The organism is Pontibacter vulgaris (genome assembly GCF_022758145.1).
GTDB classification, from domain to species: Bacteria; Bacteroidota; Bacteroidia; order Cytophagales; family Hymenobacteraceae; genus Pontibacter; species Pontibacter vulgaris.
Genome location: NZ_JAJVDH010000005.1, coordinates 403123 through 460793 on the forward strand (window position 1 = coordinate 403123; position 57671 = coordinate 460793).

Below are 57671 nucleotides of genomic sequence, written 5' to 3' on the forward strand. Positions count from 1 at the left end.
CCTGAATGGCTTTCTCTTTCTGAACCGTTACGTTTGTAAAACCAGCCTCACGAACGATCTGAAGGTAATCATCTTTCTGAATCGCCCCTGATACACAACCGGCATACATTTCGGCTGCGTTAACAAGCCCTGCCGGTAATTCGCCCTTCAAAACCACATCCGAAATACTGAAATGCCCGCCCGGCTTAAGTACACGGTATGTTTCGGCAAAGGCTTTTTTCTTGTCAGGCACCAGGTTAAGCACGCAGTTACTGATCACTACATCCACACGGTTGGCAGCAAGTGGCAAATCTTCTATCTCGCCCTGGCGAAACTCCACGTTGTTAAAGTTCAGTTTTTCGGCATTGTCGCGGGCTTTTGCGATCATGGCCTCGGTCATATCCACGCCAATTACTTTGCCGCTTTCGCCGGTAAGGGCACGGGCAACAAAACAGTCGTTGCCGGCTCCAGAACCTAAATCCAAAATGGTGTCGCCTTTCTTGATTTGGGCAAATTCGGTTGGTACGCCACAGCCCAGGCCAAGGTCTGCATCCGGGTTATAGCCTTCCAGCTCGGTGTAGTTATCTGCGAAAATGGCATAGTCTACAGTGCCGCAACCGGTAGCGCCGCAGCACGATGCTTCGTTCTGGCCTTTGCTCTGGTTGGCTATCTCGCTATACTTATCACGTACTATTTTCTTTAATTCTTCTGCGTTGTTCATAGTTCTTGTGTTTATATATTATCGGTGTTTTACGATTAATTATTTCAAATTTTTTTAGCAACAGTCTGAGTCGCAGGAAGTATAACTGGCAAACATTTGTAGCATTAACTGTTGTGCATGTTTCCATGCTTTTGCATCAATGCAATAACATACTTTCTTGCCATCAATATCGCCTTTTATCAGGCCTGCTTCTTTTAGTTCTTTCAGGTGCTGCGACACAGTAGACTGCGACAGCGGTAGTTCGTCCACAATATCGCCGCAGATGCATGAGTTGCGTTCCAGCAATATGCGAAGTATAGCCACGCGTGCCGGGTGTGCCAATGCCTTCGCATAGGTTGCCAGCGTAATGTCTGCTTCTGTAAATGCTTCTGTTTTAGTAATTCCCATTGGTTATTTTTATCATCGTAAAATTACGATGATAATTTAATGATTGCAAATAGTCTCATCATATTTTAAGGCAACAACCTGAAAGCAAGGGTGAATAGTATGCCAGGAAAGTATAAAGTTAAACTACCAGCATGTTTAGTCTTTAATTAATAAGGGCAAGTCAAAAGCTTTTAAACAGGAAGTCCGAAAAAGTGACAACGATCATTTTTTTAGCTGTCGTGTATCATCCATATTCGTGAATTGCCACCGTTACTTTGCAGAAGAGAAATAAGCTATACTTGGCCACTGTGAGCGGGTAAAAGCTGAATAATCGGCACCCAAAGTATAGTTAAAGGAGACGCAAAACCATGTATCCAGACAAAGAACAATTGATTCAGAAGTATAATGTTCCGGCACCACGCTACACCAGTTACCCGACCGTGCCATTCTGGGATAACGAAACTCCCGCTGAGCAAAAGTGGCTGGATGTGGTAACGCGTACGTTTGCAGAATCTAACAAGGAAAAAGGGATAAGTATATACATTCACTTACCGTTTTGCGAGGTGCTTTGTACCTATTGTGGCTGCAATACCCGCATCACCAAAAACCACTCGGTAGAGGAAGGGTATATTGCTTCTGTGCTGGCTGAGTGGCAGGTATACCTGAACCAGTTTCCGGAAAAACCAATCATCCGGGAGCTGCACCTGGGCGGCGGAACACCTACTTTCTTTAAACCTGAAAACCTGCGCAAGTTACTCGAGGGCCTTTACGAAGGAGCCATTATACATCCGCAGCAGGAATTTAGCTTTGAAGGCCACCCGAACAATACCACCTTTGCGCACATGCAAACCTTGTATGATCTGGGCTTTCGCCGTGTAAGCTTTGGTATCCAGGATTTCGATACAAAAGTACAACTGGCCATAAACCGCCTGCAGCCATACGAGAACGTAAAACGCGTTACCGAAGAAGCCCGCCAGATCGGGTATGATTCTGTGAACTTTGATTTGATCTACGGCCTGCCGTTCCAGACACTGGAAAGCGTGGGCAGCACCATTGATAAAGTGGCCGAGCTGATGCCCGACCGCATTGCTTTTTATAGTTACGCGCACGTGCCCTGGGTAAAACCGGGCCAGCGCAGTTACACCGAAAAGAACCTTCCTGATAATGCTGAGAAACGTGCCTTGTATGAGCTGGGCTTGGAGCGATTTAAAGAGCTTGGCTACAGCGATGTAGGCATGGACCACTTTGCGTTGCCTCACGACAGCCTGTACCATGCCATGCAGAACAAAACACTGCACCGCAACTTTATGGGCTATACCATCTGCCAGACAGACCTGATGATCGGGTTAGGTGTTTCGTCTATCAGCGATGCCAAGTATGCTTACCTGCAGAACGAGAAGAAAGTAGAAACTTATAAAGAAAGTATAGCTACCGGTTCTTTATCAATACTTAAAGGCCATTTTTTAACAGACGAAGACCTAGTAATTAAAGAAGCCATACTGGATGTTGCCTGCAAAGGCGAGCTGCAGTTTACCGATGAACTGATGAACCTGGTAGATGTTGATGCAAGGATTGAGCTACAGCAAATGCAGGAAGAAGGCCTGCTCCAACTAACGGATAACGGGTTGTTAGTAACGCCTGCCGGAATGCCTTTTGTGCGCAATATTTGCATGGTTTTCGACCGCAAATTCAGGCACAGAGAGAGCACCGGAGAACAGATATTTAGCAAAGCAATTTAAGTATAGCAGCAGGCTATACTACTGAAAGAAGTAGCGCACATTCAGGTGGGCTGAGAATCTACTCAAATGTAAGCGCTTTTCTTTCAGATACTTTACTGAGGAGTTGCAGCAGGTACATGCGCAAAGCAGGCTCCTGGGGCAGCAATTTCAAGATATCTTGTTTGTTGATGACATAAAGCTGCGACGGGTGCTGTACTCTGGCAGTGTAGCCATACTTCTCGTGCATCAGGTCGGGCAAACCGAGTAATGTATCCGGTTGCACCTGGTGTACGGCTGCAGCAGGTTTATCTGAAACAATACGTACGCTGCCATTGGTCAGGTAGAAAAGCTTATCTGCTTTATTGCCCGCCGAAAACAGCTCCTCTTCCGGCTGATATACTTTTTGTATAGCCGGAAGCCGATGACTTTCAATGAGTTGTTTGATTAACATAAGTTGAGCTGCTATTATAAGGTTAAAGATCGCGGATGCTATACTATCCTTGTTCTGATAGTACAAAATTAGCGAACAGCAGCCCTCAGGAAATGATGAATGTCAGCAGCGGGGCAAATTTTAATCACCGGCAGTGCCTTGTACCTAAGTGCATTAAGTAACATAACTATACATATTTTAGCCTTTAGCATATGAAATTTATTTCGCCAGACTGTAATAACTGTATCAGCAGGCAGAGCTCTTTGTTAGGCTGCTGCAAAGGTGCAGAGCTGGAGGAAGTTTCTTCCTCAAAATCATGTTTTACTTTTAAAAAAGGGCAGGTAATCTTTAATGAAGGTACAAAGCCTTCGGGTTTATACTGTGTCCATTCGGGTAAGGTAAAAGTTGCCAAAATGGGCAGCGATGGCAAAGAGCAGATCATCAGGCTGGCAAAACCCGGCGACATGATCGGGTACCGCGCCCTGATGGCAGATTCCAACTTTTCGGCCTCGGCAGTTGCCCTGGACGATGCCGTGATGTGTTTTATACCTAAGTCGCAGTTTATGGAGCTGATCTCACATAACATCGATTTCTCTAACGGGCTTATGAAGCTGCTCTCTAAAGCACTGGGTGAGGCGGAGGAACGTGTGGTGCAAATGGCCTATAAACCTGTGCGCGAACGACTGGCCGAAGCCCTGTTACTGTTGCAGAAAACTTACCAGAACAACACTGAGGTGGCAGACCAGTTTACAATCTCTATCTCCCGCGAGGACCTGGCATCTATAGTTGGTACGGCCAAGGAAACCACCATTCGCCTGCTTTCGGATTTTAAAGAGGAGCATATTATTACTACAAAAGGCAGCAGCATCACCATCCTTGATCCGGATAAGCTGTATACCATCTGCCACTTGTATGATTAAAGTATAGCAACACTGCAAAGGCTAAATAAAAAAGGCAGGCTACATAGTAGTCTGCCTTTTTGCGCTGCTCCACCTCTGGCGCAGCGCTAACACCATAAACTAAACCAAAAAACTTAATTCGTTCTGCATCTGTTGCCTTTCGGCAACCGAGTATATGCCTTTTGTGGTTTTTATACTTTCCAGCGCCGGGTTTATACTTGCAGGTAAACGCCTCTCTATGTGGCTGATTTACATTACAAATGTCTTGCATTTTTACACGCTGGGCACTGACAACAGTCATATCCAAAAATGATTTCGGTCATCCTTTCTCTTTAGGGCTGCGGCTAACTTTGTGTATAATTTTAAAGAGATTGAGATGGAAACCGCACTCCAAACCAATATTCAGACATGTTACCATTGCGGGGATTCCTGCAACGACCAACCTATAGTTGCCCACGAAAAAGTGTTCTGCTGCGATGGCTGCAAAACGGTATATGAGCTGCTGGAAGAAAATAACCTTTGCACTTATTACTCGCTGGAACAAAATCCTGGCATCACGGGCAAACAGCCGGTAGCCGAGTCGCGCTTTGCTTACCTCGACGATGCCGGCGTAGAAGCCCAACTCATCAGTTTCCGCAACGACTCGATCTGCAAGCTCACGTTCTATATTCCGCAGATGCACTGCAGTTCCTGTATCTGGCTACTCGAAAACCTGTTCAAGCTGAACCCGGGCGTAGCTGAAACTACCGTTAATTTTCTTCGCAAAGAAGTAGCTATTACATATTTTCACCAGCGCACAACTTTGCGCGAGGTGGTACAGTTGCTGGCCAGAATCGGTTATGAGCCTGCCATTACCTTAGCCGATACCGATGGCAAGAAAACCAAGACGCAGGACCGCAGCATTATCTATAAATTAGGTATAGCTGGCTTTTGTTTTGGTAACGTTATGCTGCTGGCCTTCCCGGATTACCTGGCCGTTACCGACAGCCTGCAGCGCAGCTTCGGAGCTTTCTTTGCTTACCTCAGCCTTATACTTTCCATACCTGTTTTCCTGTACAGTGCGCGCGGTTTCTTTACCTCGGCCATAGAAGGTATAAAGCAGCGTATGGTAAACATCGATTTGCCAATTGCGATGGGCTTGCTGGCGCTGTTCTGTGTGAGCTTGTACCAGATTTTTACTGCAACAGGCCCAGGCTACCTCGATTCCTTCACTGGCCTTGTATTCTTTATGCTGATCGGTAAATATTTTCAGCAGAAGACCTATGATACGCTTTCCTTCGACAGAGATTATACTTCATACTTTCCGGTATCGGTAACAGTGCTGAAAGAGAATGGCGAGGAAGAATCGGTGGCGGTGCGTAACCTGAAAGTGGGTGATAGAATACGCCTGAGAAACCAGGAACTTATTCCTGCCGATGCTATACTTCTGAGAGGTTCCGCCATGATCGATTACAGCTTTGTATCTGGTGAATCGGACCCGGTGGAAAAAGTTGTAGGTGAAGTAATTTACGCCGGTGGCCGCCAGGTAGGAGAGAGCGTGGAGCTGGAAGTAGTGAAAGAAGTATCGCAGGGTTACCTGACGCAGCTCTGGAATGACAGCGTGTTCTCTAAAAACGAGGAAAAATCGGTTGGTACATACGCCAATGTAGCAGGTAAATGGTTTATAATAGTTACGCTTATAGTTGCTGCCGGCGCGCTTGTTTACTGGGTACCGCGTGATATGGATATGGCCATGAAAGCCTTCACATCGGTGCTTATTATTGCCTGCCCCTGCGCTTTATCGCTGGCCACTCCGTTTGTGCACGGCCACACGTTGCGGGTATTCGGTAAAAATAAATTCTACCTTAAAAATACTGCTGTAGTAGAAACGCTGGCCAAAATAGACACCGTAGTTTTTGACAAGACCGGAACGCTAACTGAGCCAAGTGCTGCCGAAGTTTCTTATACTGGTAAAGCCTTAACGCCAGAGCAGGAGCGCACTATACTTTCGGTGTTGCGCCACTCCACGCACCCGCTTAGCCAGCGCATAAGCCAGGATCTGAAAGGTGAGCCACTGGAAGTGCATAATTTCCAGGAGTTTGCCGGTAAAGGTTTGTCGGGCGAAGTGAACGGCCAACTGGTTCGCGTTGGTTCTGCAGCATACCTGGGTGTGCCAGTCGAAAAAGCTAAAGATGCGCTCAAAACTACCGTGTATGTGTCGCTGGACGGCGTGGTGCTGGGCTATTATACTTTCTTTAACGTGTACCGCCATGGTCTGAAAGAAATACTGCACGACCTAAACGACAAGAAGATAGCTGTACTTTCAGGAGATAATAACCACGAAGAAGTGCGCCTGAAAGAGTTACTGGGTGAAGAGGCAGAGCTAAGCTTTAACCAGTCGCCGGTTCAGAAACTGGAGTATATCCAAAGCCTGAAAGAGCAACATCACCAGGTACTTATGGTTGGCGATGGCTTAAACGATGCCGGCGCCCTGAAGCAAAGCGATGCAGGTATAGCCCTTACCAACAGCATTACCAACTTCTCGCCGTCCTGCGATGCTATATTAGATGCCACCGCTTTCGACAAACTGAGCAAGTTCCTGAGCTTCTCTAGAAAGACCATGAACATCATACTTGCCACATTTGCCGTGTCGCTGGTTTATAATGTTATCGGGTTAACACTGGCTGTGCAGGGGCTTTTCTCTCCAATAGTGTCGGCTATACTTATGCCGATCAGTTCGCTTAGTGTTATCGTTTTCGCAACCCTTTCTGTTAAGATAGCTGCCAAACGCGCCGGCTTATAATTCCTGATTCTTAATTCCCAATTCTTAATTGATAAAGCCATGTTCATCATATTCTTACTTATAGGTATAAGCGTAACGGTAGCAGGCCTTTTCCTGGGCGCTTTTTTGTGGGCAGTTCGCTCCGGCCAGTACGACGACGACTACACACCCGCTGTGCGCATGCTATTCGAGAACGAAGGTACAGCTGTTAAAAGCAAGCCCGCACCCGACAAAGTATAAATTTATAAAGTATAATCCGGGCAGGTTTACCATAGCCTTGTTTTAAAGCTGGCTAAGGTAAACCTGTGCCTGTACCTGCTCCGGGTTTTAATGATCTGCAATTATTCTTACTAGTATAAAGCCTGGTTTATAGTTGATTACAACGCTCAGTCCACTGTTTTTTAGCTGTTTATACCTTTGGTTGTCATTCCGGCGGCGGGGTAAACTTCAACAAACAAAGCCACTCCGGCTGATTACAATCACTTCTTAAGATGACATTAATCATCTTTTCTAAGGCGCTTCTTTACCAATTTTGTACAGTCGAAAAAACACAAAAACATCACAATAATTAGAATATCTAAACCAATGGAGGACACCGCACATGTCAACTAATGTAGCTGAAGTCTTAGAAAATTCTCCGGAAAGCATTGCCCCGCCAAGAGGTAATAAGCAAGGAGTAACCGAGGCGTTCTTTTATGATAATAAGATCGTCCGCGATTTTGGTATAGCCACTGTTTTCTGGGGTATTGCCGGTATGCTGATCGGGGTAATAATTGCCTTCCAGCTGGCAAACCCGGATGTGAACATGGGCACACAGTATACAACATTTGGTCGCGTTAGGCCTTTGCATACCAACGCTGTAATTTTTGCTTTTGTGGGCAACGCCATCTTTATGGGCGTGTACTACTCGTTGCAGCGCCTTTGCAAAACCCGCATGTACTCAGACCTGCTTAGCAGGATTAATTTCTGGGGCTGGCAGCTGATCATCGTTTCTGCAGTTATCACGCTTCCGCTGGGTATGACAACTTCTAAAGAGTATGCTGAGCTGGAGTGGCCAATTGATATTGCTATTACGCTGGTATGGGTAGTGTTTGGTTGGAACATGTTTGGTACACTTGCCAGACGCCGCGAAAAGCACATGTATGTTGCCATCTGGTTCTATATTGCTACCTTCCTGACAGTTGCCGTGCTGCACATTGTAAACTCTTACGAAATGCCGGTTAACTTCTTCAAGAGCTACTCTGGTTATGCGGGTGTGCAGGATGCGCTGGTGCAGTGGTGGTATGGCCATAACGCGGTTGCGTTCTTCTTAACAACGCCTTTCCTGGGCCTGATGTACTACTTCCTGCCTAAGGCTGCTAACCGCCCGGTATACTCTTACCGCTTGTCTATCATTCACTTCTGGTCGCTGATCTTTATCTATATCTGGGCTGGTCCGCACCACTTGCTTTATACTTCTCTGCCTGACTGGGCACAGTCGCTGGGTGTTGCTTTCTCTGTTATGCTGATTGCTCCAAGCTGGGGTGGTATGATCAACGGTTTGCTTACACTGCGCGGAGCCTGGGATAGAGTACGCGAAGAGCCTATCCTGAAGTTTATGGTTGTTGCCATTACGGCTTACGGTATGGCAACTTTTGAAGGCCCGATGCTTTCTTTGAAAAATGTCAACGCTATTGCCCACTTTACTGACTGGATAGTAGCACACGTACACGTGGGTGCCCTTGGCTGGAACGGCTTCCTGACCTTTGCCATGCTGTACTGGTTGTTCCCACGCCTTTATAATACACAATTACACTCTAAAAAACTGGCCAATGCGCACTTCTGGTTAGGCACGTTGGGTATACTTTTCTATGCTATACCTATGTACTGGGCTGGTTTTACGCAAGGTTTGATGTGGAAACAGTTTACAGCAGAAGGTACACTCCAGTACTCTAACTTCCTGGAAACGGTACTACAGATCGTACCAATGTACTACATGCGTGGTATTGGTGGTGTGCTTTACCTGAGTGGTGTGTTCATCATGGTATTTAACCTGTACAAAACAGTTAAGTCTGGTACACTGGTTTCAAACGAAGCTGCTGTTGCTCCGGCTAAAGTAACCGAGCAAAGCCACAATGCCGGCCACTGGCACAGCTGGATTGAGAAGCGTCCTACGCAAATGGCCATTTTCGCTACAGTAGCTATACTTATAGGTGGTCTGGTAGAGTTTATACCTGCCTTCGTGATCAAGTCGAATGTGCCAACTATTGCCAGTGTAAAACCTTATACTTCACTTGAGCTGCAAGGTCGTGACCTGTACATAAAAGAAGGTTGCGTTAACTGCCACACACAAATGGTTCGCCCGTTCCGCTCTGAAACCGAACGCTATGGGGAATATTCTAAAGCAGGTGAGTTCGTGTACGATCACAACTTCCTGTGGGGCTCTAAACGAACTGGTCCGGATCTTCACAGAGTGGGAGGCAAGTATCCTAACTCATGGCACTACCACCACATGCTCGATCCTACTTCTATGTCGCCGGGTTCTATTATGCCATCTTACCCGTGGTTGTTTGAGCAGGAAATTGACCTGAACACTACTAAAGATAAACTGGAAGTACTGAAGAAGCTGGGTGTGCCTTACGAGGATGACTACATTGCCAATGCGAATGAGGAGCTGATGAAGCAGGCTAATACCATCACCGCTGATCTTGCAAAAGAAGGACTGGAGGTGAAACCGAACGCAGAAATTGTAGCCCTGATCGCCTACCTGCAACGCCTGGGTACTGACATTAAAGTGAAAACGGAAGAGTAAAATAGATTTTAGACGCTAGATTTTAGACAATAGACTTAAGTGCCTGCTGTAGAGAATCTAGCTTCTAATTACTAACATCTAAAATCTAATAAAATGTACAAGAACGTTTTGCAAGCCATAGACGGCATCGAAATATATCCGCTTATCTCGTTTTCTATCTTCTTCCTGTTTTTCCTGGGCCTGTTGGTTTATGTAGCCCTGATGGACAAGAAGTACGTGCAGGCCATGAGCAGCTTTGCCTGTACACCTGAAGACGAAACACACGCAATTGTAGGAGGTAACAAACAATGATCTCTCTAAGAAGTAAATTCAGAAATGGCGCGCTGGCCCTGGTAGCCGGTTTGCTGCTGACAGCCGGAAACCCGGCACAGGCGCAGGATGCCGTGGCAGGTAAAAAAGTTTTTGAAGGCAATTGCACCGCCTGCCATAGTATAGATGCCGATGTAGTTGGCCCAGCCCTGAAAGATGCGCACAAACGCCGTGGCGACGAATGGCTGGTGAAATTTATCAGCAACTCGCAGGCGCTGGTGCAGGCCGGCGACAAAGATGCGGTAGCGCTCTTCGAGAAATTTAACAAAGTGCCGATGCCGGCTTTTGAAGGTTCGCTTTCGAAAGATGACATCGCCAACGTAATCGCTTATATAAAAGAGCAAAGCGATAAGCCTGCCGAGGTAGCGGCTGCAGCACCTGCTACACCAGCATCTACCGACAAGGCCGCAACAGAAGCAGCGCCTGCAGAAGATGTAGCGTTTCTGGACCTGCCACCAGTGCTTCTGTTTACATTTGCTTTGGCAACAGCTATTATTCTGCTTACCATACTGGTACTTGTAATGCTGTTCCGCCTGTTTGTGCCCATGTTAGGAGATTCTATCCATGATGAAGATTTCCGCAACTCGTTTGCCGGCCGTGTGCTGTTTCTGATGCGTGGCGATACAACCCTGATGACAGGTAAAGCGAAAGATGTGATCCACTCTAACCATGATTTTGATGGCATACAGGAGTACGACAACGACCTGCCGCCCTGGTGGAAAACCATGTTCTATGTTAGCATCGTGTTTGCGATCGGTTATATGTTGCACTTCCACGTGTTTAAAACTGGTACGTTGCAAGCAGAGGAATATAACATGGAAGTTGAAGAGGCCGCTATACTTGCTTCTAAAACCGTTGACGATCCGAATGCTGTAACAGACTATAAAGCACTGACCGATGCCACTGCATTGGAAAATGGTAAAAAAACTTTTACGCAGAACTGTGCTGCCTGCCACGGCCAGAACGCGGAAGGTACAGTAGGCCCAAACTTAACGGATGAGTACTGGCTGCACGGCGGCGATGTGAACGAGATCTTCAAGACTGTGAAGTATGGTGTACCGGCCAAAGGTATGGTGCCTTGGCAGGGTAAACTAACCAAAGATCAGATACTTGAAGTATCTAGCTACATATTGTCTTTGCAGGGTTCTAAACCAGCTAATGGCAAAGCGCCACAAGGAGAGAAAAAGTAAAATTAAGATGTGGGTTTTTTGAAAGTTGTGGGTGCTTGTACGTAAGCGCCTGCAACTTTTTTTATTTACAGGTAATACTGGCCTGGCAAGTATAAAGTGCAGGGGCAAAACTGCCATGAGCTGTTATTACTGACTACAATCACTTCAGAATATGATTTTGGTCATCTTTTAGGAAAGGCCAATTTTGGAATTTTGTACTGGCAGATTTAATAATCGCTAAGTTCTCAAATTTTCAATTTTTAAATATCAGGCAGGAATAATATCCGCACAAATTACCACTGCCATGGCAACAAAAACAAAACCAACCGATGAATTTCGGGACCACATCTCTACGGTAGATGAACAGGGGAAACGCGTTTGGGTGTACCCGAAAAAACCGAAAGGCAAACTATACAATCACCGCAAATATGTTAGCTACTTACTGCTGACACTGTTATTTGCAGGACCCTTCATAAAAATAAACGGCTTACCCATACTTCTGCTTAATGTAGTAGAGCGCAAGTTCGTGATCTTTGGTGTGCTTTTCTGGCCACAGGACTTCTTTATACTTGTACTGGCTTTCCTGGCCATAGTAGTTTTTATCATACTTTTTACGGTAATCTACGGGCGCATCTTTTGTGGCTGGGTATGTCCGCAAACTATTTTCCTGGAGATGGTTTTCCGCAGGATAGAATATGCCATAGAAGGCGACTATACCAAGCAGAAAGCCCTGAATAAAATGCCCTGGAATACAGAGAAGATTTTGAAGAAAGGTACCAAAACAGCCATCTTCCTGCTTATCTCCTTTATAGTTTCCAATACCTTCCTGGCCTATGTAATTGGTATCGACGAGCTTCAGAAAGTTATAACTGAAGGACCCCTTAACCACTTGGCCGGCTTTGGTATGCTGCTTGCCTTTACAGGAACATTTTACTGGGTGTTTGCCTATTTCCGGGAGCAGGTTTGTACCATTGTTTGCCCTTACGGCCGCTTGCAGGGCGTAATGCAGGATAAGAAAACACTGGTAGTAGCCTACGATTATGGCCGTGGCGAACCGCGCGGTAAGCTCCGCAAAAACCAGGAGCGCACCGAAGGCGATTGTATTGACTGTAATCAGTGTGTGCAGGTTTGCCCTACAGGTATAGATATCCGAAACGGAGCGCAGCAGCTGGAGTGTATTAACTGCACCGCCTGCATAGATGCCTGCAACGATATTATGCGGATGATTGAGAAGCCGGAAGGCCTGATCCGCTACGAGTCTGAAGAGGCCATTGAAGCAGGGAAGAAGTGGACATTCTTTACGCCACGTGTACTAGGTTATACAGCTGTGCTGGTTATACTTCTGACTGCACTTTCTACCTTATTACTGATTCGTGACGAAGCAGAGGCAACTATACTGCGAACGCCGGGCCAGCTATACCAGAAAACAGAGCAGGGGCACATTAAAAACCTCTACAACATCTCTGTCATCAACAAAACTAACCACGACATGCCTCTTACCCTGAAACTGTTAAACAAGCAGGGAACTATAAAAGTGATTGGAAGCGAGTTGCTGTTACCGGCACAGGGCATTGTAGAGGGTGTGTTTTTTGCCGAGATACCAAAAGAACAACTGAAAGGTATGAATTCGGAAGTTGAGATCGGGGTATACTTTGGCGATGAACTGATCACGACGCAGGATACCAAATTCCTGGCCCCGGCAAAGTAAGTATAAGTTCTCCTCGCAAGGGAAAAGGAACATTAAACAGACATTCAAATGACAACTTCGGATAAAAATAAAAGTTTCACCTTATGGCCTTATGCAATTATAGGCGCTATGGTGCTCTTTATGGGATACATTGCCTTTTTCGTGTATAAAGCCATGAACCAGGATGTAGACCTTGTAAGCAAAAACTACTACGAACAGGAGATTAAGTACCAGGACCACATTAATACCCTGGACCGCACAAAAGCTGCTGGCGATGTGGCGATAAACTATAACCCTGAAAAGCAATCCATACTTATACAGTTGCCGGAATCCTTTGCTGGTCAAAGTGTAAACGGAACTGTTGATCTGTTTCGCCCATCTGATGATAAGCTGGACCAGAACATACCCCTGCAGCTTGGCCGCGACCAAAGCCAACTGATTGAAACTGATAAACTGGAGAAAGGTCTCTGGAAAGTTCGCATCAATTTCAGTGCAGGCAACGAGACATATTATTCCGAAAAAACCATACAGATAAAGTAACCGCATCATGATCTGGGCAGGATTTTTATTCGGTATTCTAGGCAGTTTCCATTGCGTGGGGATGTGCGGCCCCATAGCCATGGCCTTACCATTTGGCGGGAGCAGCGGCTGGCGTTACTACGTTGGCCGGCTCCTGTACAATGGGGGGAGAATTACAACTTACTCGCTATTAGGTGCACTTGCAGGCGCTTTCGGGCAGTCGCTTGAAATGGCAGGGCTGCAGCAAACAGTTTCTATAGTTTCCGGTGTGCTTATACTTCTGTTGCTGGTACTGCCGGCAGTGCTAAAAGGCAAAGCTGCGAGCTTAATGGGAACAGATAAATTAATGAGCTGGGTGCGTCATACATTGGGTTATTACTTCCAGAAAAACTCACTTGGCGCATTGTTTATGGTGGGGCTGCTGAACGGGCTGTTGCCTTGCGGCTTTGTATACATTGCACTGGCAGGCGCTATCAGTGCACCGGGCATAGGAGGAGCCATGCTTTACATGATGTTGTTCGGCTTCGGTACTTTTCCGCTCATGTTCCTGGTATCGCTTTCGGGCAAGCTTATCAGCCTAAAACTGCGCAGCACATTTAACCGGGTGGTGCCTTATGTAGGTATGACCTTAGCTATACTTTTCATCGTGCGCGGCCTTAGCCTCGGCATTCCATACTTGAGCCCTAAAGTGGTGGTAACTGCCCAGCATAAAACTGAAATGAGTTGCTGCAAAAAGCCGCAGTAATGTATAAATACTGAAATCTGGCAATTGTCAGGGTTTAAAATTATCAATAACACCAAACAATTATTAAAACTATGTGCAAGTCTGAGAACGTGAAGCGCGTGCTGGTACCAGTGCAGTTTAACAAGGAAAGTGAAGAACTGTTGCGTTATGCAGGGCAATTGGCAGGCACATTAGGTGCAGAGTTAGTGCTGCTGCTTGCTAGCCATACAAAAGAGTTGACCTTTACCCAGCAAAGCCGGAATATTCAATTACTACGAACCTTTGGCGAGCGCCTGCTGATGCAGCACAAAACAGCCAATGTGGCGTTTGAATGTGTGGTACGGCCTGGTAATCTCAGCGATTGCATTATTTCGGTTATACAGGATTATAGTGTGGATATGGTGTTGATGGAGACTTGTCCGCTGCACCAGGAAGAAGAACATGTCGACCCCGATCATGCTGCCGCTATTATGGAAAAAGTGGCATGCCCGGTAATGGTGGTGCCCTGCACAGCCAGATTCCAGAATCTCGATAACCTGGTATTTGCCACCGATTTTACTGACCAGGAGGAGCATGTGTTGTTTCAGATCGTATCGTTTGCAGAGCAGGTAGGGGCAAAACTTACACTGGTTCAAGTATACGGCCAGGCAGAGCGACAGCAATTGTCTAACTATAAAGCAGCCATGTTGCAGACAGAGAAGCTGTTACAAGGGCATAATGTTGCTTTTAAGTTACTTGAGGAAGAGGATGTGCTGGAAGGAATAAGTGATTTTGCTGAAGCTGCTACAGCCGATATGCTTATACTTGCCACCCAAGATAATTTCCTGATGAAGCGCTTATTCAGCAGCAATTACATTAAAACCATGGCTTACCATACCCAGTATCCGTTACTTACTTTCCGCCAGTTAAAGAAAAAGCCATGCTCCGGCTGCTGCGAGAATTGCGGTAAAAACAAAAGTATAGAGCAGGAGAGTAATCCGCAGATAATTGAGATAAGCTTGTAGTTTATACTTTATACTTTAGTAACAAAAGAAGCAATGCCTGCAGGCATTGCTTCTTTTGTTTTGGGGATGTGTTTATCTGGTATAAACGTCCTGTAAATAGAAAGCGAAATACCTTTCTTGAGATAATTTTAAAGAATGGAGAATGTAACAAAGTTTTATAAAATGAATCGATAAATGATGCCTTCCTGACCAAATTAGCGTGCCCGCTCGCCTCGGGCAAGTTCGAGGTATCAAGTGGCGGGATGTCACGTTTCACTCTAAGTTAAACTAATAAACTACAGCTGCCAGAGTCCGTCGATTAGCGCACACTTGCCCGAGGCGGGCGGGGGCAACGATGTTGCTGCTTAAGATAGGTAAATTAAAAGTAACGGGCGAATTGCTGCGCTAAAATTATATAAGCTGGTTTTGCTAATCAATAGCAGGTATAACGTATTCGCATTTACAATAGCTTACGCTTCGTTCGTCATCGATCGGGCAAGTATAAAATGAAGTATAAAGTATAAAATCACGCTAAATAAAAAGTGCCTGCCTCTACCAACATATTGCGGTAAAGGCAGGCTCTTTTTTAACTGTAAGGGAGCTTAACGAGCGCTCTCTTTTTCCAGCACTGTTGGGTAATCAGTTACAGATACATCCTCATCTTCTTCCAAAGACCACCCAGTTTTTAAACCGATCACAAACCAGGCCAGCGCCAGCACACCACCTGCAAAAATGGTATCGCCAACAACGCGCAGCCAGCGCAGAATTTCCATCGTATCGGTTTGCATGAACTCCATAGAGCGTGCATACCATAAACCATATTCCACGCTTGCCCAGGTTTGCAGCAGACCAATCGGCAGCACACTAATCAGCACCATCAGCAGCAGGCCAATGTTAATGGACCAGAAAGCAAAGCTTATCACACCGTCTTTCCAGCGTCTGCGGGCCGACAAGCCTTTCAGCACGAACAGCATCAAGCCGATACCCAACATACCGTATACCCCAAACAAAGCCGTATGACCGTGCACTGGCGTGGTATTAAGACCCTGCATGTAGTAGAGCGCAATTGGCGGGTTGATCACAAAACCAAATACACCGGCACCTACCAGGTTCCAGAAAGCAACCGCTATAAAACTATAGATCGGCCATTTGTAAGCTCTCATCCATAGGGTAGACCGGCTGATCTCGAGGTTATGGTACGCTTCAAAACCTATCAGTACTAGCGGTACAACCTCCAGCGCACTAAAGGTAGCACCCAGGGCCATTACCGAAGTTGGCGTTCCGCTAAAGTATAAATGGTGGAATGTACCGATAATGCCGCCAAACAGGAAGATGATGGTAGAGAATAAAACCGTAGCGGTAGCAAGCTTGGTATCCAACAGGCCCATGCGTACGAACAGGAAAGCAATAACCACGGTGGCAAATACTTCGAAGAAGCCTTCTACCCACAGGTGCACTACCCACCAGCGCCAGTACTCGGCAATAGCCAGGTTAGTATGTTGTCCCCACATCAGGCCGGAAGCATAGAAAATAGCAATAGCAGCCGAAGAGATCAGGAACATGCCCAGTAAATGGCGGCCTTCTGCATCATTTCTGAAAGCTGGTATAATGGCACGGATCATGAGTGTGAGCCACAGGAACAAGCCAACTAACAGGAATATCTGCCAGAAGCGTCCTAAATCTACATATTCATAACCCTGGTGCCCAAACCAGAAGTTTTCGCCGTAGCCTAGTTTCTGCATAACACCATACCACTGCCCGGCCAGCGAACCGGCGACTATAATAAGCAGACAGATGAACAGGAAATTAACACCCAAACGCTGGAACTTAGGCTCGTAGCCCGATACCGCAGGGGCGATGTATAAACCGGTAGCCAGCCACGAGGTTGCAATCCAGAAGATAGCTAACTGCACGTGCCAGGTACGGGTAATGGAGTAGGGCAGGTAATCTGAAAGCGGGAAACCATACAATGCCTGGCCCTCTACGCCATAGTGGGCAGTTACAACTCCCAGCGTTACCTGCACAAGTATAAGCGCTGTTACGATCCAGAAATACTTTAATGTAGCCTTCATGGATGGCGTTGCTTTCAGGCCAAGTAAAGGATCTTGCTTCGGTAATTTAGAAGTGTCTATACCTTCTTCTTTGTTGGAGGCATAATAAAAAGCAAGTAAGCCAACACCGGCAATAAGTATGATCACGCTGAAACCAGTCCAGATGATAAGGTCGCTGCTTGGGCGGTTGCCTACCAGTTTTTCAGCGGGCCAGTTGTTTGTATAGGTAATGCTCATGCCGGGGCGTTCGGTTACGCAAGCCCACGAAGTCCAGAAGAAGAAAGCGTTAAGTTTCCGCATACGCTCCGGATTCTTTACGGTATTGTCGGCCATAGCGTACGCATCTCTATACTTTGCCAGGGCTGGGTCATCCATAAAAAGACCTGTATAATGGCTGCTTACGCCGGCAATGGCCTCAGCGCGAAGGTCTGAAATGGTGAGCGTATTGGTGGCGGGGTCAAACGTGTTTGCCCGGATCTGTTTTTGCAGTCTTGCCTGCAGCAGCGCTTTTGTTTCTTCATCCAGGTCGTCATACTTGCTGCCTTTGGCTTCCTGGGCCCAGGTATCTAAAAAGTACATGGCCTCTTTGTGCAGCCAATCGGCGCTCCAGTCAGGAGCAACATAGGCACCATGGCCCCATACCGAACCAAGTTCCTGGCCGCCGGTAGATTGCCATACATTCTGACCGTCAAGTATATCCTGTCCTGTAAAGATCACTTTACCTGAGGTTGTTACCACCTTATCCGGTATGGGTGGGGCTTGTCTGTAAATCTCGGAACCGTAGTACCCGAGAACGGCAAAGGATCCTACCATCACGGCAATGAATCCCAGCCAGAGTTTTTTGTATTTCATGATAAATATAGTAGTTGATAAAAGTGAATGCTTTAAAGCAGGATCTAGTTGATTGCCTGTCAGGAGTGTAGTTTCACGGAGTGTTATTCTAAAACAGGTAGGTCAGGTTAACCATGGTTCTGCTATTGCCTTTTGTAACCTCATGGTCGTCGGTGGTGCTTAGCGGAAGCTGAACTGTAGCGCCCAGGCCAATTTTGCGGATGTACATGTTCAGGCCAAGGTTAGCATAGTATGAGTCTCCGCCCATTTGTGAGCCATGGTCGCTGCCGAGCTCATCTGCTTTGGCATGTTCAAAGTAAATACCAGCGTTTGGCAGCATGGTCATACTTTCGATATTCTGCCAGTAAAAAAGGTTTGAAGAGGCGCTTAGTCTGTCTCCGAATTTGTAGCCATCCGCATTCTCTGAGTTTATGCGATAGGTAACATCGTTGTTAAGGCCCAGTTTGCCGTAGCGCAAAGTATAAATACCGTTAAACATATAGTCGGTGCTGCCGGAGCCAGGCTGTAAACTCTGAGTATAATCTTCGTTATTGAGGTGGAGTTTATGCGTTCCGGTTGCCAGTTTTACACCGCCGCCCAATTGCAGGGTATGCTTAAATTTTGTGTTGATGCTATCTCCGGTATTCAGGATGGTATAGTTTGCCATTACCGTAACATCGCCCAGGCCATCATACTTCGTGTTGCCTCGGGTAGTGCTTTGTTCATTAAAAGTATAAGGCACAAACGCCATCAGCTGCACATTTTTCGCGGGCACGTAGCGGCCCCACATTTCCATCGTGCTATACTTTTCCTCAATAATATCGGTATGAGTCATGGGCATACCCTCGTGCATATGGGTGTGCGTGGTAGTTATAGTATAGCTGCGGTTAGTATAGCGCAGGCCGGCAAAGTTTTTATGAAACTGTGGCAGAATGCCAAAGTAACTGCCTCCCATGGTGCAGCCGCCGTCGCAGGCCTGGCTGGCAAAAGGTATAGATAGGATAGCTGCAATAAGTATAAATATTCTTTTCATGACTGAATCTCTTATGTATTGAAATTTTTTAATGGTGCCGGTGTGGCATTAAGCATTTAAGAACTAGGCCATGAAGTCTGGGGGGTGAAAGAAGTATGAAGCAGGGGTGAGGTATTTCTTAATAGTATAAGGTGCCTCTAACTGTTTCGGTACAGGCTGAAGGTATGGCCTGCGTAAACGGAAAGTTTCTTCTAAGCAGACGAGGTCCGGGCTTGTTCGCTTCTGAGTTGCCGGCGTTTTTTGCTCGCGTTCGGCTGCCTTTTTTAATTGTTTTTTGAGGTAGCATTTTCCCTGGCAGTCTGATAGAGGAAAATGCCGCTGCTCGCATAGTTGGCTGGCTATGTAAGCCCGGTTAGCCTGGAAAAGCAAATAAGTGCCTGTTTTGCTCAGTGGCTGAGCTATTGTACCTATTGCGAGTAATATCCAGATAAGCCGCTTCATGTCTTCATCTCTTCTGCTTTCGGCTCAAAGGTCCGGTAGCATTGTTCGGTAAAAAATGATTAATATCATCATTAAAAGAGATTAAGGTCTTTTATTTAACAGGCTATCACATATACTTTTGCTTCATAAACAATCACCAAAATTGAGTCAATACTTAAACATTAACTGTCATGAAAATTAAAAAGACGGGTATCAATCTAAGAGGTATGTTGGAAGGCCCGATGAAAATGAGTGCCATTGCATTATTATGTAGCGCTATGCTTTTCAGCTGCTCGTCAGGTGAAAACGAAAACGCCACCGAAGCCCAGCAAGAACCTGGACTGGCTCAACAGGAAGAAGCTCCTGCAACAGAAGCAGCTACTGAACAAACTGCTGCAGCTGACGAAGGTAAAGGCGTAGGCCCGGTAACTACAGTTGAAGTAGGCGAAAATATAGATGAAGCGCTGGCTGGTACCGGTAAAACTTTATTTGAAGGTAAATGCTCTGCCTGCCACCAGTTATCAGACCAGAAAGTAGTAGGCCCTGGCCTTGCCGGTGTTACAGAGCGTCGCAAACCGGAGTGGATCATGAACATGATCATTAACCCGGAAGAGATGACCAAGCAGGATCCAACTGCAAAGAAATTACTGGCTGAGCACTTAACACAGATGACCAACCAGAACGTGAACGAACAGGATGCAAGAGCTTTACTTGAATTCCTGAGAAAGAACGACAAAGCTAGCTAGGAAATCAAAAGCTAAATAATCCATATTATGGAAACTCTGATCAATAAATTAAGAACAGCAGCGCCAAAGGCCGCTATGCTGATGGCTATCGCAGCCGGCTCAGCGCTGCAAAGCTGCACTAAATCTGATGGTGGCAATGCCGGCGGCGCAACTGCTGAGGCTTTATCTTCGGATGCCGCCTCTAAAGTGTATGTAGCACCAGGCAAGCACGATGAGTTATACTCATTCCTGTCAGGTGGCTTTAACGGGCAGGTGTCTGTGTACGGTTTGCCTTCAGGCAGGCTGTTAAAGATCATCCCGGTGTTCTCGCAGCACGCTGAGAATGGTTATGGTTACAACGAGGAAACAAAAGCCATGCTGCAGACTTCGCACGGTTTTGTTCCTTGGGACGATTTGCACCACCCGAAACTGTCTCGTGCTAACGGCACAACAGACGGCCGCTGGTTATTTGTGAACGGTAACAACACCCCACGTGTAGCCCGCATCGACCTGAAAACGTTCGAGACCGTGGAGATCATGGAGATACCTAATTCAGCTGGTAACCACTGCTCGCCTTATCCAACTAACAACAATGAGTACGTAATTGCTGGTACCCGCTTCTCAGTTCCGCTGGATATGAAAGGCAGCACAGGCGACGTAGCACTCGATAAGTATGAAGAAGAATTCCGCGGTTCTATTTCCTTTATTAAAGTTGATAAAGAAAACGGTGACATGGACCTTGACTTCCAGGTATTGGTTCCGGGTTTCGACTACGACTTAGCTAACGGTGGTAAAGGTCCATCAGAAGACTGGGTGTTCTTTACAACCTACAACTCTGAAAAATCCGGTACTCTGAAAGAGATCGGTGCTTCTCAGAACGATAAAGATTACCTGGCTGCCATTAACTGGAAACTTGCTGCCAAGTATGCCAAAGAAGGTAAGTTGCATGAAATGCCTGCTAACTACTACCACAACAAGCTGGACAAAAATACGCACACTGCTAAATCTACTGTGAAGAAGAAAGTGCGCTACCTGCTTCCGGAAGAGTGCCCAGGTATGATGTATCTGTTGCCTGCTCCTAAATCACCACACGGTATCGACGTGGATCCAAGCGGTGAGTTCATGGTAGTTAGTGGTAAACTTGCTTCAGCTATTCCGGTATTCTCATTCGCTAAAATGCAGGATGCTATCAAGAACAAGAAGTTTGATGGCGAGAAGAACGGTATACCAGTACTGAAGTATGAATCTGTACTGAAAGGTGAAGTAAAAGAGCCGGGCTTAGGACCATTGCACACTGAATTTGACGGTAAAGGAAATGCTTATACTTCCATGTTCGTGTCTTCTGAAGTTGTGAAGTGGAAACTGAATGAATTGAAAGTTGTAGACAGAATTCCGGTTTACTACTCAGTTGGTCACTTAATGATACCTGGTGGCGATACAAAAGAGCCACATGGCAAGTACCTGGTAGCGATGAACAAAATTACGAAGGACCGTTACCTGCCTACTGGTCCTGAGTTAGCGCACTCTGCACAGCTGATTGATATCTCTGGAGAGAAAATGAAAATGCTACTTGACTTCCCGACCGTTGCCGAGCCTCACTATGCACAGGCTATTATTGCCAGCAAAGTTGCGCCTAACAGTGTTAAATTCCATAAACTCGATGAGAACAAGCACCCTGGAGCTGCTAAAAAGGAAAGCGAAGCAAACGTGACCCGTAAAGGCAATAAAGTTATCGTGAAAATGACCTCTATCCGAAGCCACTTTACACCAGATAACATTGAAGGTGTTCAGGTTGGAGATACTGTACTCTTCCATGTAACTAACCTGGAGCAGGACTGGGATGTACCTCACGGATTTGCAGTGATGGGAGCTAACACTTCTGAAACCCTGATCATGCCGGGAGCGACACAAACTCTGAAATGGGTACCTAAAAAAGCAGGTGTGTATCCAATGTACTGTACTGACTTCTGCTCTGCGCTGCACCAGGAGATGCAAGGTTACGTGAGGGTATCTCCTAAAGGTTCTAACGTTCCGATCAAATTCTCGACCGGTAAGAAAAAACAGAATATTCCAGGAGTAGCATCAACGAAATAATGCTTTAACTGGGCAAATCAGCGGAGGTTGCCCCGGTAGCCTCCGCTGATTTTTTTAAAAATTTTCACCTTAAACTATAAAAGGATGAAAGCGATACATAGAGTGCTGATGATTGTGGCAGCATTATCTCTTGGCTTGTTGTTCATGTTCCCGATGTGGAAGATCTACCTCAAAGCCCCGCAATACCCCGAAGGACTTGAAATGCATATCTGGGTGAACAAGATATCAGGCAGTTCAGAAAGTGTCCTTCAGAATTTCAATATCCTGAACCACTACATCGGCATGGAGCCGATCCACGCCGAGTCGTTTGCCGAGCTTAAGTTTATGCCTTACATTGTTATTGCTTTTATGATAACCGGTGTGCTGGTAGCATTGATAGGCAAACGGAACCTGGCCGGTATTTGGGCCGGTTTATTAATGGGAGCCGGAGCCGCCGGTATACTTGACTTTTACCTATGGCTGGTAAGATTCGGTACCAACCTGAGCCCTGAAGCACCTATAAAAGTACCAGGCATGACTTACATTCCGCCATTGCTGGGCCACAAAACATTGCTCAACTTCGAGGCATTATCATTACCGGCTTTAGGCAGTGCAGGTATTTTTCTAGCCATTGTGTTTAGTATACTTGCCTTTTACCTGAGCTACAGATCAGCCAAAAAGAAAACCATTGAAACGCCAGTACATTTAGCCGCATGAAATCTGTTTTAACTATAGTTGGTTTGTTGTTTATACTTTGTGTTGTAGTTAGCTGTGCACCAGAGCAAAAACCCATACCTTATGGTGCTGCCAACTGTGCGCACTGCAACATGACTGTAGCCGATAACCGCTATGGTGCAGAACTGGTAAATGATAAAGGCAAAGCCTTCTTTTTCGATTCGTCGGAATGTTTGATGGCGTATGTAAACGAACAAACAGAATTAGCTGAAAAAGCATCTTTTATACTTGTAAGCGATTTTACAAAGCCCGGCGAGCTGATTGATGCGCGAAATGCACATTACCTGCAGAGTAAAAATCTGCCAAGCCCGATGGGTTTATACTTAACAGCTATAGCCGATAAAGCTGCAGCTACAAAAATGCAACAGGAGCACGGCGGTCGCCTGCTGACCTGGAACGAAGCGGTAACAGCCGTGAAGAACAATGAAAAACCTGAGTAAAAATATTTTTCTTATAGTAAGCACTTCGGTGTTGCTGCTGTGGGCTAATGTTGCCTTCGGCAGTACGCTGAAAGTGTGTAAAACATGTACCTATACTTCGGTAAAACAGGCGGTAAAAAAAGCCAGACCCGGCGATACCGTGTTGCTGCAGGGAGGTGTGTACCAGGAACATGGAATTGTAATTGATAAGCCGCTGACAGTGCTTGGCCAGAACAAGCCGGTACTAGACGGAAACTATAAAGGCCAGATAATTACGGTTATAGCAGATAATGTAACCATAGAGGGTCTTACGCTTAAAAATATTGCCACCAGCTATCGCCAGGACGATGCCGCTATACGCGTGGTGGAACGCAGTAACATACGCATACTCAACAATACTATACTCAACACTTATTTCGGTATTTACCTGCAGAACTCCGATAACTGCGTGATTAAAGGGAATGTGGTGAGTGGTAAAGATGTAACCGGCTTAAACGAATCTGCGCTTGGCAACGCGATACACCTGTGGTACTGCAATAACGCCGACATCAGCAACAATAAAGTAACTGGCCACCGCGACGGTATTTACCTGGAGTTTGTAGAAGACAGTGAAATAAAGAATAATATCAGCCAGAACAACCTGCGTTACGGGCTTCACTTCATGTTCTCGGATGGTAACGTGTATACGCACAATATTTTCCGGAAAAACGGTGCCGGCGTGGCCGTTATGTATACCCACAACATACGCATGGAGCACAACACGTTTGAAGGTAACTGGGGAGCCGCAGCCTATGGTTTGCTTTTGAAAGAGATCACGAACAGTGTGATCAAGAGTAACACCTTCCGCAGAAACACCACCGGTATTTACATGGAAAGCTCCAGCAGACTGGATATACAGAAAAACGAATTTGACAAGAACGGCTGGGCCATCAGGCTCCTGAGCAGTTGCATAGACGATACCTTTAAGCTGAACAACTTTACCGGCAACTCTTTTGATGTGAGCACGAACGGTAATTCCAGCATGAACCACTTCGAGAACAACTACTGGGACAAGTACAGCGGCTACGACCTGAACAAAGACAGGGTAGGAGATGTGCCGTACCGCCCGGTAAGTTTATACTCGATGCTGGTGGAGAAAGTGCCGCCTTCGGTAATGTTTATGCGCAGCTTTATGGTTGATTTGCTGGATAACATAGAGAAAGTGCTGCCGAGCTTTATACCGGAAAACCTGATTGATGAACAGCCGATGATGAGGAAGATAAGTTATGATAACGATAGAAAGATTGCACAAGTCGTACGGTAAGCTGCAGGTGCTGAAAGACGTGAATGTCAGTTTTGAAGCCGGCAGGGTAATATCGGTTATTGGCCCGAATGGTTCCGGCAAAACAACCATGAGCAAAGCTATACTTGGCATGGTGCTGCCCGACAGCGGTGACATAAAAATTAACGGCGAAAGTATACTTGGTCAGCACGCGTACCGCAGCCAGATCGGGTATATGCCGCAGATTGGCCGCTACCCCGAAAACATGAAGATCCGCCAGGTGATCGATATGATCCGTGACATTCGCAAAGATGTAAAGCAGGTAGATGAAGAACTGATCGGACTGTACGGACTGAAGGATATGTACGAGAAGCGCATGGGCGCTTTATCGGGTGGTACCAAGCAGAAAGTTAGCGCCGCGCTGGCTTTTATGTTCAACCCGCAGGTACTTATACTTGACGAACCAACTGCAGGCCTTGACCCCATTTCTGCTGAAATCCTGAAGTGCAAAATCCTGAAGGAGAAGAAAAAAGGCAAGCTTATACTTATTACATCGCATATCATGAGCGAGGTGGAAGAAGTGGCCGACGAAGTGATCTGCCTGGTTGACGGGCAGGTGAAATTCCATGACACCATCTTTGATATTAAAGCGCAAACAAACGAAGACCGCCTGAGCCGTGCTATAGCCAAAATTATGAACGAGGAGGACTAAGCCATGAACAAGATCATTAAATACGTTTTCTACGACATCATCCGCAATAAAATAATACTGGCTTATACCTTGTTTTTGCTGCTGCTCTCTTTCGGGTTATTTAACCTGGGTGGCAGCCCCGACAAAGCCATACTTAGCCTGCTAAACCTGGTGCTGCTTACCGTGCCTTTGATAAGCATTGTTTTTGCCACCACGCACTTTTATAACTCCTATGAGTTTATGGAGCTATTGGTAGCGCAACCTATAAACCGCAAAAAGATATTTATGAGTGAGTACCTGGGTGTGGCCAGCTCTCTTTCAGGTGCATTTATAGTTGGGGCAGGTATACCTATGCTGCTTTTCGGGGCTGGCGTTACCGGTTTAAACTTGCTACTCACCGGTGTTTTCATCACGTTCATTTTTGTGGCCATGGCATTTCTTGCATCGGTTATTACCCGTGATAAGGCCAAAGGTATAGGCATAGCGCTGCTGCTGTGGTTCTACTTTGCCCTGATCTACGATGGTATTGTGCTGTTTATACTTTACTCTTTCAGTGATTACCCACTGGAGAATGCTACACTTGCTTTAACAGCCCTGAACCCGATAGACCTGGGCAGAATTATAGTTTTGCTGAACCTGGATGTGTCGGCGCTGATGGGCTATACCGGGGCACTATACAAAAGTTTGCTGGGTAATTTGTGGGGGATAGGTTTGGCTTTTGGATTGCTGCTGCTGTGGGTGATGCTGCCTTTATTCAGCTCCAGAAGAATTTTCTCGAAAAGAGATTTGTAGTAAAGTAAGTATAAATGTTTTGGTGTTTTTGAGAGCGCAGGGCTAATCCTCTGCGCTTTTTTTGCTTAATAGTAGCGCTTATATTCAAACTAAAGCAATCTTTTTATTTGAATAGTTAACTTTTATACTTTCAAAGTATATCTTTTATAGGGTGGATGTAGTATGTAGGAGTTGGTAGCCTATCCGCACAAAGTGCTGCTATATAATAAGTTGAGTATATTTTACATCACTTAATGAAGTCAGAGTATGGCCAGTACCGATTTTACCACCGAGGAGGTTCATCCCGTCCATGAGGAGCATGAACATCACCACGACCTCAATTTTTTCGAAAAGTATATTTTTAGCCAGGACCATAAGGTAATTGCCAAACAGTACCTGATAACGGGTATTTTCTGGGCCTTTGTCGGTGGTTTCCTGTCGGTGTTGTTCCGGTTGCAACTGGGCTGGCCGGAAGCTACGTTCACGTTCCTGGAGCCTATACTTGGTAAGTGGGTGGAAAACGGAAAAATAGACCCGGAATTTTACCTGGCCATGGTTACCATGCACGGCACAATCATGGTGTTTTTTGTGCTCACGGCCGGGCTTAGTGGTACCTTCAGCAACTTTTTAATACCCCTGCAGATAGGCGCGCGCGATATGGCATCGGGTTTTATGAACATGCTCTCGTATTGGTTTTTCTTTCTTTCCAGCGTTGTCATGTTCACCTCCCTGTTCATCGAAACCGGGCCTGCCGGAGGTGGCTGGACGGTGTACCCGCCACTTAGTGCACTGCCACAGGCTATATCCGGTTCGGGCTTGGGTATGTCGCTCTGGCTTGTAAGTATGGCACTCTTTATTGTGTCTACTTTGCTGGGAGGCATTAACTATATAACAACAGTTATAAACCTACGAACGCGGGGTATGTCCATGACAAAGCTGCCGCTTACCATCTGGGCCTTTTTGCTGACAGCTATAGTTGGGTTGTTGTCGTTTCCGGTGTTATTTGCGGCGGCCCTTTTGCTTATTTTCGACCGGAGCCTGGGCACCAGCTTTTACTTATCCGATATCTATATTGCCGGCGAAGCCATTTCACATTCAGGAGGTAGCCCTATACTTTTTCAGCACCTGTTCTGGTTTCTGGGCCACCCAGAAGTATACATCGTGATCATGCCGGCATTTGGTATTACATCCGAAGTTATTGCCACAAATGCACGTAAGCCCATTTTCGGGTACCGGGCCATGATTGGGTCGCTGATAGGTATCTCTGTTTTATCGATTGTGGTATGGGCTCACCACATGTTTGTTTCGGGCATGAACCCGTTCCTGGGCTCGGTATTTATGTTTCTTACCCTGATCATAGCAGTGCCTTCGGCAGTGAAAGTATTTAACTGGCTGGCAACGCTTTGGCGGGGAAATATCAGGTTTACCACTGCCATGCTCTTTGCCATCGGCTTTGTTTCGATCTTTATTTCGGGTGGTCTAACAGGTATAGTGCTGGGTAACTCATCGCTGGATATACACATACACGATACGTATTTTGTGGTAGCGCACTTTCATATGGTAATGGGAGCTGCTGCCATGTTTGGTATGTTTTGCGGGGTATACCACTGGTTCCCGAAGATGTTTGGGCGCATGCTGGATGAGAAACTGGGCTTTGCGCATTTCTGGCTTACCTTTCTTGCCGTATACCTGATCTTTTTGCCGATGCACTATATTGGTATTGCCGGATTTCCACGCAGGTATTACTCCTGGAGTGGGTTTGAGGCCTTCAACACCTTCACCGATTTGAATACCTTTATCAGTATGTCGGCTATACTTAGTTTTGTGGCGCAGTTTATTTTCCTGTTTAACTTTATCTACAGCATTTTCAAAGGGCGCAGATCAACGCAAAATCCATGGCACTCTAACACACTGGAGTGGACTGCTCCTGTAAATCCGGGACATGGCAACTGGTCGGGCGAATTGCCTATAGTTTACAGGTGGCCATACGATTACAGCAAACCTGGCGCTGCAGAAGATTATATTCCGCAGGATGTACCGTTTTCAAAAACCAGTTCCTCGAACCTTCCATACGAACGAAACTTAGAGTAAAAACCATCAAACTTTCTACAGGAAGTATAAAACAAAAAAGCAGAGCTTGTACAAGCTCTGCTTTTTTGTTTTCAGTTGATTTTATACTTTAAATGTTATCAGCAGCATACCATTCGGCAAAGGAATTTTGTGTTTCCCAAAGCTTCAGGCTATGCAGTTGTATACCTTCGGGCAGCCGGTGCATTAAGCGGGTTTTAAAATCAATGAGCATGTTTTCGCAGGTAGGCTGGTAAGGTACCGGCACCAGTTTATGGTTTAACTCGCGCAATGCATTCAGCAATTGAGGCGGGCTGTCGTTTCTTAACAAAAGGGCGTGGTCCATCTGGTCAAGTATAAGCTCCTGCACTAGTTTTTTCAGATCGCCAAAGTCCAGCACCATGCCGTTTTTCGGGTGCTCCTCATCTACAACAGGAGTACCGATTATAGTAACCTGCAGCTTGTAAGAGTGCCCGTGTATGTTTTTGCAGGGGCCGTTATAGTTTAGCAAGGCATGTGCCGCCTCAAACGTAAACAGCCGCGTCAGTCTTATTTTTGTCATGCTAAAACTACCTTGTTAATTTCCTGCTCCAGCAACAGTTGGTCCTCAGCCTCAAGTAACTCATTCAGCATGATTACCTGTTGCTCCAGTTTCTCTTTTACGTTAAACAGCACCGGTAGTAATTGCTTATAATACTGTATACCCTGTAACAGGTTCTGGCGGAAGCTTTGCAGGTATTTTTGCTGCTTGTCCGGTATAGGCTCCAGTTGTTCCGAAATCTGTTTCAGCCAGTAAGCCACATACATTTTAAGCTCGTTAATAAACATGTGCGGGCGGTAGGTATTGTTGAGCACGTTTACCCGGCCGTAAATATGATCTACCATTTCCTGTAAACTGAAAATGCCTGAAAAATACGCCAGATTTGGGCCCGGGCAAATAGCCACAGCTTTAGGAGATTGCTTTTTAGGGATGTCGAGTTGTATCAGGGCTGTATCGGCGAGGCCTTCGCAGAGACATTCTTTTGCCAGCACTTTCGCTTCTTCGGCTTTATACTTTTCAGCTGTCAGGTTCATACTTTGCAACTGCTCCAGTTTGCGGCGCTGGTACTTGCGCGATGCCGTACAAATCGGCTCAGTGGTAAATTCGGTGTTGGAAACGAGGTGCTTTTTAATGCAGGGACTACCCGGTTTTCCTTTATCGGCACGGGCTGTTTTAAGGGCTTCGCTGCTGGTGCCGCGCAGCGCATTAAATGGTACCCCCAACGGCGATATCGGGCTTAAGTATAAATCCTCAGAACCTGCTTTTACCAGTTGCTGTAAGGTGTTTTCATCTACGGTGCTGGCTTCCGGAACAAGCAGGAAAGGTGTTCCCCAACCGGTAGCATCCACACCGTAATGTTGTTGTAAAAATTGCTGCTCTTCGGAAGTGCCAATACCGCCCTGCACCGTAAGGCGCATAGCCGGAGCCTCGGCCGGAACAGCCATACCTTTGCTTTGCAAGGCGCTGCTGAAAATACCATATAGTTCTTCCTGTAAAGCTTTTCGGTTCTGTTTAAATTCCTCCATAATCGGGCCCAGTAAAAAACCATCGGTGGCAAAAGCGTGGCCGCCGCAGTTCAAGCCAGATTCAATGCGAAACTCTGATACCCATAGGCCTTTTTTTGCCAGGATCTTGCCCTGCACATAAGCCGAGCGATAATCACTTACTTTGATGATGATTTTTTTAGCCAGGTAACCTTTTACATCCGGGAAGAAATTAAGGAACTGCTCGATGTAACTGTAAAGGCGCATGTTTAAGCCAGCCGAGAAAACCACAGCCGCCTGCACAGTGCTTTTTGCAAAACCTCGCAACGCGGCAAGCGCATCCGAAAATTCGGTTGGTAGTGGTTCGCCTTTATCGTTGTAGTTTATTTTGTCCAGCTTCGTCATGATGTTTACATCAATGCTGCCGGCCTGTAATAAAGTGCGTAATTCCTGTTGTATTAGTGTTTTCTGCTCCGGATTTTGAGTTTGCAGCATTTGCTCATACTTAGCCCTGAGGGGTGAATTATCTGGCAGCAGCGTGAAGTATTTTGTAAGGCGGGTGCCATCTTCAAACGCTTCGTGGCGCATGCTTTCCAGTTGCTGCTTCACAATCCTGTCTACCAGGTCGAGATATGCGGTTACGCGGCGGGCACGGTAATCTTCTTCATCCGGGGTAATGGCAGTGTAAGGTTCGTTGTAAACCTGGCTATAATGCGCGCGCATCTGTTCCAGTAAAGTGTCATCGCTCAGCGACAGCACCGAATCTATACCATACTGCGCCACTTTCTGAGGCGAGTCTATGGAAAAGGCCAGACCCATAACGGGAATGTGAAAGTTGTGAATTAAATTCTGCATAAAGTATATAAACTCTAATTGATGTTTGGTATCGCCTGATTTTCTGGAAGATGCAAGGCCTTTATAAAGCATAAAAGCGTATAGTTTCTCAGAGTACTAAGGTAGCTGCAGTAGCGTACCCGATAAATGAGTTGCATCAGCCATGAAAGTGATAAAAGTCATTGCCGGCATGCAGCAAGAAAGTATGATGAAAGTATAGGCCGGAAAAAGTGTTTTATGACGAGCATCATTTTATAGGAAGTGCGGCGGGCTTATACTTGTAAAGTTTTTGAGAAGACAACTTATGCCAAACGCGATGAAAAAAATAGCCTTATTCTTAAGTATACTTTGCCTGTTGGCTTCCTGTGCAAGCGAAACAGATTCTATTCCGTTTGAAGTGCATGAGCAACTCCCCAAAGGTGAACTGGCCCTCAATGACGGCAAAAAATGGGCAGCCGACAGTGCCACGGCTATAAACATGGCAGGTATAGATATGCTCTTGCAAAGCTTTGCGCAACAGCCCGAAAATGAATCTCTGGAAGCTTATAATGACCTTGGTAAAACGTTGCAGGGCGAATTGCAGAACCTGTTTGCGGCATGCACAATGAAAGGGGCCGCACATGATATGTTGCATACTTTACTGTTGCCCATAGCTGAAGATGTGCAGTTGCTAAATGAGAGTAAAGATGACGTAGAAGCTGCCGCTGCCTACGAACGCATAAAAGAGAGAGTGGCACTGTACCCAAATTATTTTCAATAGTTACTGATGCAGCCTGTACAGGAAAATATTTACAAGTATAAAGCTACTGCTGCAAGCCTACGATGGGTGCAGGTAGCGCTCTTTAATTTTGTTCTGATAGGTGCTTTGGGCCTGATGCTGCGCTGGACTTTTGTAGCCCCGGTTGCGGGAGTAAACTATAAATTCCTGTTACACGCGCACTCGCATGTGGCGCTGCTTGGGTGGCTTTACCCGGCACTTTTTATTGCACTATTGCATGCGTACTTACCAGCAGATGTACAGAGCAAGAAAACATATACCTGGCAATTCTGGCTGTCGCAGGGGGCGGTGCTGGGCATGTTGCTGAGCTTTCCGGTGCAGGGCTATGGGGCAGTTTCCATTACTTTTTCTACGGCGCACATCCTGCTCACTTACTGGTTTATTTACCGTTTCCTGAAAGATGCCAAAGCTGCAAAAGTAAGTTCCGGTAACTATAGTTTGTCGTTCCGGTTTGTAAAGGCTGCTTTGTTTTTCCTGGCGCTGTCGTCGTTGGGGCCCTGGAGTATGGGGCCGATCATGGCGACAGGCAACAGCTTTACCGAATTATACTACAATGCCATTTATTTCTACCTGCATTTTCTGTACAACGGCTGGCTAACTTTTGCTGTGCTGGGTTTACTTTTCTGGTTACTCGAGAAGTATAAGATCAGCTTTAATGCAAAGTATAGTTTGCTGTTTTTCAGGTTGATGTTTTGGGCCTGTTTGCCTGCTTACCTGCTGTCTGTGCTATGGATAAAACCGGATGCTATCGTTTACTTTTTAGGTGGAGCCGCAGCGTTGACTCAGGTAATTTCTTTAGCTATTCTGGTGTTTATACTTTGGCCGATATGTAAGCAATTGCTGGGTTTATTTGGCAACTGGGCTCGGGCCATACTTATACTTGCAGCTACCGCTTTTATACTTAAAACCCTGATGCAGTTCGCTACCGCACTTCCGTACATGGCCGACCTGGCGTATCAATTGCGCAACTTCATAATCGGTTATCTGCACCTGGTGCTTATCGGGTTCGTCAGCTTTTTTATACTTGCTTTTTTCGTGCAGCAGGGTTGGCTCAGCTTTAAATCAACTATTAGTCGGTGGGGGATAGGACTGTTTATACTTGGCTTTTTCAGTAGTGAGGTGCTGCTCTTTTTGCAGGGCATTTTTTACTGGGCCGGACTAGGAGCAATACCAAACTATCACACATTATTATTTGCAGTAAGTATACTTTTACCAGTTGGTTTGATCCTGTTCTTTATCTCGCAGCTCAGCAGTAAGCATAGTATAGATCAGGAAGCTGTACAAGAATCAGAATTTGAGTTGAGGAAAGTATAAATTGCATGACTTCCGAGCGTTTTTGAACCTCGGAGCGTCTTACATGCTAAGTAGGAAGACGCTCGTAGTAGCAGAGACCTGTCCCGAAAGCTTTCGGGAATGCTGCAAGGTCTGTTACTTTTACTTACAAATTTCCAAACATCTTAATCCCAAAGCTAAATAGTAAAACTACCTTTACCAGCTCGGCCCCAATGTAATAGAAATGCAAGGCAGACTTAGGCAATTCTGCTCCAGAGATTACCAACTCCGCTCGCTTGTCCATAGCAGGCAGTAGCCAGATAGTCTGTAGTAGCAGGATTACAATCGGTATAAATAGTAAGAATGACGATGAATCACCCAAGCCATCACCAACGAAAAACAGCACCAATGAAGCCAGCCCAAAGAACCATTCCACTTTATTGAGCCCGCTAAAGATCAGCCGGCCTATACTTAAGCCGATGGGCAGAGTAACACCGGGCGCCCTGAATTTCAGCCAGGCTTCCATAAAGCTGATCGCACTTACAAAGCCCACCCATAAAAAGGCGAGCAGTATCAGGTAGTGTTCGGAGTTCATCTATAGTTGTATTTTACAGGATCGTTCGGCCTTTGTTCTGTTTATAATATTCTATTTTGCTGGCGAACATATCGGCCATTTTCTGAGCACGCCATTTGGCTTCTTCTACTTTCTCCCCGGTAAACAATTCGTCTATGGTTGTATAAAACAGCAGTATCCAGCGTTCAAAATGTGCTGCATCAACAGGCAGGGTTATGTGTTTTGAGCCCGGAGCCCCCTGGTAGGTAAGCTCGTCCAGCAGCACGGTTTGCCAGAAACGGTACATGATATCCAGGTGGCGTGCCCATCTGTCCTGTATGCGCTCGTCAAAGATCGGTCCCAGCAATTCATCGGCCCGTACTCGGGTATAAAAGGTATCCACCAGCAATTTTACATCCTCTAAACGCAGTATATCTTTCTTTTCAGTCATGTTGCAATTTACTTTAAAACAGCATAATTGTCATCTCGATGATAGGAGAGATCTGATACAGATTTCTCACTACCGTTCGAAATGACAAATTGATTATTAACTACTAACTACACCCTAAACTATTGCCGCAGTTCAAACATTTATAACAGGTGCCGGAGCGGATAGTGATATGCCCACACACATTGCAGATCGGGGCATCGCCCATCATGCTGGCCAGTACCTGTTGCGTTTGCTCCATCAATACCGTTCTGCTTTGGGTAACTACAGCGTAGCTTTTTCCATTGCTCTTGGTTGTGGATGTTTCTGTAACTATAGTTGCTGCTTTTTCAGGTAGTTTTCCAGTTGGTGTTTCATCCATAATTTCCGGTTCTTCGGGCTGCACGTGTACCAGGTCTTTTCTGTTCAGATATTCGTACCCCAGCATCCTGAAAATGTAGTCGAACACCGAGGTAGCTGATTTAATGTTTGGATGCTCTACGCGGCCGGCCGGTTCGAAGCGGGTAAAGGTAAAGCGGTTCACAAACTCTTCCAGCGGCACGCCATACTGTAAACCCAGCGACACCGAGATCGCAAAACAGTTAAGGATTGACCGGAACGAAGCCCCCTCTTTATACATATCAATGAACAACTCACCTAAAGAGCCATCGGCATACTCACCTGTTCTGATATAAACCGTATGTCCGTCTATTTTTGCCTTTTGGGTAAATCCGTTGCGTTTATCCGGTAGTTTGCGGCGCTCCACCATGCGGGTTAGCTGCTCCCTGAAACCGGCATTGCTGGCATCAGCAAGTATAGCTTTGGCTGCCTGCAACACTTGTTCGGCATTATACTTTTCGTTGGCTATACTTGTCTCGGTAGTAGGTTTTTCTTCGTTTTCAGAGCTGCTGCTTTTTGAAGTAAGTGGCTGAGAAAGTTTGCTGCCATCACGGTAAATAGAGCAGGCTTTCAGGCCCAGTTCCCACGACAGTTCGTAGCAGCGTGCTACTTCTTCCACAGTGGTTTCGTTGGGCAGGTTTATGGTTTTAGAGATCGCCCCGGAAATGAACGGTTGCACGGCGGCCATCATTTTAATGTGTCCTTCGGCATGTATAAAGCGTTTGCCTTTGTTGCCGCAGCGGTTGGCGCAATCAAAAACAGCGTAATATTCAGGCTTCAGGTATGGCGCGCCTTCTACGGTCATCGTGCCGCAAACGTATTCGTTCGCTTCTTCTATTTGTTTGGAAGTATAGCCTAAGGCATGTAGCAAATTAAACCCTGTGTTTTGGTACTCTGCTGAAGTATAACCTAAACGCTCTAGACATGCTTCGCCTAAAGTATAAACATTAAAAAGCGACGACAGATCATAAGCTTTTGGTAATACTGCTTCCAGGTTGGTAATCTCTTCTTCTGTTAAGCCTTTATGTAGCAAAGATTCCGGGTTGATGTGCGGTGCGCCGGTAAGTGTACTATGGCCTTTGGCATAATTAACTATAGCATCTATTTCTTCCGAACTATAACCTAATTTGTTAAGCGCGCCTGGTATAGATTGGTTGATGATCTTAAAATAACCACCGCCTGAAAGTTTTTTATACTTTACCAGCGCATAATCCGGCTCAACACCTGTGGTGTCGCAGTCCATCAGTAACCCTATAGTTCCGGTTGGGGCGATAACGGTAGCCTGTGCATTTCGGTAGCCATACATTTCGCCCTGTTGCAGTGCTTCGTCCCAGGCGTGTTGGGCAGCTTTTAACAGGTAATACGGGCAAAGCTGCTGATTCAGGCCGTGGGGTTTTATACTTAACTTATCATAGTTCTCCGGTTGATTATAGGTGGCAAAGCGGTGGTTGCGAATCACGCGCAGCATGGCATCGCGATTCTTGTCATACTTGGCAAAAGCACCTAAGCTGGCAGCCATTTCAGCAGAAGTTCGGTAAGCGGTACCTGTCATTAGTGAGGTGATACCTGCCGATAAAGCGCGGGCTTCGTCGCTGTCGTAGGGCAGGCCCTGTACCATAAGCAATGCGCCTAAGTTGGCATAACCCAAACCTATGGTTCTGTAATCGAAAGAGCGTTGCGCTACCACTTCAGAAGGAAACTGCGCCATCAGCACTGATATCTCCAAAACTACGGTCCACAGTCTGCAGGCATGTTCGAAAGCGGCTACATCAAACTGCTGTTTCTCTTCATCAAAAAAGCGGAGTAGGTTAAGCGATGCCAGGTTGCAGGCCGTATCGTCCAGGAACATGTATTCCGAGCACGGATTTGAGGCGTTAATTCTGCCTTCAGCCGGAGAGGTGTGCCACTCGTTTATAGTTGTATCGAATTGCACGCCCGGGTCGGCGCAGGCCCAGGCTGCTTCTGCTATCTGCTTCCACAAATTACGCGCAGGTATAGATTTCAGAACCTTACCGTCGGTTCGGGCAGTCAGGTGCCAGTCTCCGTTCTGGTGCAGTGCTTTAAAGAAGGTATTTGGTACCCGTACTGAGTTGTTGGAGTTCTGGCCAGATACGGTATTATATGCTTCACCTTCAAAATCTCCGGAGTAGCCGGCCGCAATAAGGGCTGCCACTTTTTTCTCTTCGTCCTTTTTCCAGTTAATGAACTCCTGAATCTCGGGGTGGTCCAGGTCCAGGCACACCATTTTAGCGGCGCGTCGCGTAGTGCCACCCGATTTTATAGCCCCGGCTGCGCGGTCGCTCACCCTTAAAAACGACATCAGCCCCGACGAAGTACCGCCACCCGAAAGCGCTTCATCCTTACCTCTTATACTTGAAAAGTTAGTACCAACACCTGAGCCATACTTAAACACACGCGCTTCCTGCACCAGCAGGTCCATTATACCGCCTTTCTGGCCCAGGTCGTCCTGCACCGAAAGTATAAAACAGGCATGTGGCTGTGGCCGCTCAAACGCAGAACCTGATTCCTTCATTTCACCTGTATCCGGGTCTACATAGTAGTGTCCTTGAGATTTACCCGTGATGCCATAGGAATTGTAAAGCCCAGTGTTAAACCATTGCGGTGAGTTAGGTGCTGCGTATTGGCCCAGCAGCATATACACCAGTTCATCATAAAACACCTGCGCATCCTTTTCAGAAGCAAAATAGCCATACTTACTGCCCCAATCCTGCCAGCATTTTACCAGGCGGTGCACCACTTGCTTTGCAGATTTCTCAGCGCCGGTTCTACCATCTGCCTGTGGTACACCTGCTTTTCGCAGGTATTTTTGAGCAAGAATATCTGTCGCGATCTGCGACCATTGTGCTGGTACTTCCACATCGTTCAACTCTGCCACCACATCGCCGGTCGGGTTGCGGATAGTGGAGGAACGGAGCTCATAACGGAACATGTCGTAGGCATTTTGCGCTGCGGTGGTAAAGTGCCGGGCGAAGGACAGGCCAGCTGGACGTTTACTTTTCTTCATAGGGGTAGCTCTATAAATTTTATAAGGGTTTCGGTAACAGGTGTTGCGCCTTTTGGGCAGCAGGTTTGTATTTGGTCAGCACAACGTGCGTTATAGTTCAGTCATTCCTAACTTCTAAAGCAGGCCGGAAAAACAACCGGCAACAGACCTATATAGCAGCTTACTATATTTTGAGTTCACCAAGCTATCAACTATAAATCTGAATCAGGATGAGCAAGGTCACTCTTATAAATGACTTCGGTCATTTTCGTCTTTTTACTATAATAGTATACTTGTAAAGCGGATTTAAGTCTTTGAAAATCAATTTTATAGTTGATGGTAAAGACGTGATCCGGGAAGCTGTTAAAGCTTAAATAAACTGTTGCTGAACCTGTTGTAAAGGTAAGAGATGAAATAAAATAATAAAATACCTTTTTATCTTTTATTTTAAAAATACGTCATATACCTTTACGCCGGTGATTGATTACAACAACAAAATTTAACCATTATGGAAACCACACAAAGCATAGAAAAAACACTGGACGTAACAGTTCTGGAGCCACGCATGAAGCACCCGACCATTTTTGAATGGTTCGATAACCTGAAAGGTGGCGAAGCTTTTATCATACACAACGACCACGATCCGAAACCACTTTATTACCAACTGTTGGGTGAGCGTGGCAATACATTTAAATGGGAGTACCTGGAGCAGGGCCCGGAAGTATGGGAAGTGCGTATCGGTAAACTTACCCCCGAAGAAGGCGAAACTGTAGGTGAGCTGGTAGCCAAAGATTACCGCAAAGCACAGGTATTTAAAAAATTCGGTATCGATTTCTGCTGCGGCGGTAAAAAATCGGTGGCACAGGTTTGCAAAGAAAAAGGCATTAGCCAAGATGAGCTGGAGCAGGAGCTGTTAGCGATGGACGAAGCCGAGCAGAACCGCCAGGCTGAGTACGACAAATGGGAGCCATCTTTCCTGGCAGATTATATCGTGAACATGCACCATAAATATGTGCGCGAAGCGATACCTGCGCTGTACGAATACACTACTAAAATTGCCCGCGTACACGGTCAGCGCCACCCGGAGCTTATAGAAGTTGTAAAGCACTTCACTAACGTAGCCAACGAGCTGGAATCGCATATGCCGAAAGAAGAGCGCGTACTGTTTCCTTACATTAAGCAGCTGGATGAAGCCAGGAAAAGCGGCGTGAAAATGGAGCCTGCTGCCTTCGGCTCTATCCAGAACCCGATCAATATGATGGAGATGGAGCACGAGCATGCCGGTACTGAACTGGAGAAAATCCGTGAGCTTACAAATGGCTATACTTTGCCAGCTGATGCCTGCGCTACCTACACTGTTGCTTTCAAGAAACTGAAAGAGTTTGAAGATGACCTGTTCCGTCACATCCACTTAGAGAACAACATCCTGTTCCCGAAAGCGCTGGAGATGGAAAAAGAAGTAGTTAAATAGAACTATAGTTTACGGGCTTGATGGATTGGCAGGATTGAGAACTATACTTTTCCTGCGATTAAAAAGATCCTGCTGATCCTGATGTCCTGTAAGTAGTAGTTTGGAAATTGCATAACGGGCGCTGCCCACCACTGCCATGAAAAAGGCAATAACTCCCCAAAAAAGAGATAAAAGTTTAGTGCCACTGTCTCGGGAACACCACTTTGGTTTACTGTTCTGCTGGAAGATCCGGCAAGGTTTGAAGAACGGTACCGATCTGATTTTGATGCGTGCGTACGTGCGCTATTTCTGGGATACTATTTTAAAAGAGCACTGCGAAGAAGAAGAGTGGGTGCTGAAAAGGCTGTTGAAAACAGATGATACTGTAAGAGGCCGCCTGGAAGAAGAGCACAGGTTACTGCACTCGCTGGTTGAGTTGATTGAAGACGGAAGCCCGATGAACAAAGAGCTGTTTAAAGTGCTGGAGCAGGACCTGACCGATCACATCCGTTGGGAAGAACGCGAGCTATTCCCGTACCTGCAGGCCGTAGCGCACTCTGATGAACTGGAGCTGGTTGGACAACTGCTAAGCCATAAGCATGATCCGCGCATGGACACTTTTACACCTGAGTTCTGGACAAAAAAAGCGCAAGCCGAATAGCCATGAACATTGCAGCCAACACCAAAATATCGGCGCTGATAAAGGAGAACCCTGCCGCTATAGATGCCATCGCAAGTATAAACAAGCACTTTGAGAAGCTTCGTAACCCGGTGCTGCGCAAGATACTGGCATCGCGGGTAACTATAGCTGATGCTGCCCGAATAGGCGGTTGCGATATAGAAATGTTTTATCAAAAGCTGGAGCCGCTTGGCTTTATAATTGGCAACACCGCAAACGCAGATACTTTAAACCCAAATACGATGCAAACACCTGAAACCACCACTGCCACACAGCCGGCTTACCTGGCGCAACTACCAGAGCAAAATATAATTACCCTGGATGTTTGTGAAGATATAGTCACCGGTAACGATCCGTTTCTGAAGATCATGAACGCAGTGGAGGAGATAGGAGAGAACAATGCTTTGCTGATTATCAACACTTTTGAGCCAACACCGCTTATCGCCATCCTGAAAAAGAAAGGCTATAGTTTCTGGACGGATGTGAAGAACGAGAACCTGGTTTATACTTACTTCTGGCTTGAAAACGAAACTGAGGCTACTGAACAGATAACTATAAAACCTGCGGAAAACAGCTTTGAAGATATGATGGCCCGCTTTGCCGGTAAGGTAAAACGCATTGATGTACGCGCTATGGAAATGCCCCAGCCTATGGTAACTATACTTGGTGAACTGGAAGTGTTGCCTACTGGTGAAGCCCTGTATGTGGTGCACAAACGGGTACCGCAGTTCCTGTTGCCTCAACTGGAGGAGCGAGGCTTTAACATTACTATACAAGAGGTTGGCCCTAACCAGGTTGACTTACTGATCTATAAATAACCAAAACGATGAGCACTGCTACTACATCTAATTCGCCGGGCAAATGGGTTGTGCTGCCGCATTACGCGTTCGCTGCCCTGGCTTTTGTAGCGCTCAGCATTCTGCTGCTCTTCTCTACCGATGCCTTCAGTGGCCATTATTTCCACCCAAAACTGCTGACCTTAACTCACGTGGCCGCACTGGGCTGGGCAACGATGCTTATTTTCGGGGCGCTGTACCAGTTATTGCCGGTGGTGCTGGAGTGTAAACTATACTCTGAGAAGCTGGCAACTATAGCCTTTGGGTTTTTAGGTGTAGGTACTATACTACTGGCCTGGTGCTTCTGGAATTTTGAATTGGGCCATGTCATGCACGTAGCTGCCTGTAGCCTGGTCATCTCGTTTATACTTCTGAACATCAACGTCATACAGACCGCGCGCCTGGCGCCCAAATGGACCATAGAATCTGATTTTATAGTTACTTCGGCTATTTGGTTGCTGGTTACGGGTATAGTTGGTTTGGTTATGGTGCTGAACTTTACGATGGCTTTTCTGCCGGTAGAGCACACGCATTACCTGAAACTGCACGCCCACATTGGTATGGCCGGCTGGTTTCTGCTACTGATAATAGGAGTAGGAGCGAAGCTGATCCCAATGTTTTTACTGGCACACGCCGAGAGCACTAAAAAGCTGAACTGGAGCTATAACCTGATCAATGCTGGCTTAGTGTTTTTCATTTTTGATCACCTGTTTATCCATACTTCGCTGTTGCCGGTTTATGCCGGGTTGGTGGTTGGTGGTGTGCTGCTGTTCCTTTTATTCATCTACGAGACAAGTAAAACACGCCAACGCCACGATGTGGACCTGGGTATGAAACAGACCTTTGTAGCACTTGGCTTACTGGTGTTACCGATTGTGCTGGTGTTTATAGTTAGCAGTAACGTCAATCTTCCGCAACAGCTTTTGTCGGCAGTTTATTTAGTGTATGGCATTTCGGTTTTCCTGGGTTTTATATCCGCCATTATACTTGGGCAGACTTTTAAAACACTGCCTTTTATCATCTGGATGCACGCTTATGAAGATTATGTGGGCCGTTTTAAAACGCCTTTGCCAAAAGACCTTTACAACCATACTATTCAGCGCTGGCAAAACATCAGTTACCTCCTCGGGTTTATACTTCTGATAACGGGTATACTGCTGCGCGACCAACAACTTATACTTGCCGGTGCTATCGGCTTTACTATCACATCGTTGCTATACACGGCCAATGTGTTTCAACTGCTCATGCATAAAGTTCAGGAACTAAAACCTTTTTCCTATGGAAACGCAAGTGTCTGAAGACTTCGGAAATGAAGTCTACGAAACCTTAAAATACATCATCGACCCCGAAGTGGGCATAAATATAGTTGACCTGGGTCTGATCTATAGCGTGAGCCTGGATGGCGAACTGCTGGAAATTGACCTGACCCTGACAACACCAGGCTGCCCCATGAGCGGCACCATCGTAAATGCAACAGAGCAGATCCTGTTAAAACGTTTTCCGAACCTGGATGTAAAAGTGAACCTGGTGTGGTCACCGCCGTGGTCTACGGAAATGATCACGGAAGAAGGGATGCGGCAGTTGGAAGGGAAATAGTACCTTTGCAGCCGTGTTAGTGTTAGAAGTATAAACAGATTCTCATGTTATCGAAAACAACGGAATATGCCCTGCGTGCCATTGTGTACATCGCTCTGAACGATGCACAGGGGCTTAAAGTAGGCATCAAGGAAATAGCCAAGGAGTTGGAATTGCCCGCGCATTTTATGGGCAAGATCCTCCAGGACCTGGTTCGTAAAGGTATAATTGCCTCTGTAAAAGGACCGGGCGGCGGGTTTTACCTGCACCGACAAGCCAGCGAGATCAGCCTGTTGGAGGTAGTGAAAACAATAGACGGACTGGAAGCTTTCCGGAAATGTGGCATGGGTATGAAGCAATGCTCCGATACGCATCCCTGCCCGTTGCACGACGAGATAAAAGCTTACCGTAACCAATTGTTACGGGTATTTGATACAAAAACAATACAGACGCTGGTAGATGGCATTAATTCAGGCGAGTATTTTATTACCAACCTGCACGACGAGCTGCCAAAAGAAAGTATTTCAGGGCCTGGATCAAAGGAATAATCTGTAATTCTGACAAAACAATAGTAGAATCTTAGTCTAACACAAACACACAACAACACACATGCTTACTACCCAAACCCGGGGCGCCTTCTCTGAAAAACTCAGAGCCATGGAACCTGTTGCCCTGCCCGCACAAGAAGAAGCCGCTTTACTGGATGCTGTAGAAGAAATTCGCGAACTGAAGAAAAAGCATAACGCGGTGGTGCTGTCGCATTTTTACATGCCGGCAGAGCTGCAGGTAAAACACGAAGATGGCGGTATTGCCGATTTTGTAGGTGACTCGCTGGGGCTGAGTGTGGCGGCCAAAACTGTGGAAGCGGATTACATTATTTTTTGTGGGGTTAAGTTTATGGCGGAGACGGCCAAGATTCTGAACCCAGCTAAACAAGTGTTGCTGCCCAGTTTTGATGCCGGCTGCTCCCTGGCCGAAAGTATAACCGGAGAAGATGTACGGTTATTAAAGAAATTATGGCCGGGCGTGCCGGTGGTAGCTTACATCAACACTTACGCCGAAACCAAAGCCGAAGCCGACATCTGCTGCACCTCACGCAATGCCATGGATATTGCCCGCTCGCTGGGTGGCGACAAGCTCATCTTTTTGCCAGACCTGTACATGGGCCGTAACCTGCAGACCAAAATAAAAGCCGAAACAGGCAAAGAACTTATACTTTGGGAAGGCAAATGCGAAGTGCACGAGCAATTTACGCCACAGCGCATAAACGGCCTTAAACTGATGTATCCCGAAGCGCAGGTGCTGGTGCATTGGGAAGTTCCGGACGATACTGTAACCGATGCCTTGAAAGGTGCAGGAGGTATCGTTGGAAGCACATCCGACATTATCCGGTTTGTAGGTGAGAGCGAGAGCCGTCAGTTTATACTTGGTTCGGAGTGTGATCTGGGAGCAACCTTGCGCGGCATGTATCCTGAAAAAGAATTTATAGTTCCGTGCATTAAGTGTCCGCACATGAAGCAGATAACTGTGCAAAGAACGCTGGAATCGCTTCGCTCGATTGGAACACCCCAGGAAAGATTTTTTGAAGTAACCTTGGAAGAAGAGATTATTAAACGAGCCCTTACACCAATAGAACGGATGCTGGCCTTTGCATAAATGGAATCGCTGAACTATGATTTTGTAGTATTAGGCAGCGGCATCGCAGGTTTAACATTTGCCCTGGAAGCTGCTGCACATGGTAAGGTGTTGGTTCTCTGTAAATCTGCATTATCGGAGACCAACACTGCCTATGCACAGGGAGGTATAGCTGCGGTTTTAAGCAATATAGATTCTTTTGAGCAGCACGTGCAGGATACGCTTACAGCCGGCGCTGGCTTGTGCGACGAAACTGCAGTCCGGTTTATGGTTGAGCGGGCTCCTGAAAGTATAAAATGGCTGCAGCAGCAAAGTGTGCAATTCGATACTGCTCCGGATGAAACTATAGCCTTAGGCCTGGAAGGCGGCCATTGCCAGCACCGCATCGCGCATGTAAAAGACCATACCGGTTTAAGTATACAACAGGCGCTAAGCAAATCAGCTTTTCAGAATCCCAATATCACCATTGCAGAATATCACCTGGGTATTGACCTGCTTACGCAAAGTATAAATCAGGAGAAGGTTTGTTACGGGGTGCAGGCGCTGGACCTGGTGAGCGGAAACTATAAAGCCATACTTGCCAAAGCTATAGTTTTAGCAACAGGTGCTTCGGGTCAGGTATACCAATACACCACCAATCCAACTATAGCTACCGGCGACGGACTGGCCATGGCACACAGGGCAGGGGCCACAATCCGGAATATGGAGTTTTTCCAGTTTCACCCGACAGCTCTTTACAATCCGACTTCTAAAGATACATTCCTGATAAGTGAGGCCTTACGTGGTGCTGGCGCAGAACTGGTTTTGCCGGATGGTACTGCCTTCATGCAACTATACCATCCGTTGGGCTCACTGGCGCCGCGCGATATAGTTGCTCGTGCTGTGTACGAACAAATGAACCTGCATCATTCACCCTGTTTATACTTAGATGCCACCCGTTTACCCGAAGGCAGGTTACAGAAGAGTTTCCCTTTCATCTACACCAAATGTAAAAGTATAGGCATCGATGCTACCCTGGAATTTATACCTGTAGTTCCGGCGGCACACTACCAGTGTGGTGGCTTAGAAACAGACCTGCACGGGCAAACATCAATATCCGGCTTATATGCCGTTGGCGAAGTGGCCTGCACCGGCGTACATGGGGCAAACAGGCTGGCCAGTAACTCGCTGCTGGAGGGAGTCGAATTCGGAAGAGCGGCGGCAACACATGCTTCCGAAAATGCGAAACAGCGTTTCTCCTGCTTTAAAAGTATAGTTTATAGTTTAGCTGATACCTGCAGCGATGCCTTGATAAGTGAAATAAAAGCCGACCTGCAGGCGTTGATGTGGGAACATGCCGGTATTGTACGTACCACCGAAGGCTTAACGATAGCCAAAGAAAAACTGGCCGAACTGAAGTATAAGCTGGAGCAATGCCATACCTTTTCGGTGGCCGTACAGGAGCTGCAAAACATGCTGACAACTGCCGAACTTATAGTACAGGCTTGCCTTGCCAGAACGCAAAGTATAGGCGGGCATTACCTGGCAAATGAGCCGACTAAAACAGAGATGCAGTTTCCTGAAAACATTGCCGCCGCTTGTTTGTAGTAAATAAGAGGAGCGCTTATAAGTTGCTTTTCAATTTATTAACTGCTTATTTTGCCTGACAAAAATTAACAACCGTGCTGCCATATAGTAGATATACACATACTTTACAACTGCCGCTAACTGGCTTTGTAGCAGCTTCTCATCACGTTTCCCTGAGCGATGAGCTGAACGGATATTGCCTGAACTTTTTCTCAGCACCCAAAGACTTTAACAAGTAAGCCGGAAAGTATCTCCGGCCTCAACCACACTTGCCTTTAGTGTACATCCTGCCTGCAACCTGTTTTGGTTTGCAGCCAGTTTGCACGAGTTATATTTCCATTTAGTTAAATTTCTTACTTCAGATATGTTAACCAAACTTAGCGTAAGGCAGCTTATGGCAGTTGCTTTTATTGCCGTTTATGCCGTCGTTTTATCCCTGAGCTATACAAACATTGCTTATTTGGCGCTGCTTATATTGGTACTGCCACTGCATGTTATCTATTTCCGCAACATACGGCAGCCACAGCACTCTATACTTCGCAATTACCCCTTGCTAGGTTATCTGCGCTACTTTTTTGAGAGTATCCGCCCGGAGCTGCGTCAGTATTTCTTCGAGTCTGACCTGGATGGAAAGCCATTTAGCCGACGCCAGCGCTCTATAGTTTACCAGCGGGCCAAAAACGTACGCCAGACCGTACCATTCGGGATGCAGGCCAATAGCCAGGAAAGCGGTTTTGAATGGATAGCCCACACCATGTTTCCGGTGCATGTAAAAGCCGAAGACCTGCGCGTAAAAGTAGGTGGTAACCGTTGTTCTCAGCCTTATAGTGCCAGCATCTACAATATTTCAGCTATGAGTTATGGCTCGCTTAGTAAAACGGCAGTAACTGCCTTAAGCGCAGGAGCTAAACTAGGAGGCTTTGCCCATAATACCGGCGAAGGTGGCGTTAGCCCGTTTCATATAGAAGGTGGCGGCGATTTGATCTGGCAGATAGGTACGGGGTACTTTGGCTGCCGCGACAGCAAAGGGGATTTGTCCGAAACACTTTTCGAAGAGCAGGTTGCGCATCCGCATATCAAAATGGTGGAAATTAAGTTATCTCAGGGAGCAAAACCAGGGCATGGCGGTATACTTCCAGCTGCAAAAAATACGCCTGAGATCGCTGCTATCCGTAAAGTTGAGCCTTTTACCACAGTTGCTTCGCCACCGGCACACTCCGCATTTAGTGATCAGTTTACCATGCTGTTATTCATTGAAAAGCTGCGCATATTATCAAAAGGTAAGCCGGTTGGTATTAAGCTTTGTATTGGTAACAAGCAGGAATTTGAACGCCTTTGCCAGGAAATGATGCACAACCAGATCTTCCCTGATTTTATAACCATAGATGGAGCAGAAGGTGGTACCGGCGCCGCGCCGCTGGAGTTTACCGATAGCCTGGGCATGCCGCTTTACGACGCGCTTTCTTTCGTGCAGGAAATGCTTATCAAGTATAAGTTGCGCGAGGAGATCAAAATAATTGCTGCCGGAAAGATCATTACCGGAGTTGATATTATAAAGGCAATCTCTTTGGGGGCTGATATTTGTTACAGTGCCCGTGGGATGATGTTCGCGCTAGGTTGCATACAAGCGCTACAATGCGACTCAGGCAGGTGCCCGGTTGGTATTGCGACACAGGATGAGAACCTGTATAAAGGTTTGGATGTAGCAGACAAGCGTGTGCGTGTGGCCAACTTCCACGGTAATACAATAAAATCAACGATAGAAGTGATGGAAGCCTGTGGTTTCGACAGCATCAACAGCATTACTCCAGATAAGATTTTTAGAAGAGTAGAATCTGGTAAAACGCTGAGCTTTAAAGATATATACTTTGCTGATGCTGATGCTGATGCCGGAACCATATTCTCTAAAGACCATCAATTTATACTTAACTGAACGTTTATGAATCCGATTTATCTGACCGAGAAAGATTACGAGCGCCTGCATAGTTTGGTGCAGGTGCAACGCCAGAACGGTGGCGCTGCTGCCGTTGATGGCTTATGCAAAGAACTGAAACGTGCAAAAGTGGTAGCCTCGGAAGAAGTTCCGGTAGATGTGGTGACCATGAATTCGTTTGTGCGGCTTAAAGATCTGAAGACCAAAAATGTGATGGAAATAACGGTAGTATACCCGAAAGATGCCGACCTTAGCGCACGAAAAGTATCTATACTTGCCCCGGTTGCCACGGCTATACTTGGCTGCAAAGTGGGCGACGAAGTAGAGTGGCCAGCTCCGCAGGGAATGGTTTCTTATAAAGTAGAAGAGATACTATACCAACCAGAAGCTGCCGGCGATTTTTATTTGTAAGTTGCTCGCGAATTATAAACTATAAAGCCAGTGCTACATTATGTTGTAGCACTGGCTTTATAGTTTATAAGTTGGTGGCCACCGGCTTTCTGGTGCAGCAAGCACCTTGTTGCGATAACTGATTTGTTTCCTGGCAAATGTTTTTCACGCAGTTGTTTTGTTTCGTGTTTTGCTGGTCCAGCTGCTCTTTTAACTGGTTAAGCTGTCTGCCGAAAGCGTAGATGTACATTGATTCCATGGTGCTGTATTTTTATCTGTTTAAGATCTGTTACACCATGATGACGGACAGATAGTACAAAAGACGCAGCTGGATCCCAGTTTTTATAGTTTGGCCAAAACTATAGTTTACTGTGGCCTTTTCTTGGTGCCGCGCGTCGGTACAGCTGCCAGTGGGTCGTCTGGCCAGTGATGTTTGGGGTAGCGGCCGCGAAGGTCTTTTCTAACATCAAAATAGCCGGTTGTCCAGAAACTGCGAAGGTCGCGGGTAACCTGTACAGGCCGCGAAGCAGGGGAAAGCAAATGAATCAGTAATGGTACTTTGCCTCCACCAATTCTGGGCGTATCCAGCATTCCGAAAACTTCTTGCAGACGTACGGCAAGTATAGGGGTAGACGGGTCAGTATAATCCAGGGCAATACGGGAACCACTGGGTACTTCCAGGTGCGAAGGTGCTAGCCGGTCCATTTCCTGCCGATGCTCCCAGCTCAGGTCCGCAAGTATAAGCTCATTAAAATCCAGCCTGGATAGCTGCTCTATACTTCGTAAGCCAACCAGGTGAGGCAACAGCCAGAGTTCGATCGTTTCCTGCAACGCTTCATCCGATACATCAGGCCATACTTGCGGTGAGAGCTGATGTAAGAATGCCAGACGCTGGCGGGTTTTTATAGCCTGGTCAGACCAAGGTAGTTTTTCAATTCCTTTCTCCTGGAGTGCCAGCAAAAGTATAGCTGCTACCTGCTCTGCATCAGGGTTTGGCTGGCTGGTTTCCTGAAGTATAAGCGCGCCAAGTCGGGTGATTTTTCTGGCTATAACCCTGCCAGTTGCCTCATCAAAACGAATTTCATCCAGTTCTTCCAGTTGCGCTGTAAAATGCTGCAGTAATTCTGCTTTGTTGAGGGGCGCTGCCAGCAATACCCTTGGCTGGTTTCCAATCTCAAGGTAGGCTATACTATAAAAATCTGCTTCACTGAAAAGCTCGGTTGGCAAAGCAGCCCTTTGACCGGTAACCAGCCTAACACGCCCCGATGACTCGCGTTGTGCCAGACGGTCGGGGTAGGCAAGTGCCGTTAAAATTCCGGCAGCATCGGGGTTTATACTTTGGTTAGTGGTGCGGGTGCGCTGCATCAGGTGTTGGGCTTGTTCGCGAACTCGTCGCAGGGCATTTTCATCCAGTACAAATCCGGGAATAGGGGGACGCTTTCCAGTTAGGATCTCCAGTCGCAGCGGCAGGTCTGGCAACACATTTCCGCGGCCGGTTTCCAGTTGTCTCAGGATGTCTTTTTCAGATAATAAAGCCGCCAGTGCGCAGGCGGTCGCGCCGAAACCAAACTCTTTGCCCCGGATAACCAAATGCCCTAACCTTGGAGAAAGACCAAGGGATGCCAGTGCTTTTCCGTGCGCGGTCGCGTTGCCGTTTAAATCTATTGCTTCCAGTCGTAATAACAGATCGCGGGAGAGAGCCATGGCAGCGGCAGGTGGAGTATCAAGCCAGTTTAAAGCAGCAGCATCTTTTACGCCCCACATAGCCAGTTCCAAAGCCAAACCGGTTAAGTCCGCTTCGCAAATTTCAGGGTTTTGCCTCTCAGCTAATTGCAGTTGGTCGGCATTGGACCAAAGCCTGTAACACACACCGGGGCCTAAACGACCGGCACGACCACGGCGCTGATCAGCAGCAGCTTTTGAGACCGTTATAGTTGCCAGGGTTGTAAGCCCGGTGCGGGGCACGAATTTCGGAACACGCGAGTAACCGCCATCAATTACAATTTTTACACCTTCTATAGTTAAACTGGTTTCGGCGATGCTGGTGGCCAGCACTATTTTGCGCCTGCCTTTGGGTGCGGGTTTTATAGCCGCCATTTGTCTGGAAAGCTGCAGGTCGCCGTGCAGGATGTGAAGATCTATACTTGCAGCCAGTTTACCTTCCAGTTGCGTAGCTACCCTGCGCATTTCGCCCATGCCCGGCAGGAACACCAATATATCGCCTTCAGTTTCATCGGCCAGCGCTTTTCGGATTGCTTTGGGTACCTGGTTACTTAAACGTTCTGCTGGACGGTTACCGGCTGCAGCTACTTCTGATGTGGGTAAATAATGTGTTTCTACCGGGTACTGACGGCCTTCACTGGTGATAACAGGTGCATCCAGCCACTTGCCTATAGTTACAGCATCCAGTGTAGCACTCATCACAAGAATACGCAGGTCAGGTCGCAGAACAGACTGTGCATCCAGCGCTAAAGCCAAACCCAGATCAGCCTGCAGATTGCGTTCATGGAATTCATCAAAAATAATGGCGGCTATACCTTCCAGTGCCGGGTCATCCTGAATGAGTCGGGTAAGTATACCTTCGGTTACAACTTCTACTCTGGTCTTATTCGAAACCACATGCTCCATGCGCACCCAATAACCTACCGTCTGGCCAAGGGGTTCGTTCAGCAGATCAGACATGCGTTGGGCGGCTCCGCGGGTAGCTAAACGACGCGGCTCCAATACCAGAATTTTGCCATCGTTTCGCCAACCGGCTTCCAGCAATGCCAATGGTACAAGCGTAGTTTTACCGGCACCGGGCGGCGCTTCCAGCACAACCCGGGTATTGTTTTCCAGGGCATGTAGCAGGCGAGGTAGCGCTTCCTTTACGGGTAAGTCTGGTAAATTGGGAAGTATAGCAGTTGATGACATTACCTGCAAAGGTCTGAATTCTTTGCGAGAAATTTAATTCAGGAAACCGTATGTCGATTTTCGGTTACAGTGTTGCAGGCAATAGGCTGTGAAAGTATAAAGTGATAAGTTAAGGAAAATAACGGCTATACTTTATGAGCCTGCAGGAGCTTCAGTGCTTCCTCGTTGCCAATTTTTTCTGCCATTCCCTGGGCTGTAAGGCCACGGCTATCACGTATACTTGTGTCTGCCCCGGATTCCAGCATAAGCTTAACCAACTCGTGGCGGCCAAACATAATGGCAAACATCAGGGCTGTTCCGCCACTTCCATTCTGTATATTTAGATCAGCCCCATGGTCTATCAGCATTTTAGCAATATCGGCATAACCGTTAAAACAAACGCCCATTAAGGCGGTGTTTCCTGCAAAATCCTGGGTGTTTACAGCAGCTTTTGCATCTAATAGCAGTTTAGTGGCTTCCGGGTGATTGTCGTAAGACGCGATGATTAAAGGTGTAAAGCCTCTCGGCCCCTGTGTATTTATATCAACACCTGCTGCAATTAACTCTTTTAGTAAAGCAACATCTCCTCTTCGGGCGGCATCGAATAGTAAATCTTCTGGTTTGGTAGAGTGAAAAGTCATGATCGGGGTCAGGTAAAATGATTGGGAAAAACGCTCTTGTACGGCATAATCGCCCCTACAGCAACATAAGCTAGCAGGTATAACGGACTGACGTTACAAGTTAACACTGCTTCTGTACTATTTTAAAGTATAAAGGTTAAATATAATTATAAGTGTAAAAACTATAAGCCGGAGTATACGGTAAAAGCTTTAGAAGTATAAATTGGTTTCAAGCCTCTTAAGGTTGTGGAGGATCAGGCCGCAAAGGCCCGGCAAATTGGCATGTGTTTATCAGAAAAGCTGTAAAGAAATAGAAAGTATAAACTATAAATCGGGTGGATTATGCAGAACAATAATAGTATAAGGCAAATGCTGGCAATTAGTTTACTGATATTTTCTGGTTTTAAGAGCCAGGCGCAACAAGCAACTATACCGCTAGCAGATATACAAATAAAAGCAGCTGTGCTGGCTGCCCCGGCCGAAAAACGCGCTGGTGTTACTGTATTAGGTTATAACCAGAAAGGTGAATTTGTGCAGCTGCGCAAAGGTACAAATGAGTTGATCTGTTTGGCAGATGACCCTAATCAGAAAGGTTTTTCTGCATCGTGCTACCACAAAGACCTGGAGCCATTTATGAAACGTGGCCGTGAGCTAAGGAAAGCCGGGAAAAACAGCCAGGAAATTTTTGATACCCGGGAGAAAGAGGCTAAAAGCGGAAAATTAATCATGCCTAAAAAATCAGCAGCACTTTATGTCTACACTGCATCGGATGAAAATTTTGATGCAGCTACCGGACAGGTAAAAGAAGGTTATTTGCGCTACGTAGTTTATGTGCCCTATGCTACCGCCGAAACCACAGGCCTGCCACTAAAACCAGACGCACCTTCTATGCCCTGGATCATGCATCCCGGCACGCATGGCGCCCATATCATGATAAATCCACCGCTGCCTGCAAAAACAAAAGAGTAGGCGCTGTAATTTTCAATCCTGAACATATTACAAGTACGATATTCATACTGTTGCCCATGTTTTCAACTATAAAATGTAGTCAGATGAGGGCGACTGCCGTACATGAGTATACCCTTTGTGCCAGCACGGTTTTTAGTGCACAGGGGCTGAAACTATACTTACATTTAAGATACTACTTATGGCAACCGGAACTTCAATAGATGCCCTGTTAAATACGAAGCAAAAGAAACTGGCTTTTTTTCAGAACCTCATTCTGGCCGCTATTTCAGATGGTGAGCTAGGTGAGCAGGAACGTGATTTTATGCTTATGGTTGGAGACCAGCTCGGTTTAACCGAAGAAGACACACGCCCTATAACCGATAATATTGGTATACTTTCTTTTATTATTCCGGAAGACGGTATGCAACGAACCATAGAACTGCAAACACTGGTGATGATGGTGGTGCAGGATGGCATAATTGAAGAGAAAGAATATACTATGTGCTTGGAATATGCCCATCGTATTGGTTATGGCAAAGAAATTCTGGACGACATGTTAAAACAGCTTGGGGCTAGCCAGAGTTGATCTGCCTGTAAAAAATTGAAAGCCGCTCCGGTTATACGGAGCGGCTTTTTTGTTGCTGTAAAGTATGTGTTTATACTTTGTAGCAGGAGTATCAGAGTTTAAACTGGTAAGCTTTTATACTTTAAAACAGTTCTTAGTTAGCACCACCTGCTCTGCTTTTTTCTTCTTCGGCGCCGCTGTTACGACGGCGTGAAGGTGCTACCTGCGACTGGCCGAATCTATAGTTAAAAGTTAAGGTTGCTACCTGCGAGTCGCGGCGCTGGTAAAAGTTTTCAGTATAGCTGTTAACTGCAGTGGTAGCTCTTGTTTTGTTTGTGTAGAAGGCATCCGTTAGGTTTAATTTCAAGCTGCCCTTTTTATCCCAGAACTGCTTTTGCACACCCACCGATGCAAACCAAAGCGGATTTATATTCATGAAAGCATAAACATCGCGGTGGCGATACACGCCATTCAGTTCGGCAGACCAGCCGTTTGTTAAGGTAAAAGTATTATTCGTGTTGATGTTAAAAGTAGGCATTCCGTTTCTAAGATTTGTATTGGCCAGGTTGCCACGGTATAAACCATAGTATAATGTGCCGTTATTTATGCTGTTAAACCAGTTGCCAACCGAAAACGGTACAGATAGCGACATACCATAGTAATCATACTTTGCCAGGTTCTGGAACGTTTGGGCTACGAGTTTATCCTGCGTAACATCCGGCGATAGCACTTGCACCATTACATCAGTGGTATGGCTGTAACTAAACTTGGTAACAAAGCGCTGGTTATAAGTATGCGTAAATTCAAATGCATAAGACAGTTCCGGTTTCAGGAACGGGTTGCCGGCAGAGTAAGTGCTTGGGTCCAGGAAGTTTTTAAACGGATTTAGCTGGTTGTAAGATGGCCTGTTTATACGGCGGCTCAGCGATAGGCCCAAGTCATGCATTTTGCTTAACGTATACCCCATAAAGGCGCTCGGAAACAATTGTGTATAGTTGCGGTCAAATTTACGCTCCTCTTCATCAACCAAGCTAGCCAGTTGCTCGCCTTTTGCTCTGGTGTTTTCTAAGCGAAGCCCCAGTTGCAGGCTGGCCTTTTCCCATTTTTTTGAGGCGTTCAGGTAAGCTGCGTTAATATTTTCGTCATACAGAAAGTGATTGCTCTTACCGGTATCAAACACATTGCCGCCGTTGCTGCGGTCGTAGAACTGAAGGTCGTTATCGGCGCTCACGAGGCTGCTTTTAAGCCCGGCTTCCAGTTTGCCGTTAATGGCCTTCCAGGGCTGTGTGTAATCTGCTTTGGCTGATTTTATGCTCAAGTTGCCATCTAAAGTGCCGTAGAGTAAATAAGGAGTGCGCATCAGTTCGCCGCCCGGAGTATAAAAGTTTGTTGTAAAGTCCTGTTTATCGGCATTCTGATAAGCTATGTAGTCCAGGTCGGCGGTAATTTCGCGGCCGGTGCTGTCTATGGTATGCTTAAAGTTAAAGTTGATGGCCTGGTTACCCCGGTTATGGCCTGCAATGGCATCTGTAATAAAGGTAGAATCTATCTGGCCCTGGTTGTTCAAGCCATCCGATCTATTGGAGTTTGTTCTGTTAAAATCAGATATAAAGCCGTTGGTAACCACACCAATTACTGTTTTAGGAGAGAGGTAATAATCTGCTCCCAGGCGAGCGCTGTGGGTATTTATCCTGAAATCGAACCTGTTTTTCTGGTCGTAAATTCCGGTAATGCTGTTTCCTTCTATAAACTTGCGGTAAATATCCAGTTTAGTGTATTCGTGGCGGTATACATAGTTATAGTTGCCAAACACATTCAGTTTTTTGGCTCGGTGATTCAGTTGTATACTTTGGTTTGATTTTGCGTAACGGCCATGCCCGAAAGAAGAAGTTAGGGTTCCGTTTGTGCCCAGGCTTTTATCGCGCTTCAGTTTAATATCAATTATGCCCGCATTTCCGGCTGCATCATACTTGGATGATGGGTTGGTGATGAGTTCAATCTTATCCACGGAATTGGCCGACATGCCCCTTAGTACGTTTGCCAGTTCGGCTCCGGTCATGGGTACCTGTTTTCCGTCAATCATCACAATAACGCCGGCACGGCCCCGCATACTGATGTTGTCATTCTGATCGACGATAACGCCCGGCGCTTTTTCCAGTACTTCTAAAGCGGTGTTGCCAGCGGCTACCAGGCTGTTGCCCACGTTCATAACGGTTTTATCCAGTTGCTGCTCAATCAGGGGTTTCTGGCCTTCAATTACAACTTCCTTCAGGTTAGTGGAGCTTTGCGAAAGCCTGAGCGGGGCCAGATTTATACTTTCCGTACCTGCTTGCAGAATGACTTCGCTGCTTCTTGCTTTGGTATAGCCTACCATAGTTGCCACCACTTTATACTTTCCGGCAGTAAGTCCTTCAAAAAAGTAAGCGCCACTCTCTTCCGAAAGCATACCTTTCACCAACGACGAGTCGGCGGATTTTAGTAACAACACATTGGCGTAAGCAACGGCTTTATTATTGCCGTCTATCACGGAGCCTTTTATACTTGCCTGTTGTGCGCTAAGGTTTGTAAATACCAGTAGCAGAATGGGTAGAAATAATTTTCTCATAGTTTGTGCTTTTATGTTAGATGTTGAGTTTCAGGTTGCTGCTTTATAATTTTTTTACTTTCGTTTGAGTGGGCATTACAACACTTGTGCCATTTGTTTAAAATATTGTTAATCAACGCTTTGTGGTTTTATTTTACAAAGTATAGTTTATAGGTGATGTATGATTTCGAACATTCACTGTCTGAAACTGGACACCACTTGCCATAAATAAATTGGGTGAATTATAGTTGATGAAGCAAATAAGTACGATTTGTTTCGTAGGTAAAAGAGAGGGTCAGTAAGTATGAGGTTGCACGGAGGCTGAAAAATATTTTATATGTGGGAGCTATACTTGTAAAAAGCAGCAGCTTATGCTTGATTAAAGCGGGGAGTAAGCAATTAAAAACTAAAGTATAAGTTGTTATTTCTGCCGGTTAGTAGATTTTGAAAAGATGATGGTCAGCCTTCATTCCAACTCTTTCAAAAGCCCTTGAACATCGAGTGGCTCTGTAAACATATTTAATGATCCATCTGCGACAACAGGCCATTGCTCTTTCGGGCGGTCCCAGTATAGTTCGAGGCCGTTGTTATCCGGGTCGTTCAGGTAAATGGCCTCTGATACACCGTGGTCTGAGGCACCGGTAATCGGGTAACCCAGATCCAGCAGGCGTTGCAGGATAGCAGCCAGGTCTTTGCGGGTTGGATAGAGGATGGCAGCATGGAAAAGGCCCGAACCTGTACGCGGTGCCGGTCCCATTCCCTGGCTATACCAGGTGTTCAGGCCAATATGATGATGATAACCACCCGCTGAAAGAAATGCAGCTTTATCACCATACATCTGCATAAGCTCGAAGCCAAGTATACCTGTATAAAATTCCAGCGCCCGCTTCAGGTCAGATACTTTTAAATGCACATGCCCGATACTTGTCTGCCCCGGTACTTTATAGTTGGTGTCCATCGTCTTATCTGTTATAAGTTGCTTAGCCTGTTGTTTTATACTATACTTTTAAAGTATAAAATAGATTAACCTGTTTGGGTAGCCTTACAGAGCAGAATTCTAAATCATGACTGGTCTTGGTTGTATACTTTCTGCTATGTAAGTATAAATAGGCATTGTTATTTTAATTTAATAAAAATTGAAGCATTATCTCAGGTAAATATTACACCTAGTGCTTTTGTTATGTTAAATATACACTTTGTGTGTAAGTATGATTGCAAGTATAAGCTGGTTAATAATTGATGGGTTAAGGGAATAAACACTAATCTTCTTAATTTTGTAATTAACGATGTTAAAGTTTAAGAAGATCATAGGGCATTACTTTAAGTACCCATTAATGTGGGTCATGCTGCTGTGGGCGCTTACCTTGCCTGGGCACGAAGTAATTGTGTATGACTATCTGATTCAAACAATCTCTGATACAACCCCTAATAATGCCAGCGGAACAACCGAAGCATTTAGTAAATCGAGAGAGTTAGCGCAGGAGGGGCAGGCTTTTATTGATGCGGCAACACCATCTTTTGTTGTTAAGAACCTGCAGCCGGCAAAGTTTATACCTGAGCTGTTGGCTTATACTTTCTGTTCTGCAAAAGCGCCTGTTCTATACTCCAGGTCAGCTGACCGGCCTTTCCTTTTTTTTAAGCGTTTTCTGGTTTCTATTCTTCCCAACGCTCCGTAACTTTTGTCAGCTAGTCATTACTAATACTTTAGCCAACCGCTTTTGTACCTATTTATTACTGTACAGCTCACGATGTTATACTTTATAAAGTATAATAATTCTGGTACAGGATTACTGCCTAGCTTAAAACCCGGCTACCTGAGCCAGTTTTTATATTTGGCTTTGGGGCAATCAAGTATTAGTGTTATAAATAATTTACGGGTTATGTGATTGAATTCTAATGTATTGCGTTCGAATTAATTTGCTTAATCTATTGCTACAACCTTTGCGCATACCTGCATTTATGGCGTAAACATAAGAATACGAAGCCTTTAAGGGCAACAGAATACACTAACCTATGACACATCTTCCGCATTTAATAACAGACTTAGGGCTTATACTTGGGGCCGCAGGTATAACTACCCTTATATTTAAGAAATTAAAACAACCGCTGGTATTAGGCTACATTATTGCCGGCTTATTGGTAGGCCCTAATGTAGCGTTATTCCCCACCATCATCGAGACAGAAAACATCCAGATTTGGGCCGAGATCGGGGTTATTTTTCTTTTATTCAGCCTGGGCCTCGAATTCAGTTTTAAGAAACTGGTAAAAGTAGGCGGTGCATCATCTATTATGGCGCTGGTAGAGGTAGTGGTGATGCTGCTGCTGGGCTACCTTACCGGTAAATTGCTTGGCTGGTCTACTATGGATAGTATTTTCCTGGGCGGTATACTTTCTATTTCATCCACTACCATAATTATCCGGGCTTTTGAAGAGCTGGGGGTTAAATCCCAAAAGTTTGCAGGCCTCGTTTTTGGTGTACTTATAGTTGAAGATCTGGTAGCTATTTTGTTGATGGTTTTACTGTCAACGGTTGCGGTAAGCCAGCAGTTTGCCGGGTCTGAGATGCTGGCAGCAGTGCTTAAACTGGGTTTTTTCCTGGTAGTATGGTTCCTGGCGGGCATATTCCTGATTCCTACATTCCTGCGAAAAGCCAGCAAACTGATGAACGACGAGACGCTCCTGATCGTGTCGCTAGCGCTGTGCCTGCTGATGGTGATACTGGCTGCACAGGTTGGTTTTTCTCCGGCACTGGGTGCTTTTATTATGGGTTCTATACTTGCCGAAACCACCAAGGCCGAAAAGATCGAACACCTTATCTCTTCAGTAAAAGACTTATTTGGCGCTATTTTCTTCGTGTCTGTCGGCATCCTGATCAATCCTGAAACCATACTTACCTATGCCGGGCCTATTGCTGTTATTACAGTAGTAACGTTGCTGGGTAAATTGCTAAGTATAACCAGTGGTGGGTTAATGGCCGGGCAGGGACTGAAAACTTCCGTTCAGTCGGGAATGAGCGTTTCGCAGATTGGGGAATTCTCTTTTATTATTGCTACCCTGGGCCTTACTTTAAAAGT

General features: G+C 46.2%; 51 protein-coding genes (2 of these 51 only partly in view). 35 read left to right on the plus strand and 16 right to left on the minus strand.

The features are described 5' to 3' along the window. Window positions 1-700, minus strand: the 5' portion of a protein-coding gene (locus tag LWP20_RS14135) for an arsenite methyltransferase (protein ID WP_242928806.1). It extends 146 nt beyond the left edge of the window; the window shows 700 of its 846 coding nt (coding positions 1-700); it begins with the start codon at window positions 698-700; its stop codon lies off the left edge, out of view. A 54-nt stretch (window positions 701-754) separates the two neighbouring features. Next, complete coding sequence (locus LWP20_RS14140) at window positions 755-1087, minus strand: ArsR/SmtB family transcription factor (RefSeq protein WP_242928807.1); 333 nt, start codon at window positions 1085-1087, stop codon at window positions 755-757. A 347-nt stretch (window positions 1088-1434) separates the two neighbouring features. Here LWP20_RS14140 and hemN point away from each other — a divergent pair, with 347 nt between their 5' ends. Beyond that, the gene (gene hemN, locus LWP20_RS14145) at window positions 1435-2805 is read left to right on the plus strand and encodes an oxygen-independent coproporphyrinogen III oxidase (protein ID WP_242928808.1); all 1371 of its coding nucleotides are present in this window, start codon (window positions 1435-1437) and stop codon (window positions 2803-2805) included. A 58-nt stretch (window positions 2806-2863) separates the two neighbouring features. On the opposite strand, the gene LWP20_RS14150 is transcribed toward hemN, so the two are convergent. Then, window positions 2864-3235, minus strand: a complete 372-nt coding sequence (locus tag LWP20_RS14150; protein ID WP_242928809.1) for a cyclic nucleotide-binding domain-containing protein — start codon at window positions 3233-3235, stop codon at window positions 2864-2866. Between the two features lie 191 nt (window positions 3236-3426). On the opposite strand from LWP20_RS14150, the gene LWP20_RS14155 reads away from it, so the two are divergent. The 10 genes from LWP20_RS14155 (at window position 3427) to LWP20_RS14200 (ending at window position 15077) form a co-directional block, all read left to right on the plus strand. Further along, window positions 3427-4134: a Crp/Fnr family transcriptional regulator gene (locus tag LWP20_RS14155; RefSeq protein ID WP_242928810.1), complete on the plus strand. Its 708-nt coding sequence runs from the start codon at window positions 3427-3429 to the stop codon at window positions 4132-4134. Between the two features lie 355 nt (window positions 4135-4489). Continuing rightward, window positions 4490-6895 carry a heavy metal translocating P-type ATPase gene (locus tag LWP20_RS14160; protein WP_242928811.1) on the plus strand — a complete coding sequence of 802 codons (2406 nt, stop codon included), beginning with the start codon at window positions 4490-4492 and terminating at the stop codon, window positions 6893-6895. A gap of 39 nt (window positions 6896-6934) precedes the next feature. Beyond that, entirely contained in the window at window positions 6935-7114 is a 180-nt protein-coding gene (gene ccoS / locus LWP20_RS14165) for a cbb3-type cytochrome oxidase assembly protein CcoS (RefSeq protein ID WP_242928812.1), read from the plus strand. Between the two features lie 361 nt (window positions 7115-7475). Further along, window positions 7476-9665: a cytochrome-c oxidase, cbb3-type subunit I gene (gene ccoN / locus LWP20_RS14170; protein WP_242928813.1), complete on the plus strand. Its 2190-nt coding sequence runs from the start codon at window positions 7476-7478 to the stop codon at window positions 9663-9665. A gap of 93 nt (window positions 9666-9758) precedes the next feature. After that, on the plus strand, window positions 9759-9956 hold the full coding sequence (locus LWP20_RS14175; protein ID WP_242928814.1) for a hypothetical protein: 198 nt from the start codon (window positions 9759-9761) through the stop codon (window positions 9954-9956). After that, window positions 9953-11164, plus strand: a complete 1212-nt coding sequence (locus tag LWP20_RS14180) for a c-type cytochrome (protein WP_242928815.1) — start codon at window positions 9953-9955, stop codon at window positions 11162-11164. Before LWP20_RS14175 ends, LWP20_RS14180 begins: the two co-directional genes overlap by 4 nt. A gap of 283 nt (window positions 11165-11447) precedes the next feature. Then, window positions 11448-12851, plus strand: coding sequence for a cytochrome c oxidase accessory protein CcoG (gene ccoG, locus LWP20_RS14185; RefSeq protein ID WP_242928816.1), 1404 nt, complete (start codon window positions 11448-11450; stop codon window positions 12849-12851). A 48-nt stretch (window positions 12852-12899) separates the two neighbouring features. Continuing rightward, entirely contained in the window at window positions 12900-13370 is a 471-nt protein-coding gene (locus tag LWP20_RS14190; RefSeq protein WP_242928817.1) for a FixH family protein, read from the plus strand. A gap of 7 nt (window positions 13371-13377) precedes the next feature. Further along, window positions 13378-14094 carry a sulfite exporter TauE/SafE family protein gene (locus tag LWP20_RS14195; protein WP_262914599.1) on the plus strand — a complete coding sequence of 239 codons (717 nt, stop codon included), beginning with the start codon at window positions 13378-13380 and terminating at the stop codon, window positions 14092-14094. Between the two features lie 71 nt (window positions 14095-14165). Continuing rightward, on the plus strand, window positions 14166-15077 hold the full coding sequence (locus LWP20_RS14200; protein WP_242928819.1) for a universal stress protein: 912 nt from the start codon (window positions 14166-14168) through the stop codon (window positions 15075-15077). Window positions 15078-15658: 581 nt separating this feature from the next. On the opposite strand, the gene LWP20_RS14205 is transcribed toward LWP20_RS14200, so the two are convergent. The 3 genes from LWP20_RS14205 to LWP20_RS14215 all read right to left on the minus strand — a co-directional run bounded on the left by LWP20_RS14205 (window position 15659) and on the right by LWP20_RS14215 (window position 19412). Then, window positions 15659-17959, minus strand: coding sequence for a nitric-oxide reductase large subunit (locus LWP20_RS14205; RefSeq protein ID WP_242928820.1), 2301 nt, complete (start codon window positions 17957-17959; stop codon window positions 15659-15661). 88 nt (window positions 17960-18047) lie between these two features. Then, the gene (locus LWP20_RS14210; protein WP_242928821.1) at window positions 18048-18971 is read right to left on the minus strand and encodes a hypothetical protein; all 924 of its coding nucleotides are present in this window, start codon (window positions 18969-18971) and stop codon (window positions 18048-18050) included. A 63-nt stretch (window positions 18972-19034) separates the two neighbouring features. Then, window positions 19035-19412 (minus strand): hypothetical protein, encoded by a 378-nt coding sequence (locus LWP20_RS14215; protein ID WP_242928822.1) that lies wholly within the window; start codon window positions 19410-19412, stop codon window positions 19035-19037. Between the two features lie 170 nt (window positions 19413-19582). On the opposite strand from LWP20_RS14215, the gene LWP20_RS14220 reads away from it, so the two are divergent. The 8 genes from LWP20_RS14220 (at window position 19583) to LWP20_RS14255 (ending at window position 28157) form a co-directional block, all read left to right on the plus strand. Continuing rightward, window positions 19583-20137: a c-type cytochrome gene (locus tag LWP20_RS14220; protein ID WP_242928823.1), complete on the plus strand. Its 555-nt coding sequence runs from the start codon at window positions 19583-19585 to the stop codon at window positions 20135-20137. Between the two features lie 27 nt (window positions 20138-20164). Further along, window positions 20165-22210, plus strand: a complete 2046-nt coding sequence (gene nosZ, locus LWP20_RS14225; protein ID WP_242928824.1) for a Sec-dependent nitrous-oxide reductase — start codon at window positions 20165-20167, stop codon at window positions 22208-22210. Window positions 22211-22294: 84 nt separating this feature from the next. Beyond that, window positions 22295-22906: a hypothetical protein gene (locus tag LWP20_RS14230; protein WP_242928825.1), complete on the plus strand. Its 612-nt coding sequence runs from the start codon at window positions 22295-22297 to the stop codon at window positions 22904-22906. Beyond that, on the plus strand, window positions 22903-23364 hold the full coding sequence (locus tag LWP20_RS14235; protein WP_242928826.1) for a nitrous oxide reductase accessory protein NosL: 462 nt from the start codon (window positions 22903-22905) through the stop codon (window positions 23362-23364). Before LWP20_RS14230 ends, LWP20_RS14235 begins: the two co-directional genes overlap by 4 nt. Further along, a complete protein-coding gene (locus LWP20_RS14240) occupies window positions 23348-24646 on the plus strand; it encodes a nitrous oxide reductase family maturation protein NosD (RefSeq protein ID WP_242928827.1) in 1299 nt (432 codons plus the stop codon). The genes LWP20_RS14235 and LWP20_RS14240 overlap by 17 nt, the downstream gene beginning before the upstream one ends. Next, window positions 24609-25316, plus strand: coding sequence for an ABC transporter ATP-binding protein (locus tag LWP20_RS14245; protein ID WP_242928828.1), 708 nt, complete (start codon window positions 24609-24611; stop codon window positions 25314-25316). The genes LWP20_RS14240 and LWP20_RS14245 overlap by 38 nt, the downstream gene beginning before the upstream one ends. A 3-nt stretch (window positions 25317-25319) precedes the next feature. Further along, window positions 25320-26087: an ABC transporter permease subunit gene (locus LWP20_RS14250; RefSeq protein WP_242928829.1), complete on the plus strand. Its 768-nt coding sequence runs from the start codon at window positions 25320-25322 to the stop codon at window positions 26085-26087. Between the two features lie 246 nt (window positions 26088-26333). Then, window positions 26334-28157, plus strand: a complete 1824-nt coding sequence (locus LWP20_RS14255; RefSeq protein WP_242928830.1) for a cytochrome c oxidase subunit I — start codon at window positions 26334-26336, stop codon at window positions 28155-28157. 88 nt (window positions 28158-28245) lie between these two features. On the opposite strand, the gene LWP20_RS14260 is transcribed toward LWP20_RS14255, so the two are convergent. Continuing rightward, a complete protein-coding gene (locus tag LWP20_RS14260; protein ID WP_242928831.1) occupies window positions 28246-28695 on the minus strand; it encodes a 6-pyruvoyl trahydropterin synthase family protein in 450 nt (149 codons plus the stop codon). Further along, window positions 28692-30512: a nitronate monooxygenase family protein gene (locus LWP20_RS14265; protein WP_242928832.1), complete on the minus strand. Its 1821-nt coding sequence runs from the start codon at window positions 30510-30512 to the stop codon at window positions 28692-28694. Before LWP20_RS14265 ends, LWP20_RS14260 begins: the two co-directional genes overlap by 4 nt. A 295-nt stretch (window positions 30513-30807) precedes the next feature. On the opposite strand from LWP20_RS14265, the gene LWP20_RS14270 reads away from it, so the two are divergent. Together LWP20_RS14270 and LWP20_RS14275 are read left to right on the plus strand one after the other, a co-directional pair. Continuing rightward, complete coding sequence (locus LWP20_RS14270) at window positions 30808-31251, plus strand: hypothetical protein (protein ID WP_242928833.1); 444 nt, start codon at window positions 30808-30810, stop codon at window positions 31249-31251. Between the two features lie 6 nt (window positions 31252-31257). After that, on the plus strand, window positions 31258-32583 hold the full coding sequence (locus LWP20_RS14275) for a hypothetical protein (protein WP_242928834.1): 1326 nt from the start codon (window positions 31258-31260) through the stop codon (window positions 32581-32583). Window positions 32584-32707: 124 nt separating this feature from the next. Here LWP20_RS14275 and LWP20_RS14280 read toward each other — a convergent pair whose 3' ends face one another. The 3 genes from LWP20_RS14280 to LWP20_RS14290 form a co-directional block, all read right to left on the minus strand. Continuing rightward, complete coding sequence (locus tag LWP20_RS14280; protein WP_242928835.1) at window positions 32708-33136, minus strand: hypothetical protein; 429 nt, start codon at window positions 33134-33136, stop codon at window positions 32708-32710. 13 nt (window positions 33137-33149) lie between these two features. Further along, window positions 33150-33545 (minus strand): group III truncated hemoglobin, encoded by a 396-nt coding sequence (locus tag LWP20_RS14285; protein ID WP_242928836.1) that lies wholly within the window; start codon window positions 33543-33545, stop codon window positions 33150-33152. 103 nt (window positions 33546-33648) lie between these two features. Continuing rightward, window positions 33649-36945 (minus strand): vitamin B12-dependent ribonucleotide reductase, encoded by a 3297-nt coding sequence (locus LWP20_RS14290; RefSeq protein ID WP_242928837.1) that lies wholly within the window; start codon window positions 36943-36945, stop codon window positions 33649-33651. 487 nt (window positions 36946-37432) lie between these two features. Here LWP20_RS14290 and ric point away from each other — a divergent pair, with 487 nt between their 5' ends. The 10 genes from ric (at window position 37433) to rnk (ending at window position 47009) form a co-directional block, all read left to right on the plus strand. Further along, the gene (ric, locus tag LWP20_RS14295; RefSeq protein ID WP_242928838.1) at window positions 37433-38395 is read left to right on the plus strand and encodes an iron-sulfur cluster repair di-iron protein; all 963 of its coding nucleotides are present in this window, start codon (window positions 37433-37435) and stop codon (window positions 38393-38395) included. A gap of 136 nt (window positions 38396-38531) precedes the next feature. Further along, window positions 38532-39035, plus strand: coding sequence for a hemerythrin domain-containing protein (locus LWP20_RS14300; protein WP_242928839.1), 504 nt, complete (start codon window positions 38532-38534; stop codon window positions 39033-39035). A 2-nt stretch (window positions 39036-39037) separates the two neighbouring features. After that, entirely contained in the window at window positions 39038-39871 is an 834-nt protein-coding gene (locus tag LWP20_RS14305; RefSeq protein ID WP_242928840.1) for a DUF2249 domain-containing protein, read from the plus strand. A gap of 8 nt (window positions 39872-39879) precedes the next feature. Further along, a complete protein-coding gene (locus LWP20_RS14310; RefSeq protein ID WP_242928841.1) occupies window positions 39880-41187 on the plus strand; it encodes a cytochrome C oxidase subunit I in 1308 nt (435 codons plus the stop codon). Next, window positions 41168-41485 carry a metal-sulfur cluster assembly factor gene (locus LWP20_RS14315; RefSeq protein WP_242928842.1) on the plus strand — a complete coding sequence of 106 codons (318 nt, stop codon included), beginning with the start codon at window positions 41168-41170 and terminating at the stop codon, window positions 41483-41485. The genes LWP20_RS14310 and LWP20_RS14315 overlap by 20 nt, the downstream gene beginning before the upstream one ends. Window positions 41486-41529: 44 nt before the next feature. Further along, on the plus strand, window positions 41530-42012 hold the full coding sequence (locus LWP20_RS14320) for an RrF2 family transcriptional regulator (RefSeq protein ID WP_242928843.1): 483 nt from the start codon (window positions 41530-41532) through the stop codon (window positions 42010-42012). Window positions 42013-42073: 61 nt separating this feature from the next. Next, window positions 42074-43120, plus strand: a complete 1047-nt coding sequence (gene nadA / locus LWP20_RS14325; protein WP_242928844.1) for a quinolinate synthase NadA — start codon at window positions 42074-42076, stop codon at window positions 43118-43120. After that, window positions 43121-44686: an L-aspartate oxidase gene (nadB, locus tag LWP20_RS14330; protein WP_242928845.1), complete on the plus strand. Its 1566-nt coding sequence runs from the start codon at window positions 43121-43123 to the stop codon at window positions 44684-44686. A 373-nt stretch (window positions 44687-45059) separates the two neighbouring features. Continuing rightward, window positions 45060-46598, plus strand: coding sequence for an FMN-binding glutamate synthase family protein (locus LWP20_RS14335; RefSeq protein ID WP_242928846.1), 1539 nt, complete (start codon window positions 45060-45062; stop codon window positions 46596-46598). A 6-nt stretch (window positions 46599-46604) separates the two neighbouring features. After that, window positions 46605-47009 carry a nucleoside diphosphate kinase regulator gene (rnk, locus tag LWP20_RS14340; RefSeq protein WP_242928847.1) on the plus strand — a complete coding sequence of 135 codons (405 nt, stop codon included), beginning with the start codon at window positions 46605-46607 and terminating at the stop codon, window positions 47007-47009. Between the two features lie 64 nt (window positions 47010-47073). Here rnk and LWP20_RS14345 read toward each other — a convergent pair whose 3' ends face one another. The 3 genes from LWP20_RS14345 to LWP20_RS14355 all read right to left on the minus strand — a co-directional run bounded on the left by LWP20_RS14345 (window position 47074) and on the right by LWP20_RS14355 (window position 50521). After that, a complete protein-coding gene (locus tag LWP20_RS14345) occupies window positions 47074-47247 on the minus strand; it encodes a hypothetical protein (RefSeq protein WP_242928848.1) in 174 nt (57 codons plus the stop codon). A gap of 107 nt (window positions 47248-47354) precedes the next feature. Then, complete coding sequence (gene hrpB / locus LWP20_RS14350; RefSeq protein WP_242928849.1) at window positions 47355-49901, minus strand: ATP-dependent helicase HrpB; 2547 nt, start codon at window positions 49899-49901, stop codon at window positions 47355-47357. Window positions 49902-50026: 125 nt separating this feature from the next. Then, the gene (locus tag LWP20_RS14355; protein WP_242928850.1) at window positions 50027-50521 is read right to left on the minus strand and encodes an ankyrin repeat domain-containing protein; all 495 of its coding nucleotides are present in this window, start codon (window positions 50519-50521) and stop codon (window positions 50027-50029) included. 348 nt (window positions 50522-50869) lie between these two features. Here LWP20_RS14355 and LWP20_RS14360 point away from each other — a divergent pair, with 348 nt between their 5' ends. After that, window positions 50870-51469 carry a hypothetical protein gene (locus LWP20_RS14360; protein WP_242928878.1) on the plus strand — a complete coding sequence of 200 codons (600 nt, stop codon included), beginning with the start codon at window positions 50870-50872 and terminating at the stop codon, window positions 51467-51469. Window positions 51470-51647: 178 nt separating this feature from the next. Then, entirely contained in the window at window positions 51648-52034 is a 387-nt protein-coding gene (locus tag LWP20_RS14365) for a tellurite resistance TerB family protein (protein WP_242928851.1), read from the plus strand. Window positions 52035-52167: 133 nt separating this feature from the next. Here the strand turns inward: LWP20_RS14365 and LWP20_RS14370 are convergent, their stop codons facing one another. Next, window positions 52168-54618: an outer membrane beta-barrel family protein gene (locus LWP20_RS14370; RefSeq protein WP_242928852.1), complete on the minus strand. Its 2451-nt coding sequence runs from the start codon at window positions 54616-54618 to the stop codon at window positions 52168-52170. Between the two features lie 445 nt (window positions 54619-55063). Then, on the minus strand, window positions 55064-55555 hold the full coding sequence (locus tag LWP20_RS14375; protein ID WP_242928853.1) for a VOC family protein: 492 nt from the start codon (window positions 55553-55555) through the stop codon (window positions 55064-55066). A 328-nt stretch (window positions 55556-55883) separates the two neighbouring features. On the opposite strand from LWP20_RS14375, the gene LWP20_RS14380 reads away from it, so the two are divergent. Continuing rightward, window positions 55884-56273 (plus strand): hypothetical protein, encoded by a 390-nt coding sequence (locus LWP20_RS14380; RefSeq protein ID WP_242928854.1) that lies wholly within the window; start codon window positions 55884-55886, stop codon window positions 56271-56273. 337 nt (window positions 56274-56610) lie between these two features. Beyond that, window positions 56611-57671, plus strand: partial view of a monovalent cation:proton antiporter family protein gene (locus LWP20_RS14385; protein WP_242928855.1) — the 5' portion only. Its footprint extends 1186 nt past the window's final position; only the first 1061 of its 2247 coding nucleotides appear in the window; its start codon is at window positions 56611-56613; its stop codon lies off the right edge, out of view.

Bases quoted from the DNA above. Each gene is read 5' to 3' on its own strand.
- LWP20_RS14140 (WP_242928807.1), bottom strand. From the start codon at position 1,087: ATGGGAATTACTAAAACAGAAGCATTTACAGAAGCAGACATTACGCTG.
- hemN (WP_242928808.1), top strand. From the start codon at position 1,435: ATGTATCCAGACAAAGAACAATTGATTCAGAAGTATAATGTTCCGGCA.
- LWP20_RS14150 (WP_242928809.1), bottom strand. From the start codon at position 3,235: ATGTTAATCAAACAACTCATTGAAAGTCATCGGCTTCCGGCTATACAA.
- LWP20_RS14155 (WP_242928810.1), top strand. From the start codon at position 3,427: ATGAAATTTATTTCGCCAGACTGTAATAACTGTATCAGCAGGCAGAGC.
- LWP20_RS14160 (WP_242928811.1), top strand. From the start codon at position 4,490: ATGGAAACCGCACTCCAAACCAATATTCAGACATGTTACCATTGCGGG.
- ccoS (WP_242928812.1), top strand. From the start codon at position 6,935: ATGTTCATCATATTCTTACTTATAGGTATAAGCGTAACGGTAGCAGGC.
- ccoN (WP_242928813.1), top strand. From the start codon at position 7,476: ATGTCAACTAATGTAGCTGAAGTCTTAGAAAATTCTCCGGAAAGCATT.
- LWP20_RS14175 (WP_242928814.1), top strand. From the start codon at position 9,759: ATGTACAAGAACGTTTTGCAAGCCATAGACGGCATCGAAATATATCCG.
- LWP20_RS14180 (WP_242928815.1), top strand. From the start codon at position 9,953: ATGATCTCTCTAAGAAGTAAATTCAGAAATGGCGCGCTGGCCCTGGTA.
- ccoG (WP_242928816.1), top strand. From the start codon at position 11,448: ATGGCAACAAAAACAAAACCAACCGATGAATTTCGGGACCACATCTCT.
- LWP20_RS14190 (WP_242928817.1), top strand. From the start codon at position 12,900: ATGACAACTTCGGATAAAAATAAAAGTTTCACCTTATGGCCTTATGCA.
- LWP20_RS14195 (WP_262914599.1), top strand. From the start codon at position 13,378: ATGATCTGGGCAGGATTTTTATTCGGTATTCTAGGCAGTTTCCATTGC.
- LWP20_RS14200 (WP_242928819.1), top strand. From the start codon at position 14,166: ATGTGCAAGTCTGAGAACGTGAAGCGCGTGCTGGTACCAGTGCAGTTT.
- LWP20_RS14205 (WP_242928820.1), bottom strand. From the start codon at position 17,959: ATGAAATACAAAAAACTCTGGCTGGGATTCATTGCCGTGATGGTAGGA.
- LWP20_RS14210 (WP_242928821.1), bottom strand. From the start codon at position 18,971: ATGAAAAGAATATTTATACTTATTGCAGCTATCCTATCTATACCTTTT.
- LWP20_RS14215 (WP_242928822.1), bottom strand. From the start codon at position 19,412: ATGAAGCGGCTTATCTGGATATTACTCGCAATAGGTACAATAGCTCAG.
- LWP20_RS14220 (WP_242928823.1), top strand. From the start codon at position 19,583: ATGAAAATTAAAAAGACGGGTATCAATCTAAGAGGTATGTTGGAAGGC.
- nosZ (WP_242928824.1), top strand. From the start codon at position 20,165: ATGGAAACTCTGATCAATAAATTAAGAACAGCAGCGCCAAAGGCCGCT.
- LWP20_RS14230 (WP_242928825.1), top strand. From the start codon at position 22,295: ATGAAAGCGATACATAGAGTGCTGATGATTGTGGCAGCATTATCTCTT.
- LWP20_RS14235 (WP_242928826.1), top strand. From the start codon at position 22,903: ATGAAATCTGTTTTAACTATAGTTGGTTTGTTGTTTATACTTTGTGTT.
- LWP20_RS14240 (WP_242928827.1), top strand. From the start codon at position 23,348: ATGAAAAACCTGAGTAAAAATATTTTTCTTATAGTAAGCACTTCGGTG.
- LWP20_RS14245 (WP_242928828.1), top strand. From the start codon at position 24,609: ATGATAACGATAGAAAGATTGCACAAGTCGTACGGTAAGCTGCAGGTG.
- LWP20_RS14250 (WP_242928829.1), top strand. From the start codon at position 25,320: ATGAACAAGATCATTAAATACGTTTTCTACGACATCATCCGCAATAAA.
- LWP20_RS14255 (WP_242928830.1), top strand. From the start codon at position 26,334: ATGGCCAGTACCGATTTTACCACCGAGGAGGTTCATCCCGTCCATGAG.
- LWP20_RS14260 (WP_242928831.1), bottom strand. From the start codon at position 28,695: ATGACAAAAATAAGACTGACGCGGCTGTTTACGTTTGAGGCGGCACAT.
- LWP20_RS14265 (WP_242928832.1), bottom strand. From the start codon at position 30,512: ATGCAGAATTTAATTCACAACTTTCACATTCCCGTTATGGGTCTGGCC.
- LWP20_RS14270 (WP_242928833.1), top strand. From the start codon at position 30,808: ATGAAAAAAATAGCCTTATTCTTAAGTATACTTTGCCTGTTGGCTTCC.
- LWP20_RS14275 (WP_242928834.1), top strand. From the start codon at position 31,258: ATGCAGCCTGTACAGGAAAATATTTACAAGTATAAAGCTACTGCTGCA.
- LWP20_RS14280 (WP_242928835.1), bottom strand. From the start codon at position 33,136: ATGAACTCCGAACACTACCTGATACTGCTCGCCTTTTTATGGGTGGGC.
- LWP20_RS14285 (WP_242928836.1), bottom strand. From the start codon at position 33,545: ATGACTGAAAAGAAAGATATACTGCGTTTAGAGGATGTAAAATTGCTG.
- LWP20_RS14290 (WP_242928837.1), bottom strand. From the start codon at position 36,945: ATGAAGAAAAGTAAACGTCCAGCTGGCCTGTCCTTCGCCCGGCACTTT.
- ric (WP_242928838.1), top strand. From the start codon at position 37,433: ATGGAAACCACACAAAGCATAGAAAAAACACTGGACGTAACAGTTCTG.
- LWP20_RS14300 (WP_242928839.1), top strand. From the start codon at position 38,532: ATGAAAAAGGCAATAACTCCCCAAAAAAGAGATAAAAGTTTAGTGCCA.
- LWP20_RS14305 (WP_242928840.1), top strand. From the start codon at position 39,038: ATGAACATTGCAGCCAACACCAAAATATCGGCGCTGATAAAGGAGAAC.
- LWP20_RS14310 (WP_242928841.1), top strand. From the start codon at position 39,880: ATGAGCACTGCTACTACATCTAATTCGCCGGGCAAATGGGTTGTGCTG.
- LWP20_RS14315 (WP_242928842.1), top strand. From the start codon at position 41,168: ATGGAAACGCAAGTGTCTGAAGACTTCGGAAATGAAGTCTACGAAACC.
- LWP20_RS14320 (WP_242928843.1), top strand. From the start codon at position 41,530: ATGTTATCGAAAACAACGGAATATGCCCTGCGTGCCATTGTGTACATC.
- nadA (WP_242928844.1), top strand. From the start codon at position 42,074: ATGCTTACTACCCAAACCCGGGGCGCCTTCTCTGAAAAACTCAGAGCC.
- nadB (WP_242928845.1), top strand. From the start codon at position 43,121: ATGGAATCGCTGAACTATGATTTTGTAGTATTAGGCAGCGGCATCGCA.
- LWP20_RS14335 (WP_242928846.1), top strand. From the start codon at position 45,060: ATGGCAGTTGCTTTTATTGCCGTTTATGCCGTCGTTTTATCCCTGAGC.
- rnk (WP_242928847.1), top strand. From the start codon at position 46,605: ATGAATCCGATTTATCTGACCGAGAAAGATTACGAGCGCCTGCATAGT.
- LWP20_RS14345 (WP_242928848.1), bottom strand. From the start codon at position 47,247: ATGGAATCAATGTACATCTACGCTTTCGGCAGACAGCTTAACCAGTTA.
- hrpB (WP_242928849.1), bottom strand. From the start codon at position 49,901: ATGTCATCAACTGCTATACTTCCCAATTTACCAGACTTACCCGTAAAG.
- LWP20_RS14355 (WP_242928850.1), bottom strand. From the start codon at position 50,521: ATGACTTTTCACTCTACCAAACCAGAAGATTTACTATTCGATGCCGCC.
- LWP20_RS14360 (WP_242928878.1), top strand. From the start codon at position 50,870: ATGCTGGCAATTAGTTTACTGATATTTTCTGGTTTTAAGAGCCAGGCG.
- LWP20_RS14365 (WP_242928851.1), top strand. From the start codon at position 51,648: ATGGCAACCGGAACTTCAATAGATGCCCTGTTAAATACGAAGCAAAAG.
- LWP20_RS14370 (WP_242928852.1), bottom strand. From the start codon at position 54,618: ATGAGAAAATTATTTCTACCCATTCTGCTACTGGTATTTACAAACCTT.
- LWP20_RS14375 (WP_242928853.1), bottom strand. From the start codon at position 55,555: ATGGACACCAACTATAAAGTACCGGGGCAGACAAGTATCGGGCATGTG.
- LWP20_RS14380 (WP_242928854.1), top strand. From the start codon at position 55,884: ATGTTAAAGTTTAAGAAGATCATAGGGCATTACTTTAAGTACCCATTA.